Here is a 57,671-nt window from a genome sequence, read left to right as displayed (position 1 = left end):
CGAATGGTGAAAATATCGAAGCACGTGATGCAATGGCATATGCACAATATTTAGCGGGTATGGCTTTCAACAATGCCTCACTCGGTTATGTACATGCAATGGCGCATCAACTTGGCGGTTTTTATAATCTTCCGCACGGCGTATGTAATGCAATTTTATTGCCACACGTATGTGAATTTAACTTAATCGCCTGCCCTGATCGTTATGCAAAAATTGCACAGTTAATGGGTGTGAACACAGACGGATTAACCACCACTGAAGCAGCTTTTGCTGCAATTGATGCAATCCGTGAATTATCAGCATCCATTGGTATTCCATCTGGTTTAGCAGAACTGGGGGTTAAAGCTGAAGATCATGCTGTGATGACAGCAAATGCTCAAAAAGATGCCTGTATGTTAACAAATCCACGTAAAGCAACTGATGCGCAAGTGATTGCGATCTTCGAATCTGCAATGTAATTCATTTGTATTTCACTTTACTACTTTAGCTAACAGCTTTTTTTGTTAGCCCATGTTGTGTTCTGGAATATTGTTTCGACAATATTCCTTTTTTTATGTCCTTTTTTAATTTTAACCTAAATGTGACAATACTGATTGTCATAAACATTGAAAAGATCAACAACCCTGTCTATGATGCTTAAAACATAAGCGGATTATTTCAGCAATGACAACAACAATCAAAACCATCATCATCACTGGTGCAAATACAGGGATTGGGCTCGCAACTGCAGAAACATTTGTCAAAGAAGGTCATCACGTTATTCTTGCCTGCCGTAATCCTGAAAAAGCTCAAGCAGCTCAACAATACTTACAATCTTTTGGCACAGGTCAAGTCGATCATATTACCCTTGATCTGAATAGTCTGGAGCAAATCAATGCGACAGCAAATGAAATTATTTCTAAATATCCTAAAATAGATGTATTGGTGAATAATGCAGGTATGATGACACCGAAACTCGAAGCAACAGAAGATGGTTTTGAAAAGCAGATTGGTGTGAATTTTCTCGGTCCATTCTTATGGACACTTAAACTGCTTCCGCTTGTTCAAAAGTCAGAACAAGGGCGCATTATCAATTTAGCATCTATGATGCACGTATTAGGCAATATCAAACCAGAAATTTTTAAAGCGGATCAAATTAAAAAATATAATGGTGTATTGAGTTATGCAAACAGTAAACTTGCTAATTTATTATTCAGCAATATTCTTGCCCAACAACTACAAGGAACCAATGTCACCAGCAATGCACTACATCCAGGTGGAGTTGATTCAGAAATTTATCGCGAACTGCCAAAATGGCAATATGCCATCATCAAGCTTGGACTCATTCCCCCCTCAAAGCCTGCTGAATTAATCAAAAAAATTGCATTTGATCCATCATGGTCAAAACGTAATGGTGAATATGCGAGTTTGCAAACGCCTGCTTTTCGTTCAACAAAAGCGAAAAATATGCAACTTGCTCAAAAACTATATGATGTCTCTTATCATCTTGTAAAAGACTATCTGTAATTTTGGGGTTTTATAAAAGTCTGTTGACATTTCATCTAAGCATCTATGAAGTGTTAACAGGCTCTAATTAAATAAATATACAGGAATTCACCATGACCACTCAAATTCCACAATACCAAGCAGATATTCTTGGTGCAGGTTATGAACAACTGACTTTAAATTTTCCTGATGATTATGATGGTAAAGTCACCGCAACTTTAGTTCGCAAGCAAGCAGCTCAATCTACACAGAAAGCCGTACTGTATATTCATGGGTTTATTGACTATTTCTTTCAAACTGAGATGGCAGAGCAATTTAACCAGCATGGTTATGACTTTTATGCGCTTGATTTAAGAAAATATGGACGTTCTCATCTCCCTCATCAAAAATATTACTATGTGTTAAATCTGCGCGAGTATGATGCAGAAATAGCTCAAGCATTAGAAATAATTGGGCAAGAAGGTCATACAGAGATTGTTTTGGCAGGACATTCGACAGGTGGCTTGATTGCAACCTTATATGCTGCCCACAACCCACAACACCCACTCCTTCATGCTTTATGGTGTAACAGCCCATTTTATGACTTCAATATGCCCTCTTGGAAAAAGAAACTGGCACTTCCAAGACTCAGTGCATTGGGTAAACGTTTACCCAATTTAAAATTCCCAAGTGAATTAAATAAATGGTATGTCACCAGTTTGCATCAAGATTTGCAAGGCGAATGGAACTTTAGTTTAGAGTGGAAAAAGAAAACTTATCCGAAAGTGTATTTAAGCTTTGTCCATGCAATTTTTGAAGCGCAAAAAGAAATTCATCATGGTGTACGCCTCAATATACCGAGTTTAATTATGCATTCACATAAAACCACATATCCTAAAAAATTTAATCAGGATGCACAGTCTACAGATGTCATTTTAGAAGTGAAAGACATCATCAAATATGCCAACAAAATCCAAGGTGATGTTAATGTGATGACCATACAGAATGGTTTACATGATTTAGTTTTATCTGCACCGCCAGTCAGAGCTGAAGTCTACCAGCAACTGTTTGCATGGCTTACGCAAAAACAGAGTTAAGCTGAATGAGTTCATCACCTTTTTGTTTCATGATGCACTCAGAACTTGCCAATCAATGCTCATCTTTATATTTCATGAGCATCTGATGGGCTGGATGCCCGACTGGTGTTAACTCAATCAAGCGCTCCACCGCATCTATTGCCTCGGGGAAGTGCGCCAGATGCTTCAGTAATACATCTGTTTCATTGGCCTTAAAGATGGTCTCACTCAATCGTGATTCCAAACAATCTCGCCAAGCAGATAAAAACGGACTTTCTGTTTTAGCTAAAAAAACGCCTTTGCATAATTTTAATGCAGATTCGATATATCCTGCATCCAATGCATTTTCAGCTTGTAAAAAGTCAGCTTCAACATGAGCCAACAAACGATAAGGTCGTGACCCTAACATGCCCCCTAAAATATCTCTCAATTGAGACATTTCTGCTTTTAATGTACCCACACTGACTTTACGCTCGCCATACAAAGCTTGATGTAAATTTTCCAAATTCATACCTTGAGGGCATAGCGCAAGTATAGTCAAAATCTCGATTTGACGTGGCGTCAAGACCACAATTTTACCATTGAATAAAACTTGCGGAACAGCGAAGGCACGAATGAATAAATGTTGTTGTTGAAATTCAAGTAATGCAGATTGGATAATTGAAGCACAACGTTCAGCAGCCAATAAACCCAAACTGTTGTGATAGTTCCATGTAGTCGAAAGGTCGATGACACCCAAAACTTGTTTGGAGTATGGATCTATAATCGGTGATGCATAACATACCCAATCATGTACAGAAGACATAAAGTGTTCGTTAGAAAACACGCAACTCGATTGCTGGGTTTTCAATGAAAGTGCCAAAGCATTGGTTCCAACCAAATCCTCTCGCCATTGTCCCCCCGCAATAAAATGCACGCGTTCTGCTGCATTACGCATTTGACCACTAGCAGCCGACCAAATGATGGTACTACCTATATCCCCCACAGCAGCGACCATTGCAGATTGTTCCGCAATATGTGTCAACTCATCACTGCAATGTTCAATCGCTCTTTCTAATACAGTTTTACGTTCTTGCTTGACACTCATTAAAGGTGCAGCTTCACGATCTTTAGGAATTGCAGCTGAATTAGAGCGCTGCCATGAACTTAAAATACTCTGTCCGAGTTGATCAGCGTGTTTTAAAGACAAACTACTGCTTTGACGTAACTGTTCGATTAAACTTCGTTTATGTGCTAACTCTTGTTGGCTTAACATACGCTACATTCCTCTGTAATTTGTCCAAAAATATCCGATTCCCTTCTGTTATTTTTATCCAACGGAACTGCTTATAAATCACTCTAGCACACTATCATCTTTACATTCACCTTGGTCAACACAACTAATACCAAAGCGTTAGAATAAAATCTTTTTTATCAATATTTAGCTGCTTTTCAACAAACAAGAAAACACTTTCAAAAATTAAATCATAGCGCAAATTTCTTTAGATTTTCATCCAACCTTTCTCCTACCTTTGACTCTCTATGCTCAAGCTATCATGTAAACAATCACTGTTCATACATGCAATATCCAGCAAATCATGAATGATCATGAAAATAAGTAAAGGGATACTCTTATGCGTTATGTCGATCCAAACCAACCTGGTTCAAAGGTTCAGTTTAAAGCTCAATATGAAAACTTCATTGATGGCAAATGGGTAGCACCCGTCAAAGGTCAATACTTTGACAATATCTCACCCGTAGATGGTAAAGCTTTTACTAAAATTCCACGCTCTTCCGCTGAGGACATCGAACTTGCCTTAGATGCAGCACATAAAGCGAAAGCCTCTTGGAACAAAGCATCTCCAACGACACGTTCTAATTTACTGTTAAAAATCGCAGATCGTTTAGAAGAAAATTTAGAGTTATTGGCAGTTGCTGAAACATGGGAAAACGGTAAACCAATTCGTGAAACACTTGCCGCGGATATTCCTTTGGCGATTGACCACTTCCGTTATTTTGCAGGTTGTTTACGTGCTCAAGAAGGTGGCATATCTGAGATTGATGAAGATACGATTGCCTATCATTTCCACGAGCCTTTGGGTGTAGTGGGTCAGATTATCCCATGGAATTTCCCAATTCTCATGGCTGCATGGAAGCTTGCACCTGCACTTGCAGCAGGTAACTGTATTGTTTTAAAACCTGCTGAACAAACACCATCGAGTATTTTGGTACTTGCTGAACTGATTCAAGATATTTTACCGCCAGGTGTACTCAATATTGTCAATGGTTACGGTGTTGAAGTAGGTCGTCCACTGGCTACCAATCCACGTATTGCTAAAATTGCATTTACAGGTTCAACTGCTGTTGGACAAATGATTATGCAATATGCAACCGAAAATATTATTCCTGTTACGCTTGAACTCGGCGGTAAGTCTCCAAACATCTTCTTTGAAGATGTGATGGATAAAGACGATGACTATTTAGACAAGGCACTTGAAGGTTTTGCAATGTTTGCATTGAACCAAGGTGAAGTGTGTACTTGTCCATCTCGCGCATTGGTTCAAGAAAGTATCGCTGATAAATTCTTGGAATTGGCAGTCGAACGTGTAAAACGTATCAAGACAGGTCATCCTTTAGATACAGACACCATGATTGGTGCACAAGCTTCTGAAGAACAACAAAATAAAATTTTGGGTTGTATTGCAACAGGTCGTGCTGAAGGTGCACAACTGCTTACAGGTGGTGGAGATCGCCAAGAAGTTGGACAAGGTTTCTATATTGAGCCAACGATTTTTAAAGGCGACAACAGCATGAAAATTTTCCAAGAAGAAATTTTTGGACCTGTATTGTCGGTTACAACCTTTAAAGATTATGATGATGCAATCAAAATTGCCAACGATACCATGTATGGCTTAGGTGCAGGTGTATGGTCACGTTCAGCGCATACATCTTACCGTGCAGGTCGTGCAATTGAAGCGGGTCGTGTATGGACCAACTGCTACCATATCTATCCTGCCCATGCTGCATTTGGTGGTTATAAAAAATCAGGTATTGGTCGTGAAAATCACAAGATGATGTTAGATCATTATCAACAAACCAAAAATTTATTGGTGAGCTACTCAACCAAAGCAATGGGTTTCTTCTAAGTTCTTAGCTTGGTTTTGATTCATAGAAAAGCGAACTACGGTTCGCTTTTTTAATTACATGATTTAAATATTTATACAGGTTTAATCATCATTTTAGCTTAAACAGTTATTATTTTATTTAACCTGAGTTCAATGTAATTAAATCTCTAACTCATTGAAAAAATAATAAATCTCCATGGAGTCTTGCTGCGTTTTCATCCAATTTTAGGATAAGGAGCGGAGCTCCGCAAGCGCAACCATCAATAGCGTTTCATTTCTCTTGATCAATAAAATGAAAGCGATCAATAGATTGTTTGATGATCTAAAGCTTACACTGCCATGCTTTACTTCTAAAGTTTAAATTGTTTTGCGTAGACGATGCCTCACTTTTCAGAGATGAAAAGTGACAAAAATCTTTCGTTGAGCGAGGGGTACATCCTCATACCCCCGCTAAACATGGCGACATCCATGTCGCCTCACGATAGCAAAACCATCTATGATTCAAAAGTACAAAATAAATGAATCATCCAAATCACTTGTATGAATAATCAGGCGGTTTGGCTGTATCATCTTTCATCAAAAATTTTTATCGAACTCAGCTTATTGAGCTATAGGATTTAACCAAACATCTTCATAACCATGTTTATCAATAATCACCTGAAAACCTGGTTCAAGCGCCAAATAAGGTAAAATTTCAGGTAAGTATTGATGCAAATGAGATACATGCATCGCTTGATAAAAATCAGACGCTGAAGAATATTCACCACAATGAATAAACCAAGATACATTTTCCTCTTTTTCAAGAACCATACGTACTGCATAAATTGGTTGTTGACCTAAACTTTGCATTGCAAAAGCCACCATCTCCATATCATCAAGCTGGATATATTTTGAATTATATTTTTCACAAATTTGTTTTTGTAAATCTTCTAAACGCATAGATCAAAATCCTTAAACCCTTATTGGCACCCACTTTTTTGCTTATAAAACAGTGACGCTACGATAATGCTATTCATTGCTTTATCTATATTTACGCCACAATAATTTTATACTTTCAAAGCTATAGCCTAACGTTGCTCTTAAATTCAACATCAATAACATGGTGAAAAAAACGACCAGAAACATGACTATTCGCTGTGCATAAAAACTCTGTTCTCCAAGCATTTTATATTTATTCAATGCCATATATAAAATAAAAAGTAATCCATAAAAAAATAATTGAAAGTATATTTTATAGCTAAACTTTTTTTCCACGGTATCAACCAATGCCAAAGACATAAAAAATGCAGAAAAAGCAGTAAAAAAAAGAAAGCCAAGTACCCATAAAACCTCAAAACCTTTGATAAAACCAATTGCCCATAAACAAAGATTGGCAATAATCAGACAAAATATAAATGCTTTTTTTGGTTGTTCTAATAATTTATAGAATAATTGAGCCATCATCTTTCTACCTATTTTTTGCAAAAACATCCAAAGAGATTTTTAGTTTCAAAAACCTGTTAAACCGTCTGAGCAATATCAATAAACGCTTGCGCAATTGGACTGATTTGCTTTTTATTTTTTACAGCCAAACCTATAGATCGCTTAACATTTGGAGACAACGGCATCTTTTGTACATTTGGAAAAAGAGTCATCAAATCCTTATTTAGCGCCATATCTGCAACAATTGATACACCAGCATTATTATTCACCATATTAATAATGGTTAAAATTTGAGAAAAATAGCTTTTAATCTTTGGACTTAAATTTGCTTTTCTAAACATCTCAGTCACATGATTCTGACTCCCCGCAGAGGTCATTAAAAAAGGATATTCAACCAGTTCATTTAATCTCACTGCACTGTGTTGAACCAATGGATTTGACTTGGGAATGAGTGCAATAAAAATATCTTCTATCACTGGAAAAGTATCAAAACGTTCTTCAGGCAATACCACAAAACCCACATCAATTGTACGATCATGAATCCATTGTGAAATATCTTTGTCAGTTCCCTCTTTGATAAACACTTCAATATTTGGAAACTGCAAACTAAATTTCTCTAATATTAAGGGAATGAGTACATTAGAAGAAGATGCACCGAATGATCCAATTCTCAATGTTCCTGAATGAAAACCATGTATGTCAGAGATTTCTTGTTTTAAAAGATTAGATGTATTTAGAATTTCTTTGGCATGAACTAAAAGCCTAATCCCTACTTCAGTCAGCTCAACTTCATTATGATTGCGATAAAAAAGTGTTACAGCCCACTCTTGCTCCAAACCTTTAATTGCATGTGATATTGCAGACTGAGTGATTTGCAAGCGTTGTGCTGCCACTGTAAAGCTTTTTTGTTCAGCCAGCATGGCAAAGATGCTGAGTTGGGTAAATGTCATGGCTACTCTATCCATGAGTAAAAACTCATTTTACCATGAATCGACATAAGTCATATTCTTTATCTAAAGTTACATAAGTCGCGCCTAAACTGATATCTAAATCACTTGTTCGGCTAATTTTGTATAGAGCATTCAGCATGTTGCAAATGATTCAAATTCTGTTTCCATCCATTGCATTAATTGGTTTAGGTTTTTATCTATTCCAATCTGGCACACTTGATGAAAAATTCTGGAATGGTGCAGAAAAGCTCAACTACTATATTTTATTTCCAGCCTTGTTATTTAGCTCTCTTGCCAATGCAGATATGAATATGGGACATCTGCACAGTATTTTAGCTATGATTTTTTTAATAATGGCGCTGATCGTCGTCGCTGTCTATTTATTTGCAAAATTGAATCATACACCTGTGGCACAAATTGGAGTGTATATACAGAGCTTGATTCGTTTTAATACCTATTTGGGTTTATCCATTGCGACAAGTTTAGATAATCCTGAAATCAAAAGCATTTTGGTCAATATTCTTGCGATTGCCATACCTGCGGTCAATGTCATTTCTATCCTTTCTTTAAGTTCTAAAAATCAATTAAATATCAAAGCGATTTTTTTCTCCCTGATCAAAAATCCACTGATTAGCTCATGTATTCTTGGTATTGTATTTAACTTACTGCATATCCCGATTTGGTCAGGGTTTGCGAATTTACTCAGCGCTTTTTCCAGCAGTAGTCTCATGCTAGGACTGTTATGTGTTGGAACAGCAATACAATTTACAACGCTCAAATATTATCTGAAAAAATCGTTCATCATTAGCCTAATCAGATTACTTGTTATTCCACTACTGGCATTTATCATGATGCAATTATTTGCATTTAATGCTTCAGCAGTCATTGCCATTATGATCTTCTTCTCGATTCCAACGGCATCATCTGCTTATATTTTAACAAAATTATTAAATGGTGATCATCAACTAATGGCTGCAACCATCAGTATGCAAACGGTATTGTCTGTATTTAGTTTGGCGTTAATTTTGAGTTTATTGCAGTATTTTTATCATTAGCAGTTGAACAACAGGTTCTGAGTTTGATCTACTCAATATGAAAAAAGAACTTCTAACTTGTACAAAATATTTTAAAGCCTACTCAATTACCAATAAAAAGTACTGTGGTTAATTACAGCACTTTTAGCAAAAAACGAAACGATTTAATTTCTTCATTGCAGTTATTAATTGATGAAATATTAAATATTTAGCCCAAATGATAAGCTTATTGTTGATTCAATTCCATTTCAACAAAATGGAGATGATCGACACCCCAAAACATTTCTTTCCCTACAAACCATGTAGGTGCACCAAACACACCGCGTTCGATTGCCTCTTCAGTGATTTGCTTCAGTTGCATTTTAACTTGATCATCAGATAGCCACATTTGCACCTGTTCAGCACTAAAGCCAAGAGATTCAATCAAATTCATTAATACATCAATATCATTTAAATTTTGTGGATGCCCAAACATGGCATCAAATAAAGCATTCAGTACTGTCAAAAAACATTCAGGGCGATAAAGCTGGACCGCAGTAATTATGCGCATCAAATTCAGCGTATTGATTGGAAAATATGGGTTCATTTGTATTGAAATATCCCAGAGATTTGACCACCGTTGCATATCAACCATCGAATAACGGGCTTTCGCAGGCACAGTCATTGGGCTACTATTTCCTGTCGCTTTAAATACACCACCGAGTAATATCGGCTTCCATACAATCTGTGCTTGATGTAGCTTTGCAATTTTTTGAATCTGATAAAAACCAAGATAGCTGTATGGGCTTCCTAGATCAAAGTAAAATTCAATCTGTTTCATGTTCTATCATCCTTTAGCCTACTCGGCTTATTATTTTAAAAAATCCCTTAATCAAACTTTCTTCTAGAAAGTGACTTACCACTTCTCAATCCAAGGTCTTAAATCCAATTCATGTGTCCATGAATCTCGTGGTTGCTGAGCAATATGCCAATAATTCTCAGCGATGTGTTCAGGATTTAAAATACCATCTTGATCTTTCTTTTCATAAATGTGTGGAAAAGAATTTTTGATAAAATCGGTATCAATTGCACCGTCAACAACAACATGTGCCACATGAATATTTTGTGGACCAAGTTCACGAGCCATACTTTGTGCAAGCGCTCGAAGTGCATGCTTTGCCCCAGCAAATGCAGAAAAATATGCAGCGCCACGCAAACCTGCTGTTGCGCCAGTAAATATAATGGTTCCCTGTTGTCGTGTAACCATACGCTTTGCAACTTCACGTCCAGTTAAAAAAGCAGCAAAACATGCCATTTCCCAAATTTTAAAATATTTACGTGCTGTTTCTTCAAGAATACTACAAGGTACATTTGCACCAATATTAAAAACCAACACCTCGATTTGTCCTATATTATTTTCAATATCCTCAATCAATTGAACAACCTGTTCTTCTTTTCGTGCATCTGAAGCAAAACCATAGGCTCGCCCACCTGCTCCCTCGATCTCATCGATCAGCGGTTGTAACTTTTCCGCATTACGACGGGTCATACAACTGATATAACCGCCCCGAGCAAAGCGCTTGGCAATCGCACCTCCTGTTGCATCTCCAGCACCAATGACTAGCGCGACTCTATTACTTTGTCCTTGACTATGACCTTGCATAATATCATCCTTTTACATAACGATCGTTATTATAACGATTACTATGTTATAGTTTTAAAACAAGGTCAAGAAAAGATTGATGTAAAACTATGCGATACCAATCCGGCTATAAAGCAGAAAAAAGAAAGCAACTTCTTGAAATTAGTGGACAACTCGCTAAAAAGAATGGCTTTGCCGTAACTGGTATTGATGGATTCATGAAAGCTGCAGGCGTAACAAGCGGCGCGTTCTATTCACATTTCTCATCCAAACAGGATTTATTTAAAGCACTTGTTGAAAATGAACTGAAAGACAGTATCGAAAAATGGGAAAATAACCCTTATGACCAAGCAGAACAATGGCTAGAGTTCGAATTGAATCGATATCTCACAGTTTCACATGTTGAACACGCTGATCGTGGCTGTGTCTTACCTGCCTTAGCCACTGAAATTTCCCGTTCAGATCTAGAAATTAAACAACTTTATCAAAAAGAATTACAGCGCGGACATGCGCTATTTTCGAAACATTTAGGCAGTGAAGAAAAAGCTTGGAGCGTTTTATGTCAATTGGTGGGTGCGATTCTAATGGCGCGCAGTATCGCTGATGAAAGCATTAAATTGATCATTTTAGAGTCGAGTAAAAAAGCGATACAGGCAATGTTATAAATTACAGCATAAACCACGTGTTCAACGAAGTATAAACTGGTATAAATAGCGATAACCTTATTCTATCCACTGTCAAATTATGGCTACCTCTAATACAACGCTTCCCAAAACGATCTATGCCATCCAACATTTAGCGTTTGAAGATCTGGGAACACTCGAAGATACTTTTTATGAACTCGGCTATCGTGTTCGCTACTTTGAAGCGGGTGTAGATAATTTAAAACCTGCACTTGAGTTTGAAGGACTGACCATTATTTTAGGTGGACCGATTGGGGTTTATGAGACCGAAGACTACCCATTTCTAAATGATGAAATTAAATATCTTGAGCAGCGTATCGCTAAAAATCTCCCAACTATAGGGATTTGTTTAGGCGCTCAGTTAATTGCGCATGCCTTGGGCGCAAAAGTTTATCCAGGACATCAAAAAGAAATTGGTTGGAGTAAATTAAGACTCAGTTTGGTAAAAAATAATCCTTTATTGCCTCTAGCCAATCACGAAGTTTTACACTGGCATGGGGATAGTTTTGACTTACCTGTGACTGCTGAATTACTCGCAAGCTCATCGATTTATACCAATCAAGCTTTCAGAGTAGGACAAAATATTCTCGCCTTACAATTTCATCTAGAAGTTGCAGCAGAGTATATGGAAAAGTGGTTGATTGGTCACACAAGTGAACTTCGTCAAGCGGGTTTAAATATTCCGCAATTGCGAGCAGATAATGAAAAATATGCCCCACAATTAGAATTACAAGCACCACTTGTTATTGAACATTATCTCAAAACCTTTGATCAATAGTTTTGCTTTGAAGGTTTGGCAAATATTAATATCAACAATATTTGCCTCAAATGAATGATTATGATCGATCAATATCAAAATCGTTGATCTTCTATTAGCGCATAGAATGTCTAATTTATGCATAATAGATAACATATTAAATACATTGGGTTGAGGTGATCGTTTTATAATTTATACTTCATAACTTATATCCATCTTGCAATGAAAAAAATACTGATTGGAGCATCTTTGCTCACAACCTTGCTAGTTTCAGCTTGTTCAACACCTGAAGTGAAGACACCAGAACCACAATCGCTTGGTATGGCAAATCCTGCCAGTGTTTATTGTAATAAAGTTGGCGGCACATCTATCGTGAAGAAAGATTCTCGTGGCAATGAAGTTGGATATTGTCGTTTAGCAGATGGCAAAGTCGTCGAGGAATGGGAGTTATTTAGAAGTGCTCAGCAAGAAGATTCAAAAGCGCAGCCAGAATAAACTTTAAATAAATGCCTAATGTTTTATTGCCATTACAATATCTTATTGTAATGGCTTTATTTTTTCATATTCCTATAAAATTTCAGTTTTGATGAGCTCAACGAGCAAATCAAATTTTTGAAAGAATTCAAAAATATAATTTTCAACGGAATTTTGCTTTTATACTTCTTCAATATAACAAAAGTGCTAGAAAATATATAATTTTTAACGATTGTAGAATGTAAAAAACTCTTACGCAAAAACATAAGCTTAAATAAAAGAACTATTCACTGCTCAAATAAACTTACAAATTTTGCGTTGTTTTTAGTTGAGATACCACTTAAATCCATTGAAATAGTAGATTTAATGAGTTTATTCATATGCACTTAACATCTTTCGTTTAGATTTCATTAAATTTAAGATTAATGTAAAATATTGTTATTGATTATCATTATCAATTAAACCTTATTCTACTTATCCAAAGAGGAATGCCTCATGAGCAGTATTGTACTCAAAGTTATTTTAATCATATCTTTTATTATTGCCTTGCTTGGTATCTTAGCTGGACTTTACTTGTCTGATCTCATCATATTATCTGTTGGGATTCTAGCGATTGTAGCAACGCTATTAGCATTTCTTGAATTGAGGAAAAATCGCTACAACCCTTTTCATTAAAGGTTTAATAGATATATTCAATAAAAATAATTTTATTTCTCGTCTTCCCTCCTTTTTTTTGTCAAGGTTAAAAAAACCACTTGAAAGTGGTTTTAATTGTGGATCATTTGCTTGCCTGCGCATAACGATCACTGACTTTTTTCCAATTCACAACTGTCCAAAATGCTTTAGTATAATCTGCTCTACGATTTTGATATTTTAAATAATAAGCATGTTCCCATACATCCAATCCCAATAACGGTGTCCCTTTTACTTCTGCAACATCCATCAAAGGATTATCTTGGTTGGGTGTAGAACTCACTGCCAATTTGCCATTCGGTTGCACGATCAACCAAGCCCACCCTGAACCAAATCGACCGGTTGCAGCCTCATTAAATTTTGTCTGAAAATTTTCAAATGAACCGAAATCTTTTTTAATTTGTTTTAATAATTTCGTTGAAGGTTTTCCTGAAGATGCTGTTGGAGATAAGCTTTCCCAAAAAAATGCATGATTAAAATGTCCACCACCATTGTTACGCACTGCTGTATTGTATTTTGAAATTTGTGCTTGAACCGCTTCTATACTGAGCTGATCTAGATCAGGATAATTCTTAATTTGCGCATTTAAATTATCAACATAGGCTTTGTGATGTTTACCATAATGAATTTCCATTGTCGTTGCATCTATTGCAGGTTCCAATGCGTTAACACTATATGGTAAAGGTGCTTGCTTAAAGTCGGCATTTGCTGAGAAACTGAATCCCATAGTCATTGCAAGCACTGCAATTTTTAACTCCATGTTCATTGGATTAAAGCCTTAAATGATAATTAAAATCATTTACAAAATATAATCCTTTCCGATACATGTCAAATCGAAAAGCCATTTCTCGATCAAAACAAATTTTAATGATTCATGGTATGACCAAAGTTAAATTAAAACTCTCTTTCACCTATGCTTTATAATTGATTCCATAGTGACATTACGCCATACAAATGAGCGATTCCCATTACAAAACAAATGCCTGATGAAATAAGCCAAAACTTCATCGAATTTTCAGGAAAATAGGGTTTCAATAAGGAAAACCCCAAAGCACGGATGATTAATACAATTGAAACTGCCATTAATATCCATTTCGTGAATGGGAGTAGAGCCACTACCCCAGCACCAGAAAGTGCAAAAATAGACCATGAAAAAAGAATGAACGCAATCAAAATGGTCACCAAAATTGGTTGAATTTTACCCGCTTCAAATTCACCTGCTAGACGTTCACCTGCCCCTAAAAATCGAAAGGCTGAACCACCGATAGCAAGACAAGCCAAATGTGCGATTGCAGCTGCAGCATCAAATAATGCAGCAATGATTAGAATGCTATTTGCTGTAGTGAACATTGAGAATCTTCCTTATTACTTTTAATTGATTTAAAAAATGATGAATAAAAACAAAGCTAAAAATCAAACATTACACTTTTTATTTAAAATTAGATATTGCCATAACAAACTAATCCATAAATTCATCTAAATCTAAAAAAAGAAAAACAGTACATTTAAAATTTGTTTTCATTTGATGCCAAGCACCAACAACAATGCGCATAATCGATAAGAATCTTCAGCTTATCCCAAGCTTTAACCAAGCAAGCTTTAGCTTTTTCCCTGTATGAATAAGCCTTTTAAAGATTAAAATAAATCATAAGCTTTATAAAGCTACAGTATATTTCTTAAACAGGCGAAGTATCAAAATGCAAGCGAATTATCATAAGTATTTCTTTGATTCGGTAGCAATTCAGCTAAAAGTTCTTTGCACAAAAACGATCGCCTAAGAGATTGATTAACGACAGCTGATGATATAAAAGTTGCATCGAAAAAAAACCAACTTGCTAAAGTTGGTATGCGCAATCTCTTATTTTAGTGATGAGATATTATAAATATGCAAGTCCATTGCGCCATGCCATATTAGCCTAATTCGTGTATAAAGAATAATTATAAAAATTCAGCCAAAAATGAAAATAATTCATTCGGTTATTTAAACCGTTATTGATTATCCACTGATTTGATCGATAATAAGCTTGCTTAGAGCGTTCCTGAAATAGGATGCTTTAGAATAAAAATTTTTTTTATGCTCTATAACTACAGCTCATTCATATGAATAGAATGATCAAAACTACATTATTGGAATAGTTTCAAATCTTGTACTTATAATTGACCTTAAAAAGTGATGTATAAATTGTTGAGCCCAAACCTTCAAAAACGACAGGAACAGTGCTGATTTTTAATAGGGTATTTTGGCTAATATTAAATATTGTTTTATTGAAAATAATCAGACCACTTAATCGACAAATCAAAAAAAAAGGCTTACATTGATTTTTGTCAATGTAAGCCAGTTTTGATAATTACTTGCTTGCTGGAACAGAAGCTTCAGTCGTAATGTTCACAGTGATTTTATCACCCACATTTGGCACATATGCACCTACACCAAATGCTGAACGATTAAACGAAGTTGTTGCATTAAAACCAATAGACTGTGCTTTGGTCATTGGATGCACACCTTGTTTATTTAAAACAGCATCTAAAACAACAGGTTTAGTCACATCTTTCACAGTAAGATTACCTGTGATTTTGTATTTATTTTTACCTAAAGCTTGTACTTTGGTACTTTTAAAAGTGATGTTTGGATATTTTTCAGCATCAAAAAAATCAGGAGTTTTTAAATGTTCATCCAAAGCTTTTACATTGGTATTTAAACTTGCCAATGGAATGGTCACGTTGACAGATGAGTCAGCAGGTTTTGCATTATCAACAGAAATTGTGCCTTGAATGTCGCTAAAATTTGCTGATGGAGTTGAAAAACCAAAGTGATTCCAAGTAAAAACTGTCGCTGTGTGCGTTGGATCAATTTTATAATCAACTGGTTTTGCAACACTAAAAGTTGCAACTGAAGCTACCGCCAAACCTAATGTTAATGCTTTAAAGTTCATATTGTTAATCTCGCTATCGAATGACTATTATTCTATACGCTTCCAACACAAATTCACTGTTATTGATAATACGATATGTTGCATATATGCAACGATTCAAATTGCTATCTTATGATGCATAACTTTGAACCTTATCTACCCATACAATGCTTTGTTTTATATACATTTAATGAAAAATTGGCATTTCAAATGATCAAAAATCCACACTTCGTTTGAGTACATGGAATCAAGAATGAAATAAATTTCACTAGATCATCAAGTGAAAATTTTATATTTATAGAACATGTCTTTTATGTGATGAATAATTTTATGGTAAACATTGCTCAAGCTCAAAGTACGCAAATCCCTTATCAGGTCACATTAACCAACCCTCAAGGACATATCTGGTATGCCGATGAGCCAAACGACAAGGGAGGACAAGATACTGCACCAAATCCTATTCAAATTCTTTTATCTGCTTTAGGTGCATGTACAGTCATCACATTGGAAATGTATGCCAAGCATAAAGGATTGAAAATTGAACATGTGCAACTTGATTTAGCATTAAATCCAGAAGATGAACCAGAAGCTGGGCAAAACATTATTACGCGAACAATTCAACTGAAAGGCGATTTCACTGAAGAACAACACAAACGCCTACTCAAAGTTGCAGAAAGTTGCCCTGTTCATAAACTATTAACCTCAAATATTCAGATTCAGACTGAGCTAGATCTGAGCTAGTACAATTTAGATTTATTTATATTCATCTATATCAATCAAAAGCCCCTTTCGGGGCTTTTTAGTCTTAAAGCTTTTCAACCAAGACACGATCAACCTGTTTTAAGCCAGAGTGCTTTTCATGGTTTTTGCGTCGAATCTTGATGATTTTGTCTTCTTGAAAGTCCTGTAATAGCAACTCTACTGCAACCATGGATTCAAGTGGTAAATCCTGCCCAATCCACTTTTGCTCACCCGCATCCATCAAAGTGATTTCATCACTAATCTGTTCATAAAGGCTCATATTTTCCTCACTTATGGTATATGTATCACCATATTTCATGAATACAGAATGAATGGCACAACTATATACCTTTTGCTAAAAACTGCTACTAAAATTTGCTGAATTTACCGACAACATTAAAAAACTATCTACAAAATAAAAACGCCCACTTTGGGGCGTTCATATCGCTTTAAAAAGCTGAATATTAAGCAGTTAACTCATTTACAGCAGCAACCACAGCTTCTGTAGTGATCCCAAAGAATTGGAACAAGTCTTTTGCAGGAGCAGACTCACCATAAGTTGTCATACCAATAACTTTGCCATCTAAACCGACAAACTTCCACCAGTAATCCACATGACCTGCTTCAACAGCAACACGCGCGCGGATGTTTGATGGCAATACTGCTTCACGGTACGCAGCATCTTGTTTAACAAACTCTTCTGCACATGGCATAGATACCACACGTACACCTTCAAGTTGTACATGTGCTTCCATCGCCAATGAAACTTCTGAACCTGTTGCAATAATGATTGCTTTTAATTCACCTTTTTCTTCAGCCAATACATAACCACCTTTTGCAACATTCTCAATTTGTGTTTGAGTACGTGTTTGGAATGGTAAATTTTGACGAGAGAAGATTAATGCTGTTGGACCTTCTTTACGTGTTAATGCAGATTTCCAAGAAATCGAAGCTTCAACCGTATCACATGGGCGCCATGTATTTAAATTTGGAGTACCACGTAGAGAAGCAATTTGCTCTACTGGTTGGTGTGTAGGACCATCTTCACCTAAACCAATTGAGTCATGTGTATAGACATGAATCACACGTTGCTTCATCAAAGCAGACATACGTACTGCATTTCGTGCATATTCCATAAACATCAGGAATGTTGCAACATAAGGAATGAAACCGCCATGTAAGGCAACACCATTGGCAATCGCAGTCATACCGAACTCACGTACACCATAATGTACATAGTTACCTGCAGGATCAGACTCAACACCTTTGGCACCTTTCCACAAGGTTAAGTTTGAACCTGCCAAATCCGCAGAACCACCTAAAATTTCAGGAAGTAAAGGTGCAAACGCTTGAATAGCATTTTGACTCGCTTTACGCGTTGCAATTGTTTCACCTTTGGCATTGACTTCAGCAATATATGCATCTGCTTGAGCCAAGAAATCTGCTGGTAAATCACCTTCTACGCGGCGTTTAAATTCAGCTGCTTCAGTTGGATATTTTGCAGCATAGGCAGCAAAAGTTTCGTTCCAAGTTGCTTCAGTCGCTGAACCTTTCGCTTTCGCATCCCAAGCCGTATAAATATCAGAAGGAATAACAAATGCTTCTTCTTTCCAACCTAATGCTTCACGGGTTAATGTGATTTCATCATTACCTAATGGCGCACCGTGACAATCTTCTTTACCTTGCTTGTTCGGTGAACCTAAACCAATAATGGTTTTACAGATAATCAACGTTGGTTTTTCAATTTCTTCACGTGCTTCAACTGTTGCAGCGCGAATAGCATCAGCATCATGACCATCTACACGAAGAACTTGCCAACCATAAGCTTTAAAACGCTCTTCAGTGTCATCTGAGAACCAGCCTTCTACTTCACCATCAATAGAAATACCATTGTCATCATAGTAAGCAATCAGTTTTCCAAGCCCTAAAGTTCCAGCAAGTGAACATGCTTCATGAGAGATACCTTCCATTAAGCAACCATCACCCAAGAAACAGTAAGTAAAATGATCTACAACTTTAATGTCATCTTTATTGAATTGCGCAGCTAAAGTTTTTTCAGCCAGAGCAAAACCAACCGCATTGGCTATACCCTGACCCAATGGACCAGTCGTCGTCTCAATACCTGGTGCATAACCTAATTCTGGATGACCTGGAGTTTTAGAATGTAATTGACGGAACTGTTTAATATCTTCAATAGAAAGATCGTAACCGGTTAAATGTAACAGCGCATATTGCAACATTGAACCATGACCATTTGACAATACAAAGCGGTCGCGGTTTGCCCATTGCGGATTTGTTGGATTATGATTTAAAAATTCGCGCCATACGACATCAGCGATATCTGCCATCCCCATTGGTGCACCTGGATGTCCAGAATTGGCTTTTTGCACAGCATCCATAGCCAATACACGAATTGCGTTAGCTATACGACGTTCATTCAACGGGGTTGTCATAGATCAGAGTCCAATAAATAAAAAATATAGGAAGATGAATAGATATTCAAAAACTGTGATGTATTGTCTTAAAAAAAACGATCAGGGTAAAGACTTAAGTCTATATTTATCCCTTTTGGTTGCAAATTAATTAAAAAATAAACGAAATACAGCAGAAACGACATTAAAACTGATCGATAACCGTTATGATTTTTCATCAATCGTTATATAAACTCAAAGCACTATAGTAAATTTTTAAACTGAGTTTTCATCACAATTACAATGAAAAATGAAGAGAGCTAAGCAAAGTTTAATTTAATCGCAAAACCAATAAATAGCTCAATTAAAACAAGTTGTTGTTTTTTAAAAATCGGCAATATGTGCCCAAATCAGGCACCTTTATCAATTTTCCTAATGAACATATCAATTAAAAACACATAAAAATGAATTTTATTCATGATTTTTAATCAGGTAATGCTAGTCCTAAGGCTGAAGTCGATGTAACATATTGCGTCTTTATAAATTACTGTGATAGGACTTTCATGCGCGAGTATGCTGTTTTTACTTCGGAATCTGTGAGCGAAGGCCATCCAGATAAAATGGCTGACCAAATCAGTGACGCTATCTTGGATGCAATCTTAAAAGAAGACCCATATGCACGGGTTGCCTGCGAAACATTAGTAAAAACTGGTGCGGTGATTCTTGCGGGTGAAATCACCACGACAGCAAATGTCGATTTTGAATCGATTGTTCGTCACACGGTCAATGGTATTGGCTACCACCATACAGATCTTGGTTTTGATGGCTCAACATGTGCTGTGATCAACATGATTGGTAAACAATCACCTGAAATTGCGCAAGGTGTTGATCGTCAAAAACCTGAAGATCAGGGTGCAGGCGACCAAGGCTTAATGTTTGGCTATGCGAGCCGTGAAACAGATGTGCTGATGCCAGCACCTATTTCATATGCACACCGCTTAATGGAAAAACAAGCTGAATTACGTCGTAATGGTACATTGCCGTGGTTACGTCCAGATGCCAAAAGCCAAGTTACGTTTGCTTATGAAAATGGCAAGCCTGTTCGTTTAGATGCAGTGGTACTCTCTACTCAACATGATCCTGAAATTTCACAAGCGAATTTAAAAGAAGCAGTGATTGAAGAAATCGTGAAAAAGATCATCCCTGCTGAAATGTTCCATGCTGAAACCAAATTCCATATTAACCCAACAGGTTTATTTGTGATTGGTGGTCCAGTGGGTGACTGTGGTTTAACTGGTCGTAAAATTATTGTTGATACTTATGGCGGTATGGCTCGTCATGGTGGTGGTGCTTTCTCTGGTAAAGATCCATCAAAAGTTGATCGCTCAGCGGCGTATGCTGGTCGTTATGTGGCAAAAAATATTGTTGCAGCAGGACTTGCTGATAAGTGTGAAATCCAAGTGTCTTATGCAATTGGTGTGGCTGAACCAACTTCAATTTCAATCAATACCTTCAATACAGGTAAGGTATCTGATGAATTGATCATTCAATTGGTACGTGAACACTTCGATTTACGCCCTTATGGCATTACCCGTATGCTTGATTTGATTCAGCCAATGTATAAGCAAACTGCTGCTTATGGGCACTTTGGTCGCGAAGGTTCAGACACTGCATTTACATGGGAAAAAACAGATAAAGTTGAAGCGCTTAAAGCATCAGCAAATCTATAATTTCTCAAAAATTCATCGTAAAAAAGCTCGCAAATGCGAGCTTTTTTGTTTGTTAAAGATATGGAAATATATACCTCAAAAAATTCCCTCCTCTCTAGCAGTTTCAATTTAAATTAAATCAAAAAACACTTATCTTCCTTTTATCTCTGTTATTTGCATGTACTTCATCTTATTTTGGAAAATAAAAAATCAATTACTGTGAACCAGACTTAGCATCCTGTTGTAAAACACTTAATATTGAGATTTGTTCAGGCGCTTCAGTATTATGATTTTGAATATATAAATGCCCAACTTTGAAGGTAACAGCCACAATCAAACAAGCCACTAAGCAAAAAGTCCATAAGCCATATGGGCTTTTGATATGCTGAGAGCCACATTTCGGACAAACTTTTTGTGTCGAAGTCACTGTTTCATTACAGCAAGCACAATGATATTGTAAAATCATCTTTGGATCTCCTTCTTGTCGCACTATTATTGTTTTTATTTATTACACTACTATTATATCCATATAAGTAATGTAAAAATTTAACTACATTTTTAGTTTACATGAATAGTAATGTTTGACAAGCAAATTTTGTTTCTATTTATTTGCTTTAAAATTCATAAACTTAGATAAAATTTAGCTTAAAACCCAAAAAACACTCTCAATTCAAACCTATACACCACACACTACCAGTATCCAATATCCTGTATCATGCACATTCTATGTATAATTCCCCCCCTAGACAAATATTAAATTTTTTTGGAGATTATTTTGGTACAACTGATCAAAAAAGGTGGTTTACGTGAACGCGCCAACCGTAGTCGAAGATACGCTGAGTCCGAAAACAATATCAAAACTTTAGATCCACATCGTTATCAGACCCAAGAACAGCTTGGCGAGAACCCAACAAAACATGTCGATGATGAAAAAACAACTTCTCAAAATAATGAAAATCAATAAAACATTTTAAGTACATCCACCCAAAGGAAGGCTGCAAATAATAAGAAGAAGCTTCCAGAGAGAATATCGATATAGCTTCCAGAACTTTGATAGATTGCTTTTATTTTAGGAACCGACATAATCAACATCAATAGACTAAACACTAGAAATGTCTGAATCGGAATGATCACTGCCAATTGTGGTTTTAAGTTTAATCCTGCACTTGAACTTAACGCCAATGAAAAAACACTACTGAAATAAATCACAATTTTAGGATTAGCTAAATTTGTAAAAAGTCCCCAAAGGAAATAATTTTTAGGTGCATGTTCAATGACCCCATCGAGATTGGTATTTTGTTTAAGTGTGGCAATACCACCCTTTAGCATGGCGTAACCCATTCGAGCCAAAAAGAATCCACCAATCAACATCAACATTTGCTGAATCCAAGGCCAATGTTCTAATAAAACCGTAAAGCCCAATAGCGTTAAAATCACCCAAACCACGACACCTGCAGATATGCCCAATATAATTTTAAGTGTATTGGCACGTGTAGTAGATGCTGAGCTTTTAGCAACCAATAAAACATCTGGTCCTGGACTGAGTTGTGCTACAAAATGTAGTGCACAAATGGTCAATAACATCGACATAATTTAATCTTATCGCTTAGGGCGAGCCAATTATACCGTTTGATCAAGCATTTAAGAAATAATCCTACATCTTGAATAGTGATATTGTTTGTTCGCTCAGAAAGTATACCTAAACAATCAAGTACCTAATATTCCGATGTCGATCTCAATTAAAGCTACATCATTCAACCCAACAAAAATCGTCACCCGACATGATCAATATTTTGTTGATCAAACATATTGAATTGAAAACTACAAATTTTAGCGATAAAAAAAGCTGAATCTTTCAACTCAGCTTTCAAATTAAATCATATTTGAGATGGTTTTATTTTTTATTCACATCTTTGAGTTCAATTTGCTTATGTTCTGGTTCAACCTCATGTGCTTCACCATCAATAATTGTGGAATCACGATATTGACCACCAGATTGTTGGTTTTGCATATCCTGCATTTGACGCATTAAATCTGCAAATGGATTTTGCCCTTGCGCATCCCCCATATTACCCATTCCACCCATCATATTATTCATCATGGCTTGCTGCTTTTTCGCCATATATTTCATTCCTGCATTTTTAATTGCATTCTGAACAGGCGGTAAAATCACCAACAAGGCTAAAACATCTGTGATCAAACCAGGAATCATCAACAAAATGCCGGCAAATGCTGTTGCCATTTTTTTAGCAATCGCAGGATCATTTCCCATCATTCCTGTCATTTGCATTTGCTGTAATTGTGGCATGATGGTTGAAGTGCTGGAACGTAATAGATTTAAACCAATCACAAAAGCAATGATAAACCAGAAGAATACGTACCAACCACTAATGAATTGTGCAACGCCAACCCACACAGCAATTTCAAGAATGATACCAATCAAAATAATAGGAAAAAGTTTCATCGAAACAAAGCATCTCAAAGATAAATTAAATTTCAGCTTTGAAAGTCATACATTAAATGCCATGAATTTCATCACTGATATATTTATAAGGGCTTTCCCAAATTTTTAAAGGGTAATTTTGTGTTTAATCTCTAATTTCTTTATTTTTGCCATTCATTAGAGGATGTTTTATAAAATAAATACAGTGCCAATATTGTCCCAATCGGAAATAGAAACACTAAAATCACTGCAATAAATCGCGAAAAACGACGTCCTCTTTCTGAACCTTTTTCAGCTTCTAATGAGGCAATAAAATGCAAATACATCATCCAGCCGAAAACGAATACTAATATCAGAAAGGCAATCAATGCATCTAGATCAAATTTCTGCAATATTCCAAAACCAAGTAAGATAAAACCCAGCAGATAGATCAATGTGATTAAACGATGAATCCAATACACATGCTGGTTTTTAATTTGCACAAAACTCTTCAAGCAAGCACTCCTGTTTGTTGCTTGATTATACAGCCAATAAGTTAAAATTTTACTTACAATCGCTGGATAGCATCATATAATCAAAACAAGATTTACGATAAACAGTATTATGCCCTTAATTATTGGAATTGATCCCGGCTCACGTTTAACAGGTTACGGGATTATTGAAAAAGATGGTCAAAAGCTTTCTTTTATTGATGCAGGTACGATTCGTACTGAAACAACCGAAATGCCTGAACGTTTAAAACGAATTTTTGCAGGAATCGATCGTATTGTTCAATTCCATGGTCCGACAGAAGCAGCGGTTGAACAAGTGTTTATGGCACAAAACCCAGACTCAGCATTAAAGCTAGGTCAAGCCCGTGGTGCGGCTATTGCAGCCTTGGTCAATTTAGATCTGCAAGTTGCTGAATATACTGCTCGGCAAATTAAACAATCTGTTGTCGGTTATGGTGCTGCAGACAAAGAACAAGTGCAAATGATGGTGATGAAGCTTTTGAATCTTTCAGTGAAGCCTCAACAAGATGCTGCTGATGCGCTTGCAGCCGCAATTTGCCACGCACATGCTTCAGGCAGTATGAGTAAGTTAGCTGTACTGAATGCCTTAGGTGGTATGGCACGAGGACGTAGCCGCAATAGTAGTCGTAGACGCTAATAATTCACACAATCTACAATTTATAAATCAAGGTACAGATGAAGCCTCATCTGTACCTAGCCTGTAAATATACAAAATTAAGTTTTATACGTTCTTAGATCAAGCCAAAATATTTTATCGAATTAGAAAATTTTTAAATAAGAATCCACTTCGCTATATTTCAATCGCCTCAGTTAATTTAAATAAGGCAGTGCATCTTTACGCACCTCTCGAATACTGGGTTGTTTAGAGTACGTTGCAATCAACATCTTTCCTGAGTTTCTCAAATTTTTCTTCTGTTCTGGATCGACTCGAATTAAGACCAATTCTTCTGGAATACGTGGGTTACTACCCTCACGAGAAATAATGAAACTTTGATTTCGTTCAAGAATTTTATAATTCGGAAACTCTTTCTGTAACTTCTCTTTGAAGCTCAGTGTTTTATCTTCTTTTTTACGACTATCCATCTGCGTGTATATAATCAACACAATACATGCTGCAAAAACAATTCCAACAATTAAATACTTCTCTAACATTTTATTTCACTCGAATATATTTTTGCTGTTTCTCATTGTAGTGATAAACATGGGTTTCATTTATAGGGATAATTTTAGCACGATCTGCGATATAAATTCGTTGGGTACCTGTATAGGCAATTTCAATATCATATAAACCATCATGTACGGTGCTTAGGAATTGATAATCACCTTGGGTATTATAAATTTGCTCACTCCCTGAGACTTCATTGTCATTGCCAATTTCTGCAACAATTAACTTTTTAATATACGGTTTTTCATCAAAAGGAACGATATATAAAGTGGTGCTTGAGTAACCTTGACGACTAAATTCTTGTTCTTCCACATAGGCTTTGATTTGTGGTCCCACTTTACGAATATTTTTTACAATATCTGAGGTCGGATATGGCAAATAATTAAAATCAGCATTCATCCAACTGTTTTCATCCTGACTTTGGCTGATCAGTTCAAATTGTGAAGAAGCATTTTTCTTAAAGATGTAAACTCGGGTAAAAGTCGCACATGCCCCACAAAAATTAAGCTCATGGTTATTTTTATCTACTGAAACTTCAGTAGTTGTGAACACATAACGTAATTCATTTTGTGCATTTCGATAGGTACGAGCGGGACTAAACACCACCACCGCATCATCACTATTTAAAGCATTGGTATATTCTGCATTTTTAATGCCGATATAGGAAATATTTTGCTGATCCAATTGATCAATCTTTGTAGTTTGAAGCTGTTTTTGATAAAAAGTATTGATCACTGTTTTAAAGTCTAAATCTTTTAGAATAGTTTTAGCATGATGATTTTCAGCCATTTTTTCATTTGTTTGCGCAACAACACTACTGTGAATACTACACATCAAAAAGCAACTGAATAAAAATATTTTAGTGATCATTTTAATATATCTACAAGTATTTTTATGCCAAATGGCTGATTTAACGAATCATTTCAAAATCAGTAAAATCTAAATCATGATTGATTTTGTACTGTTCAATACTGGTGACCTCAGCCCTTAACGGTCCGACATAACAATGACGAATTAAACGTAGAATTGCTTGCTCATCTCCAACGACAACCGCTTCAACCTCACCGGATACTAAGTTTTTGACATAACCTTTGAGTTCTAACTGTAGCGCTTCTTTCTCAAACCAGCGACGATAGCCAACACCTTGTACATTACCATATATCAACAGTTTAACCGCATACATTGTCTATTTTACTCCTGACACGAATTAATCACACGGTACACAGCATGTGCCATATGTTGTGCCTGTAAACCACGAATACCTTGTTGTGCAAGATAATCACCAGCCTGTGCATGTAAAGTGACAATATCATGTAATTGCACATTTTCGGCAAATTGAGCCTTTAAACTGGCAATCATTCCTGCCAAAACATCTCCCATTCCGCCAGTGCCCATACCAGGATTGCCTGCAGTACAAATCCACAGCTTATCTTCGAGAATTAAGCTGCCTGCTCCTTTCAATACCCACTTGCCTGAGTATTTCTTTTTTAGCCTGTGGATGGCAGCTATACGATCAGACTCAATCTCAGCAATGGAGCAATCGAGTAGTTTCGCTGCCTCTCCGGGATGTGGTGTCAGATAAGTGTTTGGACTGAGTTGGGTGTTTTGCGTTGCCAAAAACCATAACGCATCCGCATCAAAAACTACTTGTAAATGTGTACTTGCACAGATGGGTTTAAACCATTTTGAAAATTGTTGTTCTGCCCAATCATCTCGACCTAAGCCCATACCAAAACTCACTGCATCCACATGATTGATTAAAGATTGAATCTCATCTTCAGTAAACACATTAATATCTTTGACCATAATATTAGGTGATCGCGCCAAAATAGCCGTATGATGTTTTTGGTGACAGACAATACTCACTTTTCCAGCACCCGCACAAAATGCAGACTCAGCAGCTAAGATCACTGCTCCCCCCATATCTGCATGACCACCAACGACCAAGACATGCCCATAACTGCCCTTATGTCCAAAGGCTTGACGTTGTGGCAATTGAATTTGTTGAGGCGCTAATAGTGCTACTGCTTTTAGTGCTGAGTCAGTTGGAATCAGAGAAATCGTTTCAATTTGTCCAGAATATTCTTTACCCTGCCCTGTAAATAGTCCAGCTTTAAGCCCCAAAATAGTAAATGTATAATCTACTTTGGTCGCAATAGGTTGTGGTTGACCTGTATTGGCATTTAAACCACTTGGTAGATCGACGGCAATTTTAATCCCTGTTTGCGTATTAAAATTTTGAATGATGGTTTGCCATGCTTGATCTAAATCACGATTTAAACCAATACCAAACAAGGCATCGATATGACAATCAAAAGATGCTTGAAGATCAAAATCCAAATGAATTTTTAATTGATTTTGTTCAGCCAGTTGAATGGCTTGCTTCAAGTCAGTCGATGCACCAATCTCGGCGGCAAATATTTCTACAGCATAGCCACTTTGCTTTAAATAACTAGCAATACAGTAACCATCGCCTGCATTATTTCCATGACCACACCAAACTGCGATCGTTTTAACTTCGGGGTAGTTATTTTGAAAGAGTTGAAGCAAATGCTGAACAATCGACCATGCTGCCTGTTGCATTAAACCAAAAGCACTATTTTGTTGACTAAACCATCGACGTTCCCATGCTTGAATTTCATGGCTATGATAAACTTCAGTTTGCATGTATTTATCCTTTTATTTTCACTTTTTCCAGCACATTGATCACTATGTCAGCAACATCAACCACTTCATCAATTTCTTTACAACAGCTTGATCCTCAAGAATTAAAAGCTTGGATCAAACAACAGGCTTTGCAATTGGGCTTTGCTGATTGTGTCATTGCACGTCCTGATGCTCAAGCTGAATTACCAAGATTTAAAGAATATTTAAAGCGTGGTTATCATGGTGACATGAAGTTTTTAGAGGAAAATTTAGAAAAACGAGCTGATCCTACCTTATTGGTTCCAGGCACAAAAAGTATCATCTGTGTGCGAATGAATTATTTGGTCGAAACACCTAAACCACGCTATGTTCCTGATGAGCCTAATTTGGCCATCATCGCACGTTATGCTCGTGGGCGTGATTATCATAAAATTATGCGTGGGCGTTTAAAAACTTTAACCACAATCATTAAAGATAAAGTGGGTGAATTTGTATCACGCCCATTTGCAGATTCCGCGCCTGTTTTTGAAAAATCACTTGCTGAAAATGCAGGAATGGGTTGGACAGGCAAACATACCCTACTCATTCATAAAAAATCAGGTTCCTTTTTTGTGTTAGGTGAACTTTTCACTTCACTGGATTTACCATTTGATGAACCAGCAACGTCACATTGTGGTTCATGTACTGCCTGCATTGACATCTGTCCAACTCAAGCCATTGTCGAACCTTATATGCTTGATGCACGCAAATGCATTGCCTATTTAACCATTGAATATAAAGGAATCATCCCTGAAGACTTGAGGCGTGGTATAGGAAATCGTGTATTTGGCTGTGATGATTGCCAACTGATTTGTCCTTGGAATAGTTTTGCTAAAACCGCATCCATCACAGATTTTAACCCTCGACATGGTTTGGACCAAATGAGTTTATTAGACCTCTGGCACTGGGATGAACAGACATTTCTAAGTTGCACTGAAGGTAGCCCACTTCGCCGCACAGGTTATCAAAGTTTTATGCGAAATATCGTAATAGGTTTAGGCAATGCACCATATTCAAGCGAAATTATTCAAGCTTTGACCCAACATCGCACATCGCATGATGAAGTTGTGCAAGTCCATATTGACTGGGCTATTGCAGAGCAGCTGAATAAAAAATCTTCATTATAAATATATTCTGGTCTATCGAACGACTGACTTTTAATGTTCAGATCTTTGCAAAGTTGTTATTTTTTTTAATTTTTAATGACTAAAACGCAGAAATTTTAAAATCTTAAAAATAAAATTTAGTAAGTAAATTTCAAGAAATCTGGTTAACTTTGCGACTATATTTATAATTTTAGTTTTCTATATGATTGAACTTTTCAATCGTAAGTTACCATCATATTTGGACATTTTTGCCCTATGGAATTGGCATGAATTATGTATTATATACAGGGATAGATAATGATGATCATGGATTAAACTAATGACAGTACGTAATGACTGGGCTCGTGAAGAAATTCAAGCTTTATATGAACAGCCTTTCTTAGACTTAGTCTTTAAGGCTCAACAAATTCATCGTGAGCATTTTGAAGCAAATAGCATTCAAGTCAGTACTCTACTTTCAATTAAAACAGGAAAATGCCCTGAAGATTGCAAATATTGTTCGCAATCTGCACGCTATGACTCAAAACTAGAAGCTGAAAAGCGTATCGCCGTAGAGAAAGTCATCAGTGAAGCCAAAGAAGCACTTGAATCCGGCTCTTCTCGTTTCTGTATGGGCGCAGCTTGGCGTAATCCACATGAACGCGATATGCCATATGTCTTAGAAATGGTGCGTGAAGTGAAAGCACTCGGTCTAGAAACATGTATGACGCTAGGTATGCTCAACCAATCACAAGCTGAGCGTCTTCATGAAGCAGGTTTAGATTATTACAATCACAACCTAGATACTTCCCGTGAATATTATTCACACATTATCAGCACCCGTACTTTTGATGATCGTTTAAACACTTTAGATCATGTGCGTAACGCAGGTATGAAAGTTTGTAGTGGTGGAATTGTGGGTTTAGGTGAAAACCGCAATGACCGCATTGGTTTATTACATGAATTAGCAACCCTGCCTGTACATCCTGAATCTGTACCCATCAATATGTTAGTTCCAATAGAAGGAACACCGCTTGCTGATGTAGAAAAGCTTGATGTTACTGAGTGGATTCGTACCATTGCAGTTGCACGTATTATCATGCCACATAGCTATATTCGTCTTTCTGCTGGTCGTGAATCACTGCCCGACTCAGATCAAGCTTTGGCATTTATGGCTGGTGCAAACTCGTTATTTAGTGGCGAAAAGTTATTAACCACACCGAATGCTGGTGAAGGCAAAGACAAACAGTTATTTAATAAATTAGGTCTAAAAGCTGAAAAAGCCAAACCAACTGTTGCTGAACTTTCTGTAGATGCAATGGCAAGTTAATTAAAGCTTCGGTTCTAACATCATGTCTCTGTGCACGGTGTTAGAACCATTGCTTTGCTTTAAAATGCTTCACTTTTGCTTAGCTTTCTTCCTTAACTCTATTTCTAAAAGTTGTATTTCTAAATCTAAAAGCGCTGTTTCTAAAAGCTTACTTAAATAATCATTACACTATTCTTCTTCTGCATTTGATCTACAATATCATCTGACTTAAAACCAAGTCGCCAATACAATAATTGCAATACATCCAATTCATCTTGGGTAATAATCCGATCATTCCATAAGCAAATTTCTGCAACACCAAGAATACTTAAACGATCACGTAGCAACAAGCCTGCAATGTCATTTAAGATTTCTCCTAAATCAATCGGCTCATCAGATATTTCTTCAAATAGCTCTAATTCATCTTTAGATAAAACACGTTCTAAAATCTCATAACGCACATCAAGCTGATTGGCACTGTTGATTTGTTGAACGTGCAATAAGGCATCAATTAAACGCACAATCTGAGGTTTCACTGTTTCAAGTGATGAAGGTGTATGCATCGGTAGCAAATGTAATTCAGCTTTTACCCGCTCGATTAACAGCGCATCCAACAAGCCTATTTCGCCATCTTCCTGAATAATTTTCGCAAGTTTCGTTACAAATTGACGCGCACTCGTTGCAGGCATATTCCCCAGATTTTCACAAGCATCATGAAAAATTTGGATGTGGATACGCCCATCCATACTTAACAATGAGTCAATAATGGCTCGACTCACCGCAGCATCAGATGGAATAAACTCGCGATATTGCCGAATCATTAAAATTGCAACCATAACCTCACGTGACCCAGTCGCAGTCTGCATTGCACGCTGGATTAAATCTGAGCGTTCTATTTGACGGCGCACTTCTGGATTTAAGGGTTTAATCGCATCATTCAGGGCAAAGCTAATGGGCGATAAACGTAACAAAGGCAATGGCTGTGGTGACACCCACGGATTATAAACTTCACCAGAAGACTCTTCTAATGGACGCAACAAGCTAAATAACGGCTGACTGCGCAACTTTTTTAAATTTTCTAATTGCAAATCTTGCAATAAAGTCGGATTCAACTCATAGATCCGATCTTCAATGTTGGGGTGAATATTCAACCAGCTTTGTGGACTCAGTGAATTGGCAAAGCACATATGCGCAATTGCTTCTGAAAATTCACTATGAATTTGCGAACCTGCATGATGCACATAAATACGTAATAAAGTCTGCACATTAGCATTATTCAGCAATAACTTCTTCGTTTTGTAGTCATTATAAAAAGTACGTCCACCCAATGTGAAATATTTAATCAAACGATTGATTAAAATTCCCATACTACCCAATAGCCAAATCACACCGCCCACAGCAACAAAACTGGTTTCAAATTTATGATGATTGCCTTTGGCGTTGTAGCGATTAAAACCTTGCTTGGCAATTTTGCTTCCTAACTGACTAAATGTAATCAGTCCGCTATAAAGAATCTTAAGTCGAGTATTTTCACGGGCTTCGCCAGACAAAATTTGATTAAACTCATGCCCCAACAACCCGTAAAGTTCTAATTCATCAAGATTCTGCAATGCACCCCAAGTTAAAATAATTACCGTATCTCTTGGGTGGAAACCTGCAGTTAAGGCATTAACACCAACTTCATCCGGTAAAACATATAAAGTCGGTGCATCAATCTCAAAGGTTTCTGCAAATTTATCTGCAAGATGAATTGCTACACTTTCTTCTGGGGTACTTTCGATCTGACTTAAACGACGTGCTTTTAACTGTTTGGCTAATGAGTGCCCACCAGTACGAAAAACATAAAATTCATAGGCAATTGACCAGCCAATAATGATAATAATCAACCCAACACAGTAAGGGCTTAAAACATGCCACCAAATTTGCTGTTCACGATCGACATAATGTACCAATAACCCCAAAACGGTATTGAGAATAAAAATAGTCAATATGACTGCAAGCAAACAGATACTCGCAGACCACAACATATTCTTGTTTTTTATCAAATAATGGCTGACATCTTTCAATGTAAAATTCCTCATTACATTGCAAAACACTATAAATGAAAAAAACGGGAACTTCCCGCTTTTTCTCAATGAAAATCAATTCTGATTTACATCTCTTCTTTAATACCACATAGATCAACCGAAGATGCATCAATATTGACATCAATATAACCATCTTTTTGCTTTTTCGCAGTATCATTACGACTTTGCTCAAGATCATTTAAATATTGTTCGTCAATATCGCCAGTCACGTAAACGCCATCAAAAACCGAACAATCAAACTCTTGAACTTCTGGTACTTTACTGGTTCTCACCGCAGCTTTTAAATCATCCAAATCTTGGAAAATCAAACGATCAGCGCCAATAATATTTTGAATTTCTTCAACACTACGATGAGATGCAATCAATTCTGCTTTAGCTGGCATATCGATCCCATACACATTTGGATATTTCACCATCGGTGCAGCAGAGGCAAAATAAACATTTTTTGCACCTGCGTCACGTGCCATTTGAATGATTTCATTACAGGTCGTACCACGTACGATCGAATCATCCACCAACAACACATTCTTGTCTTTAAACTCAAGTTCAACTGGGTTTAACTTTTGACGTACAGATTTTTTACGTTGTTGTTGACCTGGCATAATGAAGGTACGACCGATGTAGCGGTTTTTCATAAAGCCTTCACGGAATTTCACCCCGAGAATATTCGCCAATTCTAAAGCAGATGTACGGCTTGTATCTGGAATCGGGATAACCACATCAACATCATGCGCTTCACCCCATTCACGAAGAATTTTCTTCGCCAGCGTCTCACCCATTTTCAAACGTGATTTGTAGACAGAAATTCCATCTATAGTGGCATCTGGACGTGCAAAATACACGTATTCAAAAATACACGGACGATAACGTGGTTGACTGGCACATTGCTGGGAGTAGAACTCACCTTCAGCGTTGATAAATACCGCTTCACCCGGCTCAATATCACGCTCAACTTTAAAGCCCAATGCAGTAATCGCAACTGACTCTGAAGCAATGATATATTCTTTTTCACCATTTTCAGTCAGGCGCGAACCATAGATTAATGGACGAATACCATTTGGATCACGGAACCCCACCAAACCATGTCCAGTAATCATTGCAACAACACCATAGGCACCTTTGCAACGCTCATGTACACGTTTAACTGTATGGAAAATATCGTCTGGAGATGGCTTTAATGATGCACATTTTTGTAATTCGTGTGCAAATACATTCAGCAAAACTTCAGAGTCAGAATCTGTATTCATATGACGCAAGTCAGTTTTAAACAGATCATCATGAATATCAGCAGCATTGGTAAGATTACCATTGTGCGCCAAAGTTATCCCATAAGGTGAGTTGACGTAAAAAGGTTGCGCTTCAGCACTGCTTGAAGAACCAGCAGTTGGATAACGAACATGACCAATACCATAGTTACCGAGCAATGCGCGCATGTGGCGAGTATGGAATACATCACGAACCATACCATTGTCTTTTCTCAAGAAAAGACGACCATTATGACAAGTCACAATCCCAGCTGCATCCTGTCCACGATGTTGTAACATCGTCAACGCATCAAATAACATTTGGTTTACAGGTGCTTTACCTGCTATACCAACGACTCCACACATAACTACCTCGCAGACCAGCTAGGACTAATAAAACGGATTTTTTGTCGAATGTGCTGATTGATCATCCTCTTCAGATGTTGATGATCGTTCAGTATTTCTCACAGCAGCGTCATCGGAATGCGCTTGTGACTGTATATGATTTAATGCTTCATTTGCAGCATCTTTAGAAATTTCTGAAGCTAAGGGTGCAAACGGCAAAAGTGTTTGAATAAATTTTGACTGTTTCCACGTTGGCGAACTGTCAACCCAAGGACCTAATCCTTGCATTGTTATGAGGACAATGAATAAACCTTTCAAGGTCCCCAGTGCACCACCTGCCAAACGATTTAAAGGACCTAGTTTTAAGCTCTTTAAAATTTGATTGAGAATTGCTGTTGCAATCCATGTTAAAACGATAATAACCAAGACAATAAATGCAAATGCTGCAATTTTTTGCACCACAGGATCTTGACTGAGTGCAGACATGGAAGGTGCGATGATATTGGCATATTTAGCACCAACAATCAGTGCAAAAATCCATCCTATCAAGTTCGCAAAGGCTTTCACGAATCCTTGTCGCAAACCGTTTAGCCCTCCAATGAGCAATATAATCAGTATGATAATGTCTAGGGTATTCATATTTAGGTCATAGCATTAACACAGTCTTTGATCAGTGTAGGACCTGTATAGATCATACCACTATAAATTTGAACCAAACTCGCACCTGCCTGTTGTTTTGCAACAGCGTGTTCACCCGATAAAATTCCACCAACACCGATTAACGGAATTTTACCCTGTAATAGTTTTGAAAAGGCAGCCAAACAAGCTGTGCTCTTTTCAAATACAGGTGCTCCAGATAACCCACCAGCTTCATCACCAAATGGTAGACCTTCGACACCTTCACGAGATAAAGTTGTATTGGTTACAATAAGCCCATCAATTTTAAACTGCAACAATTGTGAAGCAATAAATTCAATATCTGTTGCATCTAAATCTGGTGCAACTTTGAGAACAAGCGGAACATAGTGCTGTAATTCTTCAGCCAACTCTAACTGACGTTTTTTGAGGGTTTCTAAAAGTTCAGTCAGTGCATGACCACTTTGTAAAGAGCGCAAATTTTTCGTATTCGGTGAAGAAATATTCACCGTAATGTAAGATGCGTAGTGATAAACTTTTTCTAGACAAATTAAATAATCTGAAACAGCATCTTCAACAGGCGTTGTGGCGTTTTTTCCGATATTGATTCCAAGAATGCCTTTAAATTTTGCTGCTTTGACATTCTCAACCAATTTGTCTACCCCATCATTGTTAAAACCCATACGGTTAATGATGGCTTTTGCTTGTGGAATACGGAAAAGACGTGGGTGTGGATTGCCTTCTTGTGGTTTAGGTGTAATGGTTCCGATTTCAATAAAACCAAAACCCAAACCCGCTAAGGCATCGATATATGCACCATTTTTATCCAAACCTGCAGCTAATCCAACTGGATTAGGAAACTCAATCCCCATACAGGTGACTGGTTTTGACGCAACAGCTTGACGCATCGCACCCAATTTATGGGCTGATTTAAGCATGGATAATGTGAGTTCATGTGCACGCTCTGGTGCTAAAGAAAACAACAAAGGGCGAGCAAGTGAATACAACATAGCTATAAAAGTCTACTGCTTTTTAAGTTGCCACATTATAGGCACAGTATGTTGAAAAGGCTATGCTTGAACTGTGTTTATTTTCAGTACTTACTGTACCGTCGCTGTTAATTTAATCTGTGCGCCCTCTTTAACCAGTTCCATCTTTTCCAAGCTAACACCCATCTGCGCGATTTGAGTCAGAAAGTTTGCCAGAACAGCATAATTTTGATGTTGTGCAACAATCTGAAATTGTTCACCAACCTGTTGTGAAGCCACTGAAAGCCCTTGTTGTTGTGCAACACGTTGAATTTTATCTGCGGTGGTTAATACTAAATCATCCGCAGGTTTCATGGTGACTACATTACTTTGCATCCAAACCACGAGGTCTTTCATTTCATTTAAACGCAACTGCTGTTTTTCAGCAGCTTTGTGGGTATACCACAAGGCTGCACCAACGGCGGCAACTATTACAAAAATCGTTGTGAAAATAACCATAATACGTTCACGTGCTGACATTTTTTCTAAATTGTCAGTCATCTTTTCGGACCACGTGTCTAAACGGTTTTGAAAGCTTTCCATTGTTTTCATCATTGTATCTTCACTAAACCAACCACAGTCGCACCCTGTGTCTGAATATTACCCAGCTCCGCCTTAAAACCTTGTTGGTTTAACTGCGTGACCAATGTCTGTAATGCTTCTGAACTCTTGGCAACTAAATCCATGTTCAAGACAGAAGTTTCATAATTAACCCGATTGGCAATAATCTGATGCTGCATCAAAATTGGACCAACACGACTGAGCAATTGCAATGCCTGTGTATTGGCACCCTGACTAAGTTCTAGTTTATTTTTAAACTGACGTTGAACAGATTCCTCAGTAATTCGCTGTTCATTGGGAAACCATTTTTTATACTGATCTACTGCAATCAATGCTGTTTGATCGGCAACTTTTTTCAGTTTAAACCAGCGCAGAGCATCATAACTCAGCTGTGCAACAATCAAAGCCACCACTAAAACTGCACATGCTTGCCAATAACGAGACACTCCGTCATTTGCCTGTTTGGCTTTAGGCAAGACATTAAATGGATGCTGCTTTGCCTTTTTAATTTCAGTAAACTGATAATTAAATGGCTCACGTTGTTCAGCTGTCGCTACAGCAAATAAACTGGTCGCTTGTGCATCAGTCAACGCACTATATAAAAAAGTTTTTTCTCGATCTGCAAAATCCAAATACAGACCAAGATCATCGATTGAATTACCTAGAAACTCATTCTCACGCACCAACAATTGCCCATTGACATTGGCTAAGATCAGCTGATTTTCTTCTGGAATAGGCAACATTAGAAAGTCAGGCAATAAAGAAACAATCTTTAAGGGAATCAAAGACAAAGAGTGCTGAATTGTAGTGATCGTATGTTGATTCACACCCAATACTGAAACTTGATCGGGTTGCTGAAAGTGCGAAAACACTTTCATTTGGTCAATCGGTAAAATGACATATTCTTCAAGTAAATATTTAACACCATCTGCGCCCAATTGTTTATATTGAGCTTTGCTAAACTTTTGTTGAAGAATTTGCACTTCACGACTTGGAAAGAACACAACCGCTTCTTCACCTTGGTAAAGTTTAATATCTTGTATTAATTGTTCCAGACTCGAAGATGTAGTCCAATCACTTCCTCGAGACCATTGCCAAACCCCATTGGCTTCAGGCATCCATAAGTACAACATTTATCGTTTTCTGCCGTGTGTTCTTTTAACAATGCTTTTATACAGTTGGAATAAAGGCTTTATTTTGAGTAGATAGACCATTTGCAATGACCGTTTGCTCATAAATACGAGCTTCTGCCAAGGCAAAAGGATTAAAATGCTCATGTGTCAGTTGTTCAGCAATATGCCCAACCACATTCATATGACATACCACCACAATACGTTCAAATGGTAATTGTGACAACCATTCAATTGCTAATTTTGCATCATCTTCAGGCTTAATTTTGTCACAGATCAATACTGATACTTCAGGAAAATAAGCCTGTATATGGGACAATGTTTCCTGTGCTCTCAATAACGTGCTCACAACAAATACATCTGGTTGTACTGTTTCTTTTAAAAATTGTGCTGTTTGTTCCGCTTGTAAATGCCCACGTTCTGTTAAAGGACGTTTACTGTCCACACCATTGATTGCTGGGGCTGCTTCACCATGACGCACCAAAGTCAGTTGCATAAGATTTCCTTTTTAATACCGCACTGATTATAACGAGGCTTTGTTACAAATCTATCTCTCAACCTCAAATTGTAATCAATTAAACCTCATTGTGTGGCAACACAAACTCTACATCACTTCGATGTCCATTTTTCATCAAGGAAACTGCGATATTGAGTGGTGGTGAACCTTCAAAAATAACTTCATAAAGTGCTGTGGTAATTGGCATATAAACATCCAACTCTTTAGCACGCGCATTTACTTGTACAATGGTATTGATGCCTTCTGCGGTTTGCCCCAGTTCTTTCGTTGCTTGTTCCAGTGTCTTTCCAGAACCTAATGCAAAACCAACTTGATAGTTTCTACTCAATGGACTATTACAGGTTGCAAATAAATCACCAACCCCAGATAAGCCAAGGAATGTCAATGGATTAGCACCCAACTTAACAGCAAAACGACTCATTTCTGCTAATGCTCGGGTTAAAATCATACTTCGGGTATTTTCACCGACTTTGTATGCTACAGCCATACCCATTGCCACAGCGTAAATATTCTTTAATGCACCGCCAAGCTCGACACCATGTACATCATCACTGCCGAAGACCCGAAATAATGCACTGTGTAAAGCCTGTTGTACTGCATAACGCACCAACTCACTGTCACTTGCGATAACTGTACCTGCAGGTTGTCCAGCCACAATCTCTTTGGCTAAGTTTGGACCAGAAAGTACCCCATAAGGTACTTCTGGCAGTTCTTCACGAATAATATCACTCATGAAACTAAAACTTTTAGCTTCAATACCTTTGGTTAAAGACACCACAGCTTGTGCACTAATGAACGGCTTGATCTGGCGCAACACATCACGAAATGAATGGCTAGGAATAGCAACCAGAATAATGTCACGATCACGTACAGCCTTTTCCAAATTTGACTCAGCACGTAGCCCTGCTTCTAATTGAAAGTCTGGAAGATAGCGTTTGTTGATATGCGTCGCATTGATCTCTGCCGCGATAGCTTCATCACGAATCCAAATCATGGTGTCACAACCATTGCGTACTGCTGTGTTCGCCATTGCTGTGCCGAAACTACCACCACCGAGTACAGTCACACGTAATGCTGTTTTTTGATCCAATACCACGGGTTCAATTAAATCTTTAAAGCGTAAATCCGACATTATTATTATCCTAAAAACCTATCCTAAATATTACATGTAAATGTTTAACGAGTTTTCACAGTTGAGATCTCGTTATTTTTGTGATTAATTCTGCCAAAAATGAACATATGCTTGAGTATCACTTTCGGGACGCGGTGCAATTTCTTTTGCAGCAGTACCCACATAAACAATACCTGAAATTAAATCACGTTCATCTAAACCAAGTGCTAACTTTAGGTGTTTAGATTCAACCACTGCCCCACTACGCCACATTGTTGCAAAACCTTGTGCTTGTAAAGACAATAAAAAGTTTTGAATCGCTGCACCACTACTTAATGTCTGTTCAAAAAATGGAACTTTGGGATGATCTTGAAATTTAGTCACAGCCAAAACCAAAATCGGTGCTCGAAATGGATGATGTTTTACCCGTTCAATTTGAACTGGGTCAGTTTCCCCTAAGTCCGCAATAGATTGAGCCAATAACTCACCAAAAGCTTCGCGCTGTTGACCTTCGATCACAATAAATTGTGTCGGTTTTAAACGATGATGGTCGGGTGCTGTAAGCGCTGCCTGAAATGCTACATTCAGTTGCTCATGTGAGGGCGCAGGTTCAATCAAATGACCAATGGACTGACGTTTGTGGATATTGTCATGTACTGCTTTGAAATTTAAATCTGACATTGACCTAGCTGTAATCTATTTAAATGAACTGTTTGTAAGATTAGCACACTCTAAAATCATTACGCTATCTCAGCAGAAATTTACTCAACAGCTATGTCTATTTTTTTTAATAACTCTCAGACAAAACTTTATTTTCTGAGAATTATCATGACCAACAAATAGGCGTTTTTAGCAATAAGCCCCATAAAAACTGCAAAATTTATACATGTTTTTCAATATTTAGCACATATTCTATGTTCAAATCATAGCTAATTAATAAAATTCTTTTTATTTTTCACTGATCATTTGGAGTCAATATGAATAAATTTACAGCTCTTTCGCTCCTTGCCAGTTCTGCACTATTTCTTAGTGCATGTGCATCAAACCCAACACAAACATTAGCAATTCAAAAAGCCGACAATCAATATGAAGTCACAGGCTTAGGTAAAGATCAAATTACGGCAAAAAATAACGCCATTGTTGCTGCCAACAAAACTTGTGGCAAAAAAGCGGCACCTGTCTTAATCAATGAAAAAACTGAATATCATGGCAGTTTAAATGGTGTGGTCGATGAGCAGACGGGTAAAATGATCACTGCTGCGGCTGGCGTAATCGGCTCGGTCATGGGTAAAAATTATGGTATTGAAAAAGATACTGACTACCAAAGCACTTTAACCTTTAGCTGTAAAGCCAACTAATACGATGAGTTGAATTAAAAATCCCACGATTAAAGTGGGATTTTTTAATTTGATCTATGCCAAGTTAATTTATGTGTTTAGCAATAACCTTCTAAACGGGTCAAAGGTAATTTCTGTCCAATGGCTTTTTCAATCGTTGGCAAATTAAAGGCATCATCTTCCGACAAGAAACTAATACTTACCCCTTGTGTTCCAGCTCGCCCAGTACGCCCAATACGATGTACATAATCATCAGACTGTTCGGGTAGAGTGAAATTGATCACATGCGATACACCATCTACATGAATACCACGACCCGCAACATCTGTTGCGATCATGATGTTATGTTTACCATTTTTAAATTGGTCTAGCATTTTCAAACGCTTGTCTTGTGCAATCTCGCCAGACAGCATGACCACTTTATAACCATCCGCCTTCAAATGATCATACAATTTACGGACCTGATCACGACGATTCGCAAAAATCATCACTTTTTCAATTGGTTCATCCGTTAAAATTTCACGTAATAACTTATATTTGTCTTTCTTTTCGACCACATAAACGCGTTGCTCAACATCAGCATTGGTTTTCTTTTCAGGTTCAATTTCTACAGTGACAGGTTCGAAAAGCCATTGTTGTGCAAGATTAAGTACGTCATAACTAAAAGTAGCTGAAAACATTAAAGTTTGACGTTGTTCTTTACGTGGAGAAAAACGCACAATGCGTTTTACTGAAGGGATAAAGCCCATATCCAATAAACGGTCAGCTTCATCAATGACTAAAAACTCAATTTGATCTAACCAGATTTCTTTTTGTTCAGTAAAATCAATTAAACGCCCTGGTGTTGCGACTAAAATATCAACAAAACCTTGATCCAACTGCTTTCTCTGCTTGTCAAAATCTACACCACCGACCAAAGTGACGACATTTAAACCGCTATATTTCACCAAATCTTTGGCGTCGTTTTCAATTTGAATCGCCAGCTCTCGTGTAGGTGCAAGAATCAAAGCACGTGGCTCACCACGAAAACGCTGTGTTTGAATCGGATTATTGAGCAAATCATTAATAATACTGACTAAGAATGCTGCTGTTTTTCCAGTACCTGTTTGAGCACGCCCAATTGCATCATGACCTGCCAAAGTATACTTCAATACTTTTTGTTGGATGGGGGTCATTTCTTTAAACCCTAAAGCATCAATCGCTTGTTTAAGTTGCGGATGTAAATTAAGGGTTTCGAAACCTGATGACATAAATACGAGCTCTAACTGTAGACACTTTGAATTGCGCCCATTATAAACAAAAAACGCCCCAATTTATAAAAAATTGGAGCGCCACTTAAATTTTTAAAAATTTAAGATTAGTCTAAAGGCTGAACTTCTTCAGCTTGAAAACCTTTTTGACCTTGTACAACGCTAAATTCAACACGTTGACCGTCACGAAGTGAACGATGACCTTCACCTTGAATAGCACGGAAATGAACGAAAACGTCATCACCGCCTGCGCGTTGGATAAAGCCGAAGCCTTTAGTGTCGTTGAACCATTTAACTACGCCTTGTTCACGAGCTGTCATAAGTTAATCCTCAGTTATTAAGAAAAGGGACCACCCGGTGTTGCAAACAGCAGAGCAAACAAAGTTTTAAAATATTTTGTAATTTCAAAGCTTGTAATCATTCTGTAAAACTATTAACAAAATCCCGGTTACATCCATTTGTAATAGGGTTCAAAACAACAATTGTTTCTGACAAATCCTAAATACGCAACGAGCTTAACATGGGTTTATGACAATTAATAGAATTTTTTTTGATAATTATTTTCGATATCAAGCTTATTTTTTAAACACCTTAAATATTATTTTTTATCAACGCAAGAATATTGCAAATTGTGTTGGGTAGTTCTAAGAAACTTGCTAAAATAATACTTCCATAACAGTGTTATATTTTTGCCATAAAATGAATGAAACTTTAGGTCAAATGCCTATTGATACAAATCCAATTGAAATTGACAGTATGGGTAAACCCTGCCCTATGCCTTTGTTAATGTTGAAACGTGAATTAAAAAAAGCACTGCCTCAGCAAATGTTCTTGTTAAAGTCATCTGACCCACATAGTATGATCGACATTGCCCGTTACTGCGAAATACATCAGCTCGACTGTCAATTGACTCAAGTATCCGAGCATGAATTTCATTACTTAATTGAATCTTAATTATTTTCAATTAAAAATTTTTTTTGCAAATTGGCATATATATTTACATTTCTATACCCAAATTTTCTTACTTATGTACAATATTCGAATTAAGATGAATGCATTAGTAATACGACGAAATTCCTATAAGGAGAACTCATGAGTGACAGCAGCAATCAGTTGATGCCCCTGTCCTTATCTGCACCAGGTGTTAACTTAGGTGCTTATATCAGCACCGTAAATCAGATTCCAATTTTGACAGCTGAGCAAGAAAAAGAGTTAGCTGATCGTTATTTCTATGATCAAGATTTAGATGCTGCAAAAATGTTAGTGATGTCTCACTTACGTTTCGTGGTTCATATTGCCCGCAGTTATGCAGGTTATGGCTTGCCACAAGGTGATTTAATTCAAGAAGGTAATCTCGGTTTAATGAAAGCTGTTAAACGTTTTGATCCTAATATGGGTGTGCGTTTAGTGTCTTTTGCAGTGCACTGGATTAAGGCTGAAATTCATGAATATGTGATCCGCAACTGGCGAATTGTCAAAATTGCGACCACAAAGGCGCAACGTAAATTATTTTTTAATTTACGTAGTCTTAAAAAGTCGAGCAAAAAACTGACCCTTGAAGAAGCACAATCAATTGCCAAAGACTTGAATGTTACACCAGAACAAGTCTTGGAAATGGAAGGTCGATTGACTGCTTATGATGCAGCTTTCGAAGCTCAAGGTGATGACGATGATGAAGGTTCAACCCATGTTGCCCCTGCATTATATCTAGAAGATAACCGTTATGATCCTGCGCGTTTGGTTGAAGAAGAAGATTATGAAGAACAAAGTACTTCGGCTTTACATGATGCGATGGAACAGTTAGATGATCGTTCAAGAAATATCTTGCAACGCCGTTGGTTAGATGATGATAAATCTACATTACACGAGTTAGCGGCAGAATATAATGTTTCAGCTGAACGTATTCGCCAATTAGAAAAAAATGCCATGGATAAAATTAAGATTGCCATGTCATCCAACTAACTTCTATCCGTGAAAACATCGGTTTTAATAAAAGGGCGATCTGCCCTTTTATTTTGCTTAAAGTTTTATTGAATCTCGTATCTTCATAGATTTTGCCTTTAATCCGAGTTAAATTTTATGTTATGGTTATGCGCAAATTGATGCAGATGAATGGCTTATGTGGATTGCAATTTCAGCACTGAATTTAGCACTTGCAGTAATCTTAGGTGCATTTGGGGCGCATGGTTTAAAAACCCGAGCAACAGAAGCACAGTTGGCTTGGTGGCAAACAGCAACTGATTATTTCTTCTATCATGCCCTCGGTTTATTGGCATTGGCAATACTCAGTAAAGTCATTCCTCAACTTCCAATCAAAGCCAGTTTTATGCTGATCCAAATCGGAATTCTATTTTTTTGCGGTTCGCTATATATCATGGCACTTGGCTTACCACGTGGCTTAGGTGCAATTACACCGATTGGCGGTGCACTGATGATTGCTGGATGGTTGGTGCTTGCCTGGAATGCATTAAAATACGCAAAATAATTCTGTTTTAACTTTTGAAATCACAATTTGCGCAATCAAATGGAATGTCTATGCAAATTTTCTTAAATGGTGAGCCCCAAGAAACCTCTTGCCAAAATCTTTTACAACTGGTTCAAGAACTTTCACTGGAAGGTAAACGCTTTGCGGTTGAAATGAATGAAATGATCATTTCTAAAAGCAAACTTGAACTCACCCCTATTGCTGAAAAAGACCGTATTGAAATCATTCATGCGGTTGGTGGCGGCTAATTTGGAGCTCTCCCATGCTAGATTTAACGACTGAAAACTCTCCACTTATTATTGGTTCACGCACCTTCCAGTCTCGTCTTCTTGTCGGCACAGGCAAATATAAAGACATGCAGGAAACAGATTTAGCCATCCAAGCGAGTGGTGCTGAAATTGTGACGGTTGCTATTCGACGTGTAAATATTGGACAAAATCCAGATCAACCGAATTTATTGTCGGTGATTCCACCTGAGAAATATACCATCCTTCCAAATACCGCAGGTTGTTTTGATGCCAATAGTGCGGTACGTACCTGTATGTTGGCACGTGAGCTTTTGGACGGACACAACTTGGTCAAACTTGAAGTTTTGGGTGATGAAAAAACCCTGTACCCGAATGTGACCGCAACACTCGAAGCAGCACGTACGCTTATTGATGATGGGTTTGAAGTGATGGTTTATACATCGGATGATCCAATTGTTGCACAAGAACTTGAAAGTATGGGTTGTGTCGCGATTATGCCTTTAGGCAGCCTCATTGGTTCAGGGCTTGGAATTTTAAATCCACATACCATTTCCATCATCAAAGAAAATGCAAAGGTTCCAGTGTTGGTCGATGCTGGTGTTGGTACAGCGAGTGATGCAGCTATTGCAATGGAATTGGGTTGTGATGGTGTATTAATGAATACAGCAATTGCTGCTGCACAAAATCCTGTTTTGATGGCTTCAGCAATGAAAAAAGCTGTCGAAGCGGGTCGTGAAGCTTATTTGGCAGGTCGCATGCCACGTAAGCGAATGGCAAATGCAAGTTCACCTGAAACAGGTTATTTCTTTAAATAACTTCAACCAAATCGCTTGTTGATGATTCACTCAAAGACTTAGATTGTCTAAAAGGGTTTTTCGAAATTCTTTTAGACTGAAAATATCTTAATAAACAGTTAATAAATCAATTGAGAAAAATGATGTTTAAAATAATAAATACATGTCTTTTCATGATGGCTTGTTTACCCGTCATAAGTTTTGCAAATCAATCAATAGGCGCTCTACAAAAATTTGTACCGCATGATTGGGAAATACTTTCTCAAGCCAAGGGTGATTTGAATCAGGATGGAAAAGAAGATATTGCACTGCTCATCCAAGCGAAAAACAAACATCAACACAAACGTAAACTTTTGATATTATTAAAAACGGATCAGCAATTACAACTCAAACTAAGTCAACACATTCCAAAGTGGACCTACCGTGCAAATGAGCCTTGTGCGGAAGATGCGCTTGATGATTCATCTTTAAACATTAAAAATCAACGTTTGGAATTGTTATTCAATAGTATGTCATCGTGTAGCAATACCTATGGTTTAATTACCACATATAGTTTTAAACTAAACCAAAATCACTTCCATTTAATTGGCTATGACTCATCTTATCTGGATAAAATTACTGGTCAACAAGACGAAATTAGTATTAACTTTTTGACACGTAAAGCCAAACTCAGCACAACTCCAAATATTTTTGCTGAAGTTGAAACGCCACCTAAAGTGATTTGGAAAACAATCAATTCAGCCAAAAGCTACACTGTGGAAACTATACCTTGGGAGAATGAAGCGTTAGTTTTCAATTTTAGTGCTCAATTTATTGGAGAAAAATAATGAAAAACAAAATTGATTTAGTTTTATTTTGTGCATTGACGACCTGTTCAACTTTAGCTTGTGCAAACAACACCACACCCTATCAATCATTTATTCCTAAAAACTGGAAAGTATTGAGCCAAACACAAGGTGACTTAAATGGTGATCGGCAAACTGATGTTGCCTTGATTATTGAAAATACTGATCCCAAAAATATTGTGACCAATGATCGCTTAGGTAACCCTCAACTGAATTTAAACCAACGAAAGCTATTAATTTTACTTAAATCCCCTCAAGGCTATCGTCTTGCAGCAAGTAATTCCACTTTACCCAGCGAAGGAGACCAAGAATCTCCTTGTCTTGCCGACCCTTTAGGCGAAGGTAATCCACTCACCATCAAAAATGGATTAGTGCAAATTAATTTACATTATTGGCTCAGTTGTGGTTCATGGTATGTGAGCAATCATGTTTTTACTTTCCGCTACCAAAATCAATCTTTTCAGCTGATTGGATATGATGTTAATGACTTCCATCGTGCGTCTGGTGAAACCAATGCAAAAAGTATCAATTTTTTAACAGGAAAAATCAAAAAAACTACGGGTGGCAATGGCTTTGAAGATCAAAAACAAACTGCCCAAGTATCATGGTCAAAGTTAAAACAAAAATATGCACTCACACTGGAACGAATTGACTTTAAAAACTATGGAGAATATGAATAAAAACGTTTTAAACTTGATCAAGCCGACATTAAATGAATGATAAAAACAAATTCATTATAGGTTTAATAAAAATTATATGGGATCAAAACAATGTATCGTAAAAATTTATTCTGTCTATTTTTTGCGCTCGCAAACTGCTCAAGCTTGGTTATGGCAGATATTGGTGAAACTACTGGACTTGAAACGTATATTCCAAAAGGTTGGAAAATACTAGGTAAAGCTGAAGGTGATTTAAATGGTGATCAACAACCCGATCTTGCTTTGATTATTGAAAATACTGACCCCAAAAATATTGTTCATCATGACTCATATGATAAAAATTCAGAAAATCAAAGACTGAACCTAAATGAACGAAAATTACTGGTTTTATTTAAAGATGATCAAACTTACCATCAAATCGCCAGTAACGATTCACTGCCAAGGGAAAACAGCAATGAAAAGAAATGCCTAATTGACCCTCTGATCGTAGACCACTCCCCCATTATCCAGAATGGATTACTCAAAATCTCTCTAAATTTTGGGTTTCGTTGTGAGTCATGGGAGGTTTTTAATAATTTATATAGCTTCCGTTATCAAAACCAAGCATTTTATCTAATTGGCTACGATTTACATTACTTTGATCGACCATCAGGCAATAGTCGTAGTGAAAGTACTTATTTTTTAACCAGAAAATTCAAACAGAGCTTAAGCACTCCTGAGCTTGACCTTAAACGTTCACCACAAATATCACAGTCAAAATTAAACAAAGCACCTTTACTCAAATTGGAGCAGATCAACTTTGCGCTTTATGTTCACCGTTAGCCTCTCCTAAAGGGAGAAGCAACAGTTTGAAGAAAAGCAGTATTAGAACCCGTGCTCTAAAATACGGATTTTAACTTCAGCCACATGGTCTTTGACTTCAAGCTGATATGCTTGCATATGCTCTGTTTGTAAGTGAGCATTAAGATGCTCAATACTTTCCCATTTTTCAAGCATGACAATCAAATCAGCATCCCGAGTTTGATAATTCACATCGACATTGGCATCAACTAAAAGCTGATAACCATGACAGCCCTGTTCTTGCAGTACTGTTGGCGTGATTTTCCTAAAGGCTTGAATAATCTGTTGTTTATGTATGCCATTCGGATGAGCATAAATTTCAGCAATAATTGTTAACATTTTATCTTTCTCGGCATTGTCAATGGGCTATTAATTTGCATTACTTAAGCAAAAAGGCGATTCAAATGATCACGATATTGCTGCTCATATTGTTCAACGTGAGGTGCTTTAATGACATCATTCACAATAAACGTATCCAAACTTTGCATACCTAAAAATTGATTGGCTTTATGAAAAGGTAAATAAACACCATCTACCCCCACGCCATGAAAGAATTGTTCTGGGTCATCAAATGCATCTATAGGTGCATTCCATGTCAGTGACAACATATACTTTTTGTCATGAATTAAGCCGCCCGAACCATACTTTTTAGCAGCATCAGAACGAGTTCGACCATCATTGGCATATAAGCTTCCATGACCAGTGGTAAATACATCATCAATATACTTTTTCATTGTCCACGGTGCACCCATCCACCATCCTGGCATTTGATAAATCACGGTATCTGCCCAAAGGTATTTTTCTACTTCTTCCTGAGCATCATAAGATGAATCTGTACGAGTGATTTTAATGCTATGCCCTAAATCAGATAATACGTGTTCAGCTAAAGTGGTCAAGGTATCGTTTAATTCACCATTTGAATGTGCAAACTGTTTTGCGCCATTTACAATCAAAATATTACTCATTGCTCACCTGTGTATCAGCTATGTATTAAGTTTATGGCGCCACTATAGTGAGAATTTTTATCGCAAAAAATGCAAAAATAAGCAAAATATTATTGACTAAAAATCAACAATTATGATTAACACATGATTTAAAGTACTGATCGAAATGCAATGGCAATTAATCATACATAAAAAAACACCCGAAGGTGTTTTTAAAATGATCAGCACATCAAGGAATCAGCCCTTCATCACGCATTGCAATTTGCACAGATTGGCGTTCAGCCACTTTATTGCGTAAAGCTACAATATTGGTAAACGGCGTTAAATCATGTTGAATATAATTCGACCAGTTGGTTAGCACGAATAAATATGCATCTGCTGGACCAAAACGGTCGTTAACCAAATAATCGTATTCTGATTCTGCCAAATAATCATCAATATATTTCAACATTTTATCTAATGTAGCATAGCCACGCACTTTCTCATCTTCTGTTATTGCTGGATCAAAAAATACAGCATATTCATCATGTAGTTCTGAGTTTAAATAACCTAGCCATTCCAATACTTTGGCACGTCCCAAACCAGATGGTGGGATCAAATCTTGTTTTGGATCATGTTGAGCGATAAAAGGAAGAACCGCGACATTCTCAGTCAAAATCAAACCTGGATTAATTTCTAAAGCGGGGACATAGCCTTTTGGATTAATTTCGTAATAATCAGCACCCTTTTCTGTCTTATGCGTTTTTAAATCAACACGTTCCAGATCAAAATCAACATTAATTTCATTCAATAGAATATGAGCAGCTAAAGAACATGCACCTGGTGAATAATATAACTTCATATCTAATCCTTGTTATATGACTGTTTAAGTTGTAAATGGCTTCATCGGTAATTTCAAGTTAAGAAACATAGAAATTTGCAAATCAGCTTAAATTTATAAAACTGCTACAACTTGAATATTTAGCAAAACGAAGACTTTTTCAAGTCAAACTTAGCTGCATTTTCACTAAAAGATGTTTTAACATACGCATCTTTAAAGAATGATGAAAGGTTTGTAGTGATTAGTCTGAAAAAAGCAGAATGGTTTTCCAATATTCGTACAGATGTACTCGCTGGATTAGTCGTTGGCTTAGCACTTATTCCTGAATCTATTGCATTTTCTGCAATTGCGGGTGTTGACCCTCAAGTCGGGCTTTATGCTTCATTTTGTATTGCTGTGACCATAGCTTTTTTTGGTGGTCGCACAGCCATGATTTCCGCTGCTACAGGCGCTATGGCATTGCTTATGGTGACTTTGGTCAAAGATCATGGTCTACAATATTTATTTGCTACCACAATCTTAACAGGCATTATTCAAATCCTCGCGGGCTATTTCAAAGTCGCAAAATTAATGCGTTTTGTTTCTCAATCTGTGGTGTATGGATTTGTGAATGCATTAGCAATTTTAATTTTTGTCGCACAAATTCCCGAATTGCAACGAATGGATTTGACCGCCTATCTATTTGTTGGATTAGGACTTCTTGTTGTCTATTTATTTCCATATATTCCAAAAATTGGCAGACTGATTCCCTCACCTTTGGTATGTATCATTGTACTTAGTCTGGTCGCAATGCTGTTCAACACAGATATGCGTACTGTGAGTGATTTAGGCAAATTTCCCGATACATTGCCTATTTTTCTTATTCCTGAAATACCGCTTAACCTTGATACTTTAAAAATCATTTTTCCTTATGCAGTTACATTGGCAACTGTAGGTTTACTTGAAACCATGATGACAACCACAATTGTCAATGAAGTCACGCAAACTGAAGGCGATCGTCATAAAGAATGTCGTGGTCAAGGTATTGCCAATATCGCCAGTGGATTTATGGGTGGTATGGCAGGTTGTGCAATGATTGGACAATCGATTATCAATGTTTCTTCTGGCGCACGTACACGTTTGTCAACGCTGGTCGCTGGAGTATTTTTACTGTGTTTAGTGGTCTTTTTAAAAGATTGGTTGGCATATATTCCAATGGCTGCTTTGGTAGCAATTATGATTATGGTTGCATTCACAACTTTTAATTGGGATTCGCTCAAAAACTTTTCCAAACATCCTAAACAAAGTAATACAGTCATGCTCACAGTGGTTGTTATTGTATTGATGACCCACAACTTAGCTTTGGGTGTATTGGTTGGCGTTCTATTATCTGCACTGTTCTTGGTAAATAAACTTGAAAGCGGAGTCAGTGTTCGTTCTGAATTATCCGAAGACCAAAGCCGTCACTATTATGTTTATGGTCAGATTTTCTTTAGCAGTGCCGAAAAGTTTTGTCAATTTTTTGATTTTCATGAAACAACAGATAAAGTCACTATTGATTTAACTCATGCGCATATTTGGGATATCACCTCGGTCTATATGTTAAAGCAGGTACAAAATAAATTTCTACAGAATAATGTTCAAATTGAAGTGATCGGTATGAATGAAGCAAGCCGTACGCTTGTAGATCAATTTAGTTCATCAACAGGAAGCGCTACTTCATGATTTGAGAAATGTTATAAAGCATGTGGTGTACTTTTACTGCGAGTAAACTGCATGTTCAAAATTTAAACGACATCAACTTAGGTTGTATGCTGTTTGCTTTCCGTAGACATTTTCCAAAAAAACTCTAATTTTCATGTTCTAAATCATGTTTAAATCGTAAAAATACCTATTATCAGGTATAGCGAAGTATCTAAATATCTGAAAAACTAGATACATTAAGCATCAATGAGCTTTTTCACATCATGAACAATGAGTTAAGTTTACCTGTACCTGTCATCATAGTAGAGGATGAACCGCTTATACAAAAAAGGCTAGCAGATATATTGGTGAATATTGGCTATTCAACATCAGACTTAGCTTTTGCCCAAAGTTTAGCGCAAGCCAAAGAATTACTTGAAACACAATCTGCATCTTTTGCCTTGGTTGACTTAGGTCTCCCTGACGGAAATGGGATTGAGTTTATTGAAATTTTAAAGAACTATGATCCGACCATTACGGTTTTAGTAATCTCGGCGTGGAGTACTGAAGATGCGATTCTCAACGCATTAAGTGCTGGCGCAACAGGGTATGTACTTAAAGAACGTGATGATATTGAAGTCGCACTTTCAATTAAAAGTGTCTTACGTGGCGGTGCGCCTATAGATCCATTTATCGCGCAAAAAATTTTAAAACAATTACACTTCAATGAAAAAAACAATGGAAATAAACCGATAAATAGCAAAAAAATGATTGAAAATGAGAGTATTTTATCAAAAAGAGAACTTGGAATTTTAGAGCTGGTTTCACAAGGTTTAAGCAATAAGGAAATTGCCGATCAACTCAATTTATCTCGCTATACCGTTGAATCTCATATTAAACATATTTACCGGAAACTTGCGGTATGCAACAGAGCCAAAGCCATCGATACAGCACGCAACATGGGCTTACTCGATTAACTCTCAATATTATTGGTTTTCTGTATTTGCTTTTCGCTATATTGCAAAATGCATCTTTTGCTCAAGCAAATCTCTTAAATCAACATCTTGAAGCAAATAGCAGCTGTCATTTTGAAATTCTTAATATAGAGGTTGCACAAGCGACGGCGAATCAACCAGAACATGTTCCTCAATCTGGCTGGGAGCGTGTTCAATTACCAGATGACTGGGAAAAGCGTTGGGCTCACTATACGGGTAGCGCATGGTATAAAATTCAATGGCGTTACCAATGTAATCAAGACCATCAAGCCGTTGCACTTTTGATAGAACGTATTAATTTAGCTGGTGCAATTTATAGCAATAATGAATTGTTATGGAAAGATAAGTCTCTCGTTGAACCATTATCAAGAAGTTGGAACATGCCAAGATATTGGGTTCTTCCGTCTTCCTCTGTGCAAAATAAGCAAAATGAAATTTTAGTCCGTGTTGTTGGTGTTTCATCACAACATTCTGGCTTAGGCAAAATTCGATTTGGACGTGCAGAAGATATTGTCAATCAAAATGATCAACTGATTTTCGAACGACGTACTTTATTTCTTATCAATATTATCATCAGCTTTGTTCTAGGAACCATTGGCTTTACGATTTGGTTGTTTCGGCGTGAAGAAAAAGCGTTCGGATGGTTTGGCTTAACCTCTTTTTTCTGGGTGTTATTTGCTTATAACATTATATCCACCGTACCCCTTCCATTTACAGATACTTTATTCACAGCTCGACTGAATTTAGTCTTTTTAGTGGGTTATGTATATTGTCTATGTTTATTTGCATGGCGCTTTGCACTTCAACAATACACATATCTTGAACGTTTGCTTTTCGCAAGCTTCATGATTTGCATCATAGCATTACTCTTTACACCTAACGCATATTTGACCAAAAGCTTACTGATTACATTTCTTTATGCAGGTCTTGTGTTTATTTTTAACTGCCTACTGTTTCAATGGATTGCTTTTAAAAAACCCAAAGTCGACATTTTACTTTTAGCCTTTATTTTTCTAATTTACTTGGTGATTATTGTTCATGACCTCTACATCATGCTCCATCATGATGATCAGGAGCTCTATTGGACGCCATTTGCAGCACCAATCACAAGTTTGGCAATTTCCTTTATTCTCGCTTATCGAATTTCACAAAACGTTTCTCGAATTGAAAAGTTCAATCAAACGCTTGAAGAAACAGTTGAGACAGTTACTTTTGATTTAGAACAGTCTTTAGAGAAAAAGCATCAACTGCAAATCGATAATATGCGTTTACAAGAACGCTTGAACTTGTCTCATGAATTGCATGATGGGCTGGGTGGTTCAATTGTACGTTCAATGATTTTACTCGAGCATAGTGAACATATCGAAAAACAACAAGTGCTCTCCATGTTTAAACTTTTACGGAATGATCTCCGACAAGTGATTGACTCAGGTACAAGTTTAGGTGAAAAAGTTCCTGAAAATCCAATCATGTGGGCTGCACCTTTAAGACATCGATTTGTTCAACTTTTCGAAGAAATGGAAATTGAATCGACATGGGTATTTGCTGAAAATTGGCTACTCAAACCACCGCCTTTGATTTGTTTAACCTTGTCGCGTGTAGCGGAAGAAGCATTGACTAATATTATAAAACATAGTCAAGCTTCAGATGTCGAAGTCGCCCTAGTTGAAAATGAACGTCAGCAATTGATTTTAACCATTCAAGACAATGGCATCGGATTTGAAGTAGATCAGGTCCAGTCAGGGTTACATGTTGGCTTACAAAGCATGCAGGTTCGGGTCAAACGAATTGGAGGGAGTTTTGAAATACATTCACAGCAAGGATTTACACTCATCCGTGCTATCTTGCCCTTAAAAGATAAAAATGACTGAATTTAAAAAGAGAAACTAGATCTCTAGTTTCTCTTGGTTTGGACTGTTCAAGTTTATTTCTTTTTAGCGCGTGCCAATACCGATGTTGCTGTCAATAACATCAAGCCAAGTAAAGTCCATAAACCAGTACTTCCCCCACTACTTTTTCCACTTGTTGTAGTTGATTCATTTAAGTCTAAATCTACAACAACAGGATCATGATCAGAAGAACGGAATGCATCTTCACTATAGAAAGATGCAATTTGTTCTTCTGTTTTAAACTCTTCATTATAGTCTAAAGCTGTTGGCTCATCTGCATTGATGTGCCATGCAAAAGTACGTTTAACCATTGGATATAAGTTTGCATCTGCTATGGCATGATCTAGATTACCCGCGCCGCCATTACCCGTTGCATCACTCGCAACTCCAAAGACATAGCTATATGCTAATTTACCTTGACCAATTTTTTCATCATTTAACAATACCTTATAGTTGGCTTTTTCAAAGGCTAAGATTGGGTCTTCTTTGGCATAACTGTTCATATCTCCAACCAATAAATAATTAGGCTTTTCAGCTTTGGTTGGATTTGTTGCAATCCATTGAATTAACTTTTGTACAGCAGTTACACGGGTTGGATTCCAGCAGCCTTGACCATCATTTTGATTGGCTTCAGGTGACGTTTTATCATCAGGACAACTGCCTTTGGATTTTAAATGATTCGGTATGACCGTAAAGGTTTTACCCCCAGTTAGCGCTTGGAAGCTTTGCGCCATAGTGACTCGGTTTTTCTGGGTCAAGTCATCATAAACTACTGGGTTACCCACAGTTTTTACACGCTTACTGTTGTAGATAATCGCAACTGCGATCACATCAGTACCTAATTTATCCATATTGGGTGGAATAACATATTTCCAATCTGCCCCCAAAGCCTTGGTCAAATAAGCGACTGCACTTTTATCACCATAACCATTGTTGGCAATTTCCATCAAACCATAAACATCAGCATCAATTGCTTTAATCGCACTCACCGTTTTTGCGTGTTGACGATTAAATTCTGAAGGGGTATTCGCACCACGATCAGGTTTGACACCAATCAATGGAGAGTTGTCATAGTTCAATACATTAAATGCCGCAACACGGACTTGCTTAGTTTCTTTAGCCGGAACATTTGAATTACGAGGGTTGGTATCTTTAACAATTTCTGGAGGTGTTTTATTTTGAATGGGTTGGATGCGCCACGCATTGAAACGATATTCTAAAATCCCTTCAACATTCTTTAACTGATAACCTGTACGTAGAGTATTGGCAGCATTAAAATTCGCTGGAAGCCAAGGTGTTCTATTTTGATTATTATATCCATCATCTAAAATGATTTTTGATAGAAGGTTGGTTTTAGCTAATGCGACTGCTTCGGCTGATTTTGCTGGATATAAGTTGGTCGGGATATATAAACGCCCTAAACTTAATGACAACTGACCATAACGACCATAATCATAGTTTTCACTGACCGTTAAGGTTTGTGGCATTTTCACCAACATTCCCTGATAACGTTTAGGTGAATGACCAGTTGCGTCCATTAAACTTGAAAATGGAAGTTGAATCGGTGTTGCACTGATCAAATTAGCAGCTTGATTATTACAAGTGCCAATATTGTTACTCAGTTGATCAAGCTGCAACTGATTTTGATAGGTCGTTAAACGTCCTTTCAGAATAACTTCCTCCCCCACTTTTCCACCAGTGACTGTACTTCCAGCAGGAATATACACAAAAATGGCGTTACTTAAATTCGCTTTGGCTTTTGTGTCAGGTGTTTGGATATAAAAACCTGAAAATCCATCTTGATAACGATAGTCAGCTGTGATTACACCACGAACAACATACTGCTGATTCTGAGTTGCAGATTGCAAATCTGCGATGGGTGTATCTGCTGTACTACAACTCACTGCTGCTGCTGGTGGTGTCGCTGTATCTGCACCTAAATAGGTACTAAAGGCATTACGATCTGACCATTTTGTCCATTCACTATCCAAGTCAAAAGCACTATTTGGATCTACTGAACTCACATCATTTTTATTTTTTATTCTGCTTAGGCTATTTCCAGCACTCTTAAATGTTGTTCCCCAACCACCTGTTGGAGCTTCACCAATACGCCCAAAACGATCGACTGGGGTTCCTTTATATAAAAGCACCAATGCATCATCACCATTAAATGCCAAACCAGCGACCTGATTTACTTTATTCCCAATTTCTGCCTGTAATTCACTACGACCTAGAATGAATTTTGCTTTACTGGCTAAATTTCCTTGTAAAGTATATGTTGCAGTTTTGCTCGTTGCTCCATTGGTATATTGTTGAATCTCATAATCCGCAAGGTTAATGGTGGATGCATCTGGATTATATATTTCTAATCCCTTTTTATTTGCTGTGCCGTCAATATATTGACTAAACATCAATTGAGCATAACTTGGAAATGAACAGCCCAATAAAGCTAGGCTTAAACATAAAGTATGAGGTTTTAAAATTTGCATGATTTTTAACGTTTGTTGAAATTTACAGCAGATTAATTTTTATTAATGACAATATCGTGAATTTGAATGATAGATTTATACGCATTTATTTATTGATGAATAATCAAACATTATATGGGTGAGTATAAGCCCTCAAAATTGCGGAAATTTTCAAATGCTCTCTTACAAAAAAGCACCCTTTCGGGTGCAAGAGCATGGGGCTTTAACAACTTTATAAAATATTACAGATTAAGCCTCCAATTGCAGTTGCTGTAACTTAGCCACTTCCTGTTGCTTGAGTAAATTACGTTGAATTTTACCACTGGATGTTTTTGGCAAACTTTCCACAAATTCAATTTCACGTGGGTAAGAATGCTTGGATAAACGTGATCGAACATAGTTTTGCAATTTTGCATTTAATTCATCAGATGAAACAACTTGAGGTTTTAGTACAATAAAAGCTTTTACAATTTCTGTTCGTTCAGGGTCAGGTTTACCAATCACGGCTGATTCTAAAACCTCTGCACACTCCAACAGGGTGCTTTCTACATCAAACGGACCAACACGATAGCCTGACGTTGTAATGACATCGTCTGCACGACCAATAAAATCAATCCCACCTAGTTCATTAAGTCGAACTGTATCTCCAGTTAAATAATAATCTCCCATAAAAGATTTACGGTTATTACCACCATATCCTTTAAACCAAGTGAGCGGTGATTGCTTGAAGTCAATCGCCAAAGTTCCGATCTCACCCATTTTAACTTCTTTATAATCTTGATTTAAAACTGCAAAACGATGCCCAGGATTTGCAAAACCTGCCGAACCTACCTTAATTGGATGTGCTAAAGCGTGATGGTTTCCAATCACCATGCCTAACTCAGTTTGTCCATATTGATCATATATATTAACGCCTAGATCATGGTTAAACCAATGAATCACTTCAGGAGTCAACGGCTCTCCCGCACTACTGACTACACGTAAATAGTCTTTGATTGAACCATCGAATTGTTCTTTAAAACCAAAGAACATTCGAAAAGCCGTAGGAGAACCTGTTAAATTACTGACTTTATACTTCTGTATCACCTCTAAGGCATGATCGACACTAAATGCATGCTCATCCAAAATAATACTGTGTCCAAGTCCCAGTGGACCTGTAATACCATAATATAAACCGTATGCCCAACCTGGATCGGCAAGATTCCAAAATGAATCTTCTTCGCGTAAATCAACGGCATGACGCATATATTCTTTAAATGCTAAAACAGCTTTGAGTGGCACAGGAACTGATTTAGCTAAACCCGTAGTTCCTGATGTAAACATCATTAAAAAATCGTCTTCAAAATTTAACATGACCGGATTATGTATGGCTGATTGCTTGGTTAACGTTTCCCAAAAATCAGCTTCTTTTATCTGACTTGAGTCCTTGAGATGGACTGTCAGAATATGAGGTAATTCAATTTGATCTAATTTGCTACGTTGTTCTTGATTAGTGACCATTAACTGAGTATTGGCTGTTGTTATAC

General features: G+C 37.2%; 62 protein-coding genes (2 of these 62 running past the window's edge). 27 read left to right on the top strand and 35 right to left on the bottom strand.

Going from position 1 to position 57,671, the window contains the following annotated elements; translation table 11 throughout:
* The 3 genes from mdh to AAV97_RS16760 all read left to right on the top strand — a co-directional run.
* Nucleotides 1–458 carry the final stretch of an iron-dependent methanol dehydrogenase gene (mdh, locus tag AAV97_RS16770; protein WP_046761159.1) on the top strand. Its footprint begins 715 nt before the window's first position, so only the last 458 of its 1,173 coding nucleotides appear in the window; its start codon lies beyond the left edge, outside the window; it ends in the stop codon at nt 456–458.
* Nucleotides 459–663: 205 nt separating this feature from the next.
* Complete coding sequence (locus tag AAV97_RS16765) at nt 664–1,506, top strand: SDR family NAD(P)-dependent oxidoreductase (protein ID WP_046761158.1); 843 nt, start codon at nt 664–666, stop codon at nt 1,504–1,506.
* Between the two features lie 92 nt (nt 1,507–1,598).
* Nucleotides 1,599–2,561 carry an alpha/beta hydrolase gene (locus tag AAV97_RS16760; RefSeq protein ID WP_046761157.1) on the top strand — a complete coding sequence of 321 codons (963 nt, stop codon included), beginning with the start codon at nt 1,599–1,601 and terminating at the stop codon, nt 2,559–2,561.
* A gap of 52 nt (nt 2,562–2,613) precedes the next feature.
* On the opposite strand, the gene AAV97_RS16755 is transcribed toward AAV97_RS16760, so the two are convergent.
* Complete coding sequence (locus AAV97_RS16755; protein WP_046761156.1) at nt 2,614–3,795, bottom strand: transcriptional regulator; 1,182 nt, start codon at nt 3,793–3,795, stop codon at nt 2,614–2,616.
* Between the two features lie 358 nt (nt 3,796–4,153).
* Here AAV97_RS16755 and AAV97_RS16750 point away from each other — a divergent pair, with 358 nt between their 5' ends.
* The gene (locus tag AAV97_RS16750) at nt 4,154–5,665 is read left to right on the top strand and encodes an aldehyde dehydrogenase family protein (RefSeq protein ID WP_046761155.1); all 1,512 of its coding nucleotides are present in this window, start codon (nt 4,154–4,156) and stop codon (nt 5,663–5,665) included.
* Nucleotides 5,666–6,244: 579 nt separating this feature from the next.
* On the opposite strand, the gene AAV97_RS16745 is transcribed toward AAV97_RS16750, so the two are convergent.
* From AAV97_RS16745 to AAV97_RS16735, 3 genes are all read right to left on the bottom strand, one after another.
* Nucleotides 6,245–6,583 (bottom strand): hypothetical protein, encoded by a 339-nt coding sequence (locus tag AAV97_RS16745; protein WP_046761154.1) that lies wholly within the window; start codon nt 6,581–6,583, stop codon nt 6,245–6,247.
* 81 nt (nt 6,584–6,664) lie between these two features.
* Nucleotides 6,665–7,087 (bottom strand): hypothetical protein, encoded by a 423-nt coding sequence (locus AAV97_RS16740; protein ID WP_046761153.1) that lies wholly within the window; start codon nt 7,085–7,087, stop codon nt 6,665–6,667.
* Nucleotides 7,088–7,143: 56 nt separating this feature from the next.
* Nucleotides 7,144–8,016, bottom strand: a complete 873-nt coding sequence (locus AAV97_RS16735; protein WP_046761152.1) for a LysR family transcriptional regulator — start codon at nt 8,014–8,016, stop codon at nt 7,144–7,146.
* A 137-nt stretch (nt 8,017–8,153) separates the two neighbouring features.
* On the opposite strand from AAV97_RS16735, the gene AAV97_RS16730 reads away from it, so the two are divergent.
* Nucleotides 8,154–9,071: an AEC family transporter gene (locus tag AAV97_RS16730; protein ID WP_046761151.1), complete on the top strand. Its 918-nt coding sequence runs from the start codon at nt 8,154–8,156 to the stop codon at nt 9,069–9,071.
* Between the two features lie 205 nt (nt 9,072–9,276).
* Here the strand turns inward: AAV97_RS16730 and AAV97_RS16725 are convergent, their stop codons facing one another.
* Nucleotides 9,277–9,870: a 2-hydroxychromene-2-carboxylate isomerase gene (locus AAV97_RS16725; RefSeq protein WP_046761150.1), complete on the bottom strand. Its 594-nt coding sequence runs from the start codon at nt 9,868–9,870 to the stop codon at nt 9,277–9,279.
* A 75-nt stretch (nt 9,871–9,945) separates the two neighbouring features.
* Nucleotides 9,946–10,692: an SDR family oxidoreductase gene (locus tag AAV97_RS16720; RefSeq protein WP_046761149.1), complete on the bottom strand. Its 747-nt coding sequence runs from the start codon at nt 10,690–10,692 to the stop codon at nt 9,946–9,948.
* Nucleotides 10,693–10,781: 89 nt separating this feature from the next.
* Here AAV97_RS16720 and AAV97_RS16715 point away from each other — a divergent pair, with 89 nt between their 5' ends.
* The 4 genes from AAV97_RS16715 (at nt 10,782) to AAV97_RS16700 (ending at nt 13,260) form a co-directional block, all read left to right on the top strand.
* Nucleotides 10,782–11,336 (top strand): TetR/AcrR family transcriptional regulator, encoded by a 555-nt coding sequence (locus AAV97_RS16715; RefSeq protein WP_046761148.1) that lies wholly within the window; start codon nt 10,782–10,784, stop codon nt 11,334–11,336.
* Between the two features lie 79 nt (nt 11,337–11,415).
* Nucleotides 11,416–12,132, top strand: a complete 717-nt coding sequence (locus AAV97_RS16710; protein WP_046761147.1) for a glutamine amidotransferase — start codon at nt 11,416–11,418, stop codon at nt 12,130–12,132.
* A gap of 201 nt (nt 12,133–12,333) precedes the next feature.
* Entirely contained in the window at nt 12,334–12,606 is a 273-nt protein-coding gene (locus AAV97_RS16705) for a DUF333 domain-containing protein (RefSeq protein ID WP_046761146.1), read from the top strand.
* A gap of 474 nt (nt 12,607–13,080) precedes the next feature.
* Nucleotides 13,081–13,260, top strand: coding sequence for a hypothetical protein (locus AAV97_RS16700; protein WP_004824296.1), 180 nt, complete (start codon nt 13,081–13,083; stop codon nt 13,258–13,260).
* Nucleotides 13,261–13,363: 103 nt separating this feature from the next.
* On the opposite strand, the gene AAV97_RS16695 is transcribed toward AAV97_RS16700, so the two are convergent.
* The 3 genes from AAV97_RS16695 to AAV97_RS16685 all read right to left on the bottom strand — a co-directional run bounded on the left by AAV97_RS16695 (nt 13,364) and on the right by AAV97_RS16685 (nt 16,211).
* The gene (locus tag AAV97_RS16695; RefSeq protein ID WP_046761145.1) at nt 13,364–14,044 is read right to left on the bottom strand and encodes a superoxide dismutase; all 681 of its coding nucleotides are present in this window, start codon (nt 14,042–14,044) and stop codon (nt 13,364–13,366) included.
* A 152-nt stretch (nt 14,045–14,196) separates the two neighbouring features.
* Nucleotides 14,197–14,628 carry a hypothetical protein gene (locus tag AAV97_RS16690; RefSeq protein ID WP_042089706.1) on the bottom strand — a complete coding sequence of 144 codons (432 nt, stop codon included), beginning with the start codon at nt 14,626–14,628 and terminating at the stop codon, nt 14,197–14,199.
* Between the two features lie 998 nt (nt 14,629–15,626).
* Nucleotides 15,627–16,211, bottom strand: a complete 585-nt coding sequence (locus tag AAV97_RS16685) for a YceI family protein (RefSeq protein WP_004824302.1) — start codon at nt 16,209–16,211, stop codon at nt 15,627–15,629.
* Between the two features lie 309 nt (nt 16,212–16,520).
* Between AAV97_RS16685 and AAV97_RS16680 the strand changes: the two genes are divergently transcribed.
* On the top strand, nt 16,521–16,931 hold the full coding sequence (locus tag AAV97_RS16680; protein ID WP_009584254.1) for an OsmC family protein: 411 nt from the start codon (nt 16,521–16,523) through the stop codon (nt 16,929–16,931).
* Nucleotides 16,932–16,995: 64 nt separating this feature from the next.
* Here AAV97_RS16680 and AAV97_RS16675 read toward each other — a convergent pair whose 3' ends face one another.
* Both AAV97_RS16675 and tkt read right to left on the bottom strand, forming a co-directional pair.
* Nucleotides 16,996–17,211, bottom strand: a complete 216-nt coding sequence (locus AAV97_RS16675; protein WP_004824308.1) for a hypothetical protein — start codon at nt 17,209–17,211, stop codon at nt 16,996–16,998.
* Nucleotides 17,212–17,395: 184 nt separating this feature from the next.
* The gene (tkt, locus tag AAV97_RS16670; protein WP_046761144.1) at nt 17,396–19,384 is read right to left on the bottom strand and encodes a transketolase; all 1,989 of its coding nucleotides are present in this window, start codon (nt 19,382–19,384) and stop codon (nt 17,396–17,398) included.
* Between the two features lie 521 nt (nt 19,385–19,905).
* On the opposite strand from tkt, the gene metK reads away from it, so the two are divergent.
* On the top strand, nt 19,906–21,072 hold the full coding sequence (gene metK, locus AAV97_RS16665) for a methionine adenosyltransferase (protein ID WP_004824311.1): 1,167 nt from the start codon (nt 19,906–19,908) through the stop codon (nt 21,070–21,072).
* Between the two features lie 193 nt (nt 21,073–21,265).
* Here metK and AAV97_RS16660 read toward each other — a convergent pair whose 3' ends face one another.
* Nucleotides 21,266–21,517 carry a hypothetical protein gene (locus AAV97_RS16660; RefSeq protein ID WP_046761143.1) on the bottom strand — a complete coding sequence of 84 codons (252 nt, stop codon included), beginning with the start codon at nt 21,515–21,517 and terminating at the stop codon, nt 21,266–21,268.
* A 309-nt stretch (nt 21,518–21,826) separates the two neighbouring features.
* Between AAV97_RS16660 and AAV97_RS16655 the strand changes: the two genes are divergently transcribed.
* Nucleotides 21,827–22,015 (top strand): hypothetical protein, encoded by a 189-nt coding sequence (locus AAV97_RS16655; protein ID WP_042089700.1) that lies wholly within the window; start codon nt 21,827–21,829, stop codon nt 22,013–22,015.
* On the opposite strand, the gene AAV97_RS16650 is transcribed toward AAV97_RS16655, so the two are convergent.
* From AAV97_RS16650 to AAV97_RS16640, 3 genes are all read right to left on the bottom strand, one after another.
* Nucleotides 22,009–22,641, bottom strand: a complete 633-nt coding sequence (locus AAV97_RS16650; protein ID WP_046761142.1) for a LysE family transporter — start codon at nt 22,639–22,641, stop codon at nt 22,009–22,011. The two genes, AAV97_RS16655 and AAV97_RS16650, sit on opposite strands and share 7 nt — an antisense overlap.
* A gap of 304 nt (nt 22,642–22,945) precedes the next feature.
* Nucleotides 22,946–23,515: an FxsA family protein gene (locus AAV97_RS16645; protein ID WP_046761141.1), complete on the bottom strand. Its 570-nt coding sequence runs from the start codon at nt 23,513–23,515 to the stop codon at nt 22,946–22,948.
* A 140-nt stretch (nt 23,516–23,655) separates the two neighbouring features.
* Complete coding sequence (locus AAV97_RS16640) at nt 23,656–23,976, bottom strand: hypothetical protein (RefSeq protein ID WP_228136559.1); 321 nt, start codon at nt 23,974–23,976, stop codon at nt 23,656–23,658.
* A 121-nt stretch (nt 23,977–24,097) separates the two neighbouring features.
* Between AAV97_RS16640 and ruvC the strand changes: the two genes are divergently transcribed.
* Complete coding sequence (ruvC, locus tag AAV97_RS16635; RefSeq protein ID WP_004824318.1) at nt 24,098–24,643, top strand: crossover junction endodeoxyribonuclease RuvC; 546 nt, start codon at nt 24,098–24,100, stop codon at nt 24,641–24,643.
* A 173-nt stretch (nt 24,644–24,816) separates the two neighbouring features.
* Here ruvC and AAV97_RS16630 read toward each other — a convergent pair whose 3' ends face one another.
* The 4 genes from AAV97_RS16630 to AAV97_RS16615 form a co-directional block, all read right to left on the bottom strand.
* On the bottom strand, nt 24,817–25,158 hold the full coding sequence (locus tag AAV97_RS16630; protein WP_005032140.1) for a hypothetical protein: 342 nt from the start codon (nt 25,156–25,158) through the stop codon (nt 24,817–24,819).
* A 1-nt stretch (nt 25,159) separates the two neighbouring features.
* The gene (locus AAV97_RS16625) at nt 25,160–25,960 is read right to left on the bottom strand and encodes a hypothetical protein (RefSeq protein WP_227544092.1); all 801 of its coding nucleotides are present in this window, start codon (nt 25,958–25,960) and stop codon (nt 25,160–25,162) included.
* A 121-nt stretch (nt 25,961–26,081) separates the two neighbouring features.
* Nucleotides 26,082–26,354 carry an acylphosphatase gene (locus tag AAV97_RS16620; RefSeq protein WP_004824321.1) on the bottom strand — a complete coding sequence of 91 codons (273 nt, stop codon included), beginning with the start codon at nt 26,352–26,354 and terminating at the stop codon, nt 26,082–26,084.
* A gap of 8 nt (nt 26,355–26,362) precedes the next feature.
* The gene (locus tag AAV97_RS16615; RefSeq protein ID WP_046761139.1) at nt 26,363–27,838 is read right to left on the bottom strand and encodes a bifunctional ADP-dependent NAD(P)H-hydrate dehydratase/NAD(P)H-hydrate epimerase; all 1,476 of its coding nucleotides are present in this window, start codon (nt 27,836–27,838) and stop codon (nt 26,363–26,365) included.
* A 44-nt stretch (nt 27,839–27,882) separates the two neighbouring features.
* Between AAV97_RS16615 and queG the strand changes: the two genes are divergently transcribed.
* Nucleotides 27,883–28,983 (top strand): tRNA epoxyqueuosine(34) reductase QueG, encoded by a 1,101-nt coding sequence (gene queG, locus AAV97_RS16610; RefSeq protein WP_046761175.1) that lies wholly within the window; start codon nt 27,883–27,885, stop codon nt 28,981–28,983.
* 298 nt (nt 28,984–29,281) lie between these two features.
* Complete coding sequence (gene bioB, locus AAV97_RS16605) at nt 29,282–30,271, top strand: biotin synthase BioB (RefSeq protein WP_046761138.1); 990 nt, start codon at nt 29,282–29,284, stop codon at nt 30,269–30,271.
* Nucleotides 30,272–30,423: 152 nt separating this feature from the next.
* Here the strand turns inward: bioB and AAV97_RS16600 are convergent, their stop codons facing one another.
* From AAV97_RS16600 to AAV97_RS16560, 9 genes are all read right to left on the bottom strand, one after another.
* Complete coding sequence (locus AAV97_RS16600; RefSeq protein WP_046761137.1) at nt 30,424–32,316, bottom strand: M48 family metalloprotease; 1,893 nt, start codon at nt 32,314–32,316, stop codon at nt 30,424–30,426.
* 86 nt (nt 32,317–32,402) lie between these two features.
* Nucleotides 32,403–33,947 carry an amidophosphoribosyltransferase gene (gene purF, locus AAV97_RS16595; protein ID WP_046761136.1) on the bottom strand — a complete coding sequence of 515 codons (1,545 nt, stop codon included), beginning with the start codon at nt 33,945–33,947 and terminating at the stop codon, nt 32,403–32,405.
* Between the two features lie 24 nt (nt 33,948–33,971).
* Nucleotides 33,972–34,565 (bottom strand): CvpA family protein, encoded by a 594-nt coding sequence (locus tag AAV97_RS16590; protein WP_046761135.1) that lies wholly within the window; start codon nt 34,563–34,565, stop codon nt 33,972–33,974.
* Between the two features lie 2 nt (nt 34,566–34,567).
* Entirely contained in the window at nt 34,568–35,572 is a 1,005-nt protein-coding gene (locus AAV97_RS16585; protein ID WP_009585152.1) for a quinone-dependent dihydroorotate dehydrogenase, read from the bottom strand.
* 90 nt (nt 35,573–35,662) lie between these two features.
* Nucleotides 35,663–36,142, bottom strand: coding sequence for a type II secretion system protein GspM (locus AAV97_RS16580; RefSeq protein WP_042089748.1), 480 nt, complete (start codon nt 36,140–36,142; stop codon nt 35,663–35,665).
* On the bottom strand, nt 36,142–37,284 hold the full coding sequence (gene gspL, locus AAV97_RS16575; protein ID WP_042089691.1) for a type II secretion system protein GspL: 1,143 nt from the start codon (nt 37,282–37,284) through the stop codon (nt 36,142–36,144). Before gspL ends, AAV97_RS16580 begins: the two co-directional genes overlap by 1 nt.
* A 37-nt stretch (nt 37,285–37,321) precedes the next feature.
* Nucleotides 37,322–37,777 (bottom strand): phosphohistidine phosphatase SixA, encoded by a 456-nt coding sequence (gene sixA, locus AAV97_RS16570; RefSeq protein WP_004824336.1) that lies wholly within the window; start codon nt 37,775–37,777, stop codon nt 37,322–37,324.
* Nucleotides 37,778–37,856: 79 nt separating this feature from the next.
* Nucleotides 37,857–38,930, bottom strand: a complete 1,074-nt coding sequence (locus tag AAV97_RS16565; RefSeq protein ID WP_046761134.1) for an NAD(P)H-dependent glycerol-3-phosphate dehydrogenase — start codon at nt 38,928–38,930, stop codon at nt 37,857–37,859.
* Between the two features lie 84 nt (nt 38,931–39,014).
* Nucleotides 39,015–39,590 (bottom strand): nitroreductase, encoded by a 576-nt coding sequence (locus AAV97_RS16560; protein ID WP_005032158.1) that lies wholly within the window; start codon nt 39,588–39,590, stop codon nt 39,015–39,017.
* Nucleotides 39,591–39,886: 296 nt separating this feature from the next.
* Here AAV97_RS16560 and AAV97_RS16555 point away from each other — a divergent pair, with 296 nt between their 5' ends.
* Complete coding sequence (locus AAV97_RS16555) at nt 39,887–40,267, top strand: hypothetical protein (protein WP_004824343.1); 381 nt, start codon at nt 39,887–39,889, stop codon at nt 40,265–40,267.
* A 77-nt stretch (nt 40,268–40,344) separates the two neighbouring features.
* On the opposite strand, the gene rhlB is transcribed toward AAV97_RS16555, so the two are convergent.
* Together rhlB and AAV97_RS16545 are read right to left on the bottom strand one after the other, a co-directional pair.
* Nucleotides 40,345–41,496 (bottom strand): ATP-dependent RNA helicase RhlB, encoded by a 1,152-nt coding sequence (gene rhlB / locus AAV97_RS16550; RefSeq protein ID WP_004824345.1) that lies wholly within the window; start codon nt 41,494–41,496, stop codon nt 40,345–40,347.
* A 107-nt stretch (nt 41,497–41,603) separates the two neighbouring features.
* A complete protein-coding gene (locus AAV97_RS16545; protein ID WP_004824348.1) occupies nt 41,604–41,816 on the bottom strand; it encodes a cold-shock protein in 213 nt (70 codons plus the stop codon).
* A 379-nt stretch (nt 41,817–42,195) separates the two neighbouring features.
* Between AAV97_RS16545 and AAV97_RS16540 the strand changes: the two genes are divergently transcribed.
* The 8 genes from AAV97_RS16540 (at nt 42,196) to AAV97_RS16505 (ending at nt 47,349) form a co-directional block, all read left to right on the top strand.
* Nucleotides 42,196–42,450, top strand: a complete 255-nt coding sequence (locus AAV97_RS16540) for a sulfurtransferase TusA family protein (RefSeq protein WP_046761133.1) — start codon at nt 42,196–42,198, stop codon at nt 42,448–42,450.
* A gap of 138 nt (nt 42,451–42,588) precedes the next feature.
* Nucleotides 42,589–43,458 carry an RNA polymerase sigma factor RpoH gene (rpoH, locus tag AAV97_RS16535; protein WP_004824351.1) on the top strand — a complete coding sequence of 290 codons (870 nt, stop codon included), beginning with the start codon at nt 42,589–42,591 and terminating at the stop codon, nt 43,456–43,458.
* Nucleotides 43,459–43,615: 157 nt separating this feature from the next.
* Nucleotides 43,616–43,981 carry a DUF423 domain-containing protein gene (locus tag AAV97_RS16530; protein ID WP_009585188.1) on the top strand — a complete coding sequence of 122 codons (366 nt, stop codon included), beginning with the start codon at nt 43,616–43,618 and terminating at the stop codon, nt 43,979–43,981.
* 50 nt (nt 43,982–44,031) lie between these two features.
* Nucleotides 44,032–44,229, top strand: coding sequence for a sulfur carrier protein ThiS (gene thiS / locus AAV97_RS16525; protein ID WP_004824354.1), 198 nt, complete (start codon nt 44,032–44,034; stop codon nt 44,227–44,229).
* 14 nt (nt 44,230–44,243) lie between these two features.
* Nucleotides 44,244–45,044: a thiazole synthase gene (locus AAV97_RS16520; protein ID WP_042089688.1), complete on the top strand. Its 801-nt coding sequence runs from the start codon at nt 44,244–44,246 to the stop codon at nt 45,042–45,044.
* Between the two features lie 152 nt (nt 45,045–45,196).
* Entirely contained in the window at nt 45,197–45,850 is a 654-nt protein-coding gene (locus AAV97_RS16515) for a hypothetical protein (protein ID WP_228136558.1), read from the top strand.
* Nucleotides 45,850–46,548 (top strand): hypothetical protein, encoded by a 699-nt coding sequence (locus AAV97_RS16510; RefSeq protein WP_046761131.1) that lies wholly within the window; start codon nt 45,850–45,852, stop codon nt 46,546–46,548. The genes AAV97_RS16515 and AAV97_RS16510 overlap by 1 nt, the downstream gene beginning before the upstream one ends.
* 90 nt (nt 46,549–46,638) lie before the next feature.
* Nucleotides 46,639–47,349, top strand: coding sequence for a hypothetical protein (locus tag AAV97_RS16505; protein ID WP_046761130.1), 711 nt, complete (start codon nt 46,639–46,641; stop codon nt 47,347–47,349).
* 42 nt (nt 47,350–47,391) lie between these two features.
* Here the strand turns inward: AAV97_RS16505 and AAV97_RS16500 are convergent, their stop codons facing one another.
* The 3 genes from AAV97_RS16500 to gstA form a co-directional block, all read right to left on the bottom strand.
* Nucleotides 47,392–47,706, bottom strand: a complete 315-nt coding sequence (locus AAV97_RS16500; protein ID WP_046761129.1) for a putative quinol monooxygenase — start codon at nt 47,704–47,706, stop codon at nt 47,392–47,394.
* Between the two features lie 44 nt (nt 47,707–47,750).
* A complete protein-coding gene (locus tag AAV97_RS16495) occupies nt 47,751–48,332 on the bottom strand; it encodes an NAD(P)H-dependent oxidoreductase (RefSeq protein ID WP_005032168.1) in 582 nt (193 codons plus the stop codon).
* 208 nt (nt 48,333–48,540) lie between these two features.
* A complete protein-coding gene (gene gstA / locus AAV97_RS16490; protein ID WP_004824362.1) occupies nt 48,541–49,152 on the bottom strand; it encodes a glutathione transferase GstA in 612 nt (203 codons plus the stop codon).
* Nucleotides 49,153–49,368: 216 nt separating this feature from the next.
* Here gstA and AAV97_RS16485 point away from each other — a divergent pair, with 216 nt between their 5' ends.
* The 3 genes from AAV97_RS16485 to AAV97_RS16475 all read left to right on the top strand — a co-directional run bounded on the left by AAV97_RS16485 (nt 49,369) and on the right by AAV97_RS16475 (nt 53,659).
* Entirely contained in the window at nt 49,369–50,835 is a 1,467-nt protein-coding gene (locus AAV97_RS16485) for a SulP family inorganic anion transporter (RefSeq protein WP_046761128.1), read from the top strand.
* A gap of 242 nt (nt 50,836–51,077) precedes the next feature.
* A complete protein-coding gene (locus AAV97_RS16480) occupies nt 51,078–51,770 on the top strand; it encodes a response regulator transcription factor (protein WP_046761127.1) in 693 nt (230 codons plus the stop codon).
* The gene (locus AAV97_RS16475; RefSeq protein ID WP_046761126.1) at nt 51,716–53,659 is read left to right on the top strand and encodes an ATP-binding protein; all 1,944 of its coding nucleotides are present in this window, start codon (nt 51,716–51,718) and stop codon (nt 53,657–53,659) included. Before AAV97_RS16480 ends, AAV97_RS16475 begins: the two co-directional genes overlap by 55 nt.
* A gap of 53 nt (nt 53,660–53,712) precedes the next feature.
* Here AAV97_RS16475 and AAV97_RS16470 read toward each other — a convergent pair whose 3' ends face one another.
* Entirely contained in the window at nt 53,713–56,166 is a 2,454-nt protein-coding gene (locus AAV97_RS16470) for an ExeM/NucH family extracellular endonuclease (protein ID WP_046761125.1), read from the bottom strand.
* Nucleotides 56,167–56,394: 228 nt separating this feature from the next.
* A protein-coding gene (locus AAV97_RS16465) for an AMP-binding protein (protein ID WP_046761124.1) crosses the window boundary here: on the bottom strand, nt 56,395–57,671 show its 3' portion. Its footprint extends 370 nt past the window's final position; only the last 1,277 of its 1,647 coding nucleotides appear in the window; the start codon falls outside the window, past its right edge; it ends in the stop codon at nt 56,395–56,397.

The organism is Acinetobacter sp. Ag2 (genome assembly GCF_001005515.1).
GTDB lineage: Bacteria > Pseudomonadota > Gammaproteobacteria > Pseudomonadales > Moraxellaceae > Acinetobacter > Acinetobacter bereziniae.
This window is presented reverse-complemented; position numbering and strand designations above follow the sequence as displayed.

What these genes read in the sequence shown, in the direction of transcription:
- AAV97_RS16470 (WP_046761125.1), bottom strand. Translation starts at nt 56,166, where the DNA reads ATGCAAATTTTAAAACCTCATACTTTATGTTTAAGCCTAGCTTTATTG.
- AAV97_RS16765 (WP_046761158.1), top strand. Translation starts at nt 664, where the DNA reads ATGACAACAACAATCAAAACCATCATCATCACTGGTGCAAATACAGGG.
- AAV97_RS16500 (WP_046761129.1), bottom strand. Translation starts at nt 47,706, where the DNA reads ATGTTAACAATTATTGCTGAAATTTATGCTCATCCGAATGGCATACAT.
- AAV97_RS16520 (WP_042089688.1), top strand. Translation starts at nt 44,244, where the DNA reads ATGCTAGATTTAACGACTGAAAACTCTCCACTTATTATTGGTTCACGC.
- AAV97_RS16645 (WP_046761141.1), bottom strand. Translation starts at nt 23,515, where the DNA reads ATGAAACTTTTTCCTATTATTTTGATTGGTATCATTCTTGAAATTGCT.
- tkt (WP_046761144.1), bottom strand. Translation starts at nt 19,384, where the DNA reads ATGACAACCCCGTTGAATGAACGTCGTATAGCTAACGCAATTCGTGTA.
- gspL (WP_042089691.1), bottom strand. Translation starts at nt 37,284, where the DNA reads ATGTTGTACTTATGGATGCCTGAAGCCAATGGGGTTTGGCAATGGTCT.
- AAV97_RS16760 (WP_046761157.1), top strand. Translation starts at nt 1,599, where the DNA reads ATGACCACTCAAATTCCACAATACCAAGCAGATATTCTTGGTGCAGGT.
- AAV97_RS16480 (WP_046761127.1), top strand. Translation starts at nt 51,078, where the DNA reads ATGAACAATGAGTTAAGTTTACCTGTACCTGTCATCATAGTAGAGGAT.
- AAV97_RS16590 (WP_046761135.1), bottom strand. Translation starts at nt 34,565, where the DNA reads ATGAATACCCTAGACATTATCATACTGATTATATTGCTCATTGGAGGG.
- AAV97_RS16530 (WP_009585188.1), top strand. Translation starts at nt 43,616, where the DNA reads ATGTGGATTGCAATTTCAGCACTGAATTTAGCACTTGCAGTAATCTTA.
- AAV97_RS16710 (WP_046761147.1), top strand. Translation starts at nt 11,416, where the DNA reads ATGGCTACCTCTAATACAACGCTTCCCAAAACGATCTATGCCATCCAA.
- AAV97_RS16540 (WP_046761133.1), top strand. Translation starts at nt 42,196, where the DNA reads ATGAATGAAACTTTAGGTCAAATGCCTATTGATACAAATCCAATTGAA.
- AAV97_RS16620 (WP_004824321.1), bottom strand. Translation starts at nt 26,354, where the DNA reads ATGTATGCGGTTAAACTGTTGATATATGGTAATGTACAAGGTGTTGGC.
- purF (WP_046761136.1), bottom strand. Translation starts at nt 33,947, where the DNA reads ATGTGTGGAGTCGTTGGTATAGCAGGTAAAGCACCTGTAAACCAAATG.
- AAV97_RS16625 (WP_227544092.1), bottom strand. Translation starts at nt 25,960, where the DNA reads ATGGCTGAAAATCATCATGCTAAAACTATTCTAAAAGATTTAGACTTT.
- AAV97_RS16705 (WP_046761146.1), top strand. Translation starts at nt 12,334, where the DNA reads ATGAAAAAAATACTGATTGGAGCATCTTTGCTCACAACCTTGCTAGTT.
- AAV97_RS16475 (WP_046761126.1), top strand. Translation starts at nt 51,716, where the DNA reads ATGCAACAGAGCCAAAGCCATCGATACAGCACGCAACATGGGCTTACT.
- AAV97_RS16675 (WP_004824308.1), bottom strand. Translation starts at nt 17,211, where the DNA reads ATGAGCCTTTATGAACAGATTAGTGATGAAATCACTTTGATGGATGCG.
- AAV97_RS16565 (WP_046761134.1), bottom strand. Translation starts at nt 38,930, where the DNA reads ATGTCGGATTTACGCTTTAAAGATTTAATTGAACCCGTGGTATTGGAT.
- AAV97_RS16580 (WP_042089748.1), bottom strand. Translation starts at nt 36,142, where the DNA reads ATGAAAACAATGGAAAGCTTTCAAAACCGTTTAGACACGTGGTCCGAA.
- AAV97_RS16505 (WP_046761130.1), top strand. Translation starts at nt 46,639, where the DNA reads ATGTATCGTAAAAATTTATTCTGTCTATTTTTTGCGCTCGCAAACTGC.
- bioB (WP_046761138.1), top strand. Translation starts at nt 29,282, where the DNA reads ATGACAGTACGTAATGACTGGGCTCGTGAAGAAATTCAAGCTTTATAT.
- AAV97_RS16650 (WP_046761142.1), bottom strand. Translation starts at nt 22,641, where the DNA reads ATGTCGATGTTATTGACCATTTGTGCACTACATTTTGTAGCACAACTC.
- AAV97_RS16725 (WP_046761150.1), bottom strand. Translation starts at nt 9,870, where the DNA reads ATGAAACAGATTGAATTTTACTTTGATCTAGGAAGCCCATACAGCTAT.
- AAV97_RS16745 (WP_046761154.1), bottom strand. Translation starts at nt 6,583, where the DNA reads ATGCGTTTAGAAGATTTACAAAAACAAATTTGTGAAAAATATAATTCA.
- AAV97_RS16660 (WP_046761143.1), bottom strand. Translation starts at nt 21,517, where the DNA reads ATGATTTTACAATATCATTGTGCTTGCTGTAATGAAACAGTGACTTCG.
- AAV97_RS16560 (WP_005032158.1), bottom strand. Translation starts at nt 39,590, where the DNA reads ATGTCAGATTTAAATTTCAAAGCAGTACATGACAATATCCACAAACGT.
- AAV97_RS16695 (WP_046761145.1), bottom strand. Translation starts at nt 14,044, where the DNA reads ATGAACATGGAGTTAAAAATTGCAGTGCTTGCAATGACTATGGGATTC.
- AAV97_RS16510 (WP_046761131.1), top strand. Translation starts at nt 45,850, where the DNA reads ATGAAAAACAAAATTGATTTAGTTTTATTTTGTGCATTGACGACCTGT.
- rhlB (WP_004824345.1), bottom strand. Translation starts at nt 41,496, where the DNA reads ATGTCATCAGGTTTCGAAACCCTTAATTTACATCCGCAACTTAAACAA.
- AAV97_RS16755 (WP_046761156.1), bottom strand. Translation starts at nt 3,795, where the DNA reads ATGTTAAGCCAACAAGAGTTAGCACATAAACGAAGTTTAATCGAACAG.
- metK (WP_004824311.1), top strand. Translation starts at nt 19,906, where the DNA reads ATGCGCGAGTATGCTGTTTTTACTTCGGAATCTGTGAGCGAAGGCCAT.
- AAV97_RS16735 (WP_046761152.1), bottom strand. Translation starts at nt 8,016, where the DNA reads ATGACATTTACCCAACTCAGCATCTTTGCCATGCTGGCTGAACAAAAA.
- gstA (WP_004824362.1), bottom strand. Translation starts at nt 49,152, where the DNA reads ATGAAGTTATATTATTCACCAGGTGCATGTTCTTTAGCTGCTCATATT.
- AAV97_RS16495 (WP_005032168.1), bottom strand. Translation starts at nt 48,332, where the DNA reads ATGAGTAATATTTTGATTGTAAATGGCGCAAAACAGTTTGCACATTCA.
- AAV97_RS16720 (WP_046761149.1), bottom strand. Translation starts at nt 10,692, where the DNA reads ATGCAAGGTCATAGTCAAGGACAAAGTAATAGAGTCGCGCTAGTCATT.
- AAV97_RS16555 (WP_004824343.1), top strand. Translation starts at nt 39,887, where the DNA reads ATGAATAAATTTACAGCTCTTTCGCTCCTTGCCAGTTCTGCACTATTT.
- AAV97_RS16730 (WP_046761151.1), top strand. Translation starts at nt 8,154, where the DNA reads ATGTTGCAAATGATTCAAATTCTGTTTCCATCCATTGCATTAATTGGT.
- AAV97_RS16715 (WP_046761148.1), top strand. Translation starts at nt 10,782, where the DNA reads ATGCGATACCAATCCGGCTATAAAGCAGAAAAAAGAAAGCAACTTCTT.
- AAV97_RS16740 (WP_046761153.1), bottom strand. Translation starts at nt 7,087, where the DNA reads ATGATGGCTCAATTATTCTATAAATTATTAGAACAACCAAAAAAAGCA.
- thiS (WP_004824354.1), top strand. Translation starts at nt 44,032, where the DNA reads ATGCAAATTTTCTTAAATGGTGAGCCCCAAGAAACCTCTTGCCAAAAT.
- AAV97_RS16750 (WP_046761155.1), top strand. Translation starts at nt 4,154, where the DNA reads ATGCGTTATGTCGATCCAAACCAACCTGGTTCAAAGGTTCAGTTTAAA.
- AAV97_RS16685 (WP_004824302.1), bottom strand. Translation starts at nt 16,211, where the DNA reads ATGAACTTTAAAGCATTAACATTAGGTTTGGCGGTAGCTTCAGTTGCA.
- AAV97_RS16690 (WP_042089706.1), bottom strand. Translation starts at nt 14,628, where the DNA reads ATGTTCACTACAGCAAATAGCATTCTAATCATTGCTGCATTATTTGAT.
- AAV97_RS16515 (WP_228136558.1), top strand. Translation starts at nt 45,197, where the DNA reads ATGATGGCTTGTTTACCCGTCATAAGTTTTGCAAATCAATCAATAGGC.
- sixA (WP_004824336.1), bottom strand. Translation starts at nt 37,777, where the DNA reads ATGCAACTGACTTTGGTGCGTCATGGTGAAGCAGCCCCAGCAATCAAT.
- rpoH (WP_004824351.1), top strand. Translation starts at nt 42,589, where the DNA reads ATGAGTGACAGCAGCAATCAGTTGATGCCCCTGTCCTTATCTGCACCA.
- AAV97_RS16585 (WP_009585152.1), bottom strand. Translation starts at nt 35,572, where the DNA reads ATGTTGTATTCACTTGCTCGCCCTTTGTTGTTTTCTTTAGCACCAGAG.
- AAV97_RS16700 (WP_004824296.1), top strand. Translation starts at nt 13,081, where the DNA reads ATGAGCAGTATTGTACTCAAAGTTATTTTAATCATATCTTTTATTATT.
- AAV97_RS16545 (WP_004824348.1), bottom strand. Translation starts at nt 41,816, where the DNA reads ATGACAGCTCGTGAACAAGGCGTAGTTAAATGGTTCAACGACACTAAA.
- queG (WP_046761175.1), top strand. Translation starts at nt 27,883, where the DNA reads ATGTCAGCAACATCAACCACTTCATCAATTTCTTTACAACAGCTTGAT.
- AAV97_RS16615 (WP_046761139.1), bottom strand. Translation starts at nt 27,838, where the DNA reads ATGCAAACTGAAGTTTATCATAGCCATGAAATTCAAGCATGGGAACGT.
- AAV97_RS16630 (WP_005032140.1), bottom strand. Translation starts at nt 25,158, where the DNA reads ATGTTAGAGAAGTATTTAATTGTTGGAATTGTTTTTGCAGCATGTATT.
- ruvC (WP_004824318.1), top strand. Translation starts at nt 24,098, where the DNA reads ATGCCCTTAATTATTGGAATTGATCCCGGCTCACGTTTAACAGGTTAC.
- AAV97_RS16680 (WP_009584254.1), top strand. Translation starts at nt 16,521, where the DNA reads ATGGTAAACATTGCTCAAGCTCAAAGTACGCAAATCCCTTATCAGGTC.